The following is a 56,678-nucleotide window of genomic DNA, read 5'->3' as shown; positions in this document are numbered from 1 at the left end:
GGCGCGATATCCAGATCCGGCGTATCCGCGATACGGGTCAGGAGCCCGTGCCATGCCGCCGCGTACTCGCGCGCCGTCGCTTCCGAGTACAGGTCGGACGCATAGACCCACTCGCAGGCCAGGCCGGCGGGTTGTTCCGTGACGAACACGGCGAGGTCGAATTTGGCGTCATTCTCACCCTGGGGCAGTATCTGGACGCTGGCCTCGCCCAGTTCGAAGCGCGCGGCCGGCGTGTTCTGCAGCACGAACAGCATCTGCAGCAAGGGATTGTGGCCGCGCGAGCGCGGCGCGCCCGCCATGTCCACGATCTCGTCGAACGGGACGTGGCGGTGATCCATGGCCGCCGATACCTGCCCGGCGGTGTGCGCCAGCCAGGGCAGGAAGCTGGGCGGCGCATCGTCCAGGCGCGAACGCAGCGGTACTACGTTGACGAAGAACCCGATCGAATGTTCAAGCCAGGGATGGTCGCGCCCGGCCACGTCGGTGCCGACCACCAGGTCGCGCGCATCGGCCGCCCGGTGCATGACCAGGAAGAACGCCGCGATCAGCACGTTGAACAGCGAGGTGCCGCTGCCGCGCGCCACGCGGCGCAGCCCGTCGGCCAGTTCGGGCGGCAGTTGCAGCGGCACGCAGCCGCCGCGATGCGAGGCCACCGCGGGCCGTGGCCGTTCGGACGGCGGACTGGACACGGCGGGCGCTCCGGCCAGGTAGTCGCGCCAGAAAGCGCGGCTGGCCTGCAGGGCCTGCGGCGTGTGGCGGCGCGCTTCCCAGGCGGCGTAGTCGGCATACTGCACGGCTGGCGGCGCCAGCGTCAGCGGGCGCTCTTGCGCCAGGGCCTGGTAGATGCCGCTCAGCTCGCGGGCGAACACCGAGATCGACCAGCCATCGAAGGCGATGTGATGCACGGCCACCAACAGGCGCGACCGCGTGGGCGCCAGCCGCAGCATGCATGCGCGCAACAGCGGCGCGGCGTCCAAGGGCAGCGGCGTGCCGCGCAGCGTGTCGAACAAGGCCGCCTCGCGCGCCTGCCGGTCAGCGGCAGTCGCGTCGCGCAGGTCGTGCACGGGAAGATTCAGCGTCGGCGCGGCCACGGCCCGCGCCAGCGGATTGCCGTCCTCGTCTTCGTCATAGACCGTGCGCAGGGCCTGGTGGCGTTCGATGATGGTGCCGATGGCGCGCGCCACCAGGTCGGGCTCCACCCGGCCCTCGATGTCCAGCCTGGCCGAGATGTTGTAGGCCGACAGCGCGCTGTCCTGCGCCGGGTCGGCCAGCCGTTGCACCAGCCAGAGACGCCGCTGCATGGGCGATAGCGGCAGCACGTCGCCATGTTGCAGCGGCGCCAGTTCCACCGGCGCCCGGGCCGCCGCGCCGCCCTGGCGCGCGCGTGCGGCCTGCGCCGCCAGTGCGGCGATGGTGGGTTCGCGGAAGAACGCGCTGGGGTGGACGTCCACGCCCCATTGCTTCTTCAGGCGCGACAGGACCTGGATGGCCACCAGCGAATCGCCGCCCAGTTCGAAGAAACTGTCGTCCCGGCCGATGCCGTCCAGGCCCAGGCGCTCTTGCCAGACGGCGGCCACTTCGCGCTCGGCCGCGTCGCGCGGCGCTGCGTAGGGGGTCGGCAGGGACGGCCGGGGATGACGCGTCTGCGCCGTGGCGGCGCCCGCTTCCGCCTCGTCCACGCCGTCCAGCAGATCCTGGCCGGATGCCCGCAGGCGCGCGTGCAGGTCCGTGGTGCAGACCAGCACCTGCGCGCACGGCGCGGCGTCGACGATGCGCTCGAACAGGCGTGCGCCGGCCGGACCCTCCAGGCCGACGCCATCGGGCATCTCCATGCCGGCCGCCATGCCCAGGCCGCGCCAGGCATCCCAATTGACCGACAGCACCGGGTAATCGCAGTGCCGCGTGGCTTGCGCCGCGGCGCCGTCCAGATAGGCATTGGCCGCCGCATAGGCCCCCATGCCCAGGCCGCCCGCCACGCTGGCCAGCGACGAGCACAGCAGCACGAAATCCAGCGGCTGCCCGGCCAGCGCGTCGAGCAGCGCGCGCGTGCCGGCGATCTTGGGCGCCAGCACGCCCGCCATCGCGGCGCCGTCCCAATCGGCCAGCATACCGGTCGCATCGGCGCCGGCGGCGTGCACCACGCCATGCAAGGCGCCGTAGCGGGCGCGCGTCAGCGCCAGCGCCGCCTGCAGGCTGGCGGGATCGCCGACGTCGGCGTCGCAGACCAGCACCTGGCCGCCCGCGGCCTCCAGGGCCTGCAGGCGCTGCTGCATGGCGGGTGCGCGGGCCTGCGCGGTGGCATTGCGGCCCAGCAGCGCCAGCCGCGTCTGCCATTGCGCGGCCAGATGGCCGGCCAGCGCCAGGCCGACGCCGCCCAGGCCGCCGGTGATCAGCACGACCCCGGCGCGGCGCAGGCGCGGCGCCGACGGCGGCAGCGCCAGGGGCGCGACGTCGCGCAGCCAGCGTTGGCGGCCGCGATAGGCAACAGTGGATGGGTGCGGCGTGGCGGGGTCCCCGGACGGCCAGGCCGCCAGTTCGGCGCACAGCACGGCGGCGGGCGTGGCGGCGCCGCCCAGGTCCAGCAGGCGGCACGCCAGGCCGGGATACTCCTGCTGCGCCACCTTGAGCAGGCCATTGAGCGCGGCGGCAGCCGGATCGATAGGTTCGTCGCCCGAGACATCGAGCGCGCCGCGCGTCAGCACGGTCAGCCCCAGGGGTGAGGCGGCCTGGGGCGGGGTGGACGGGTCCAACGCGTGCAGCACGGCCAACAGGCCGTCGATGCCGGCCAGGTCGTCCGCGCCCGCGCCGGGCGCCTGCCAGACCACCTGCGCCAGTCCGCCCGGCTCGGCGCGCGCCCGCGCCAATGCGGCAGGCAGCGCCGCCGTGTCCGCTACGTGGCGTACCGTGTACCCCCGCGTTCCCAATCCTTCGATGCAGCCGTCTGGCGCCGGCCCGACCCACAGCACGCAGCCCGTGGCCGACGTATCCAGGCTGCGATTCTGCGCGCCGGACGTATCCACGCCGGACGCATCCACGCCGGACCACGCCACGCCGGGGCCCTCCCCGCGGGTCGTCTTCACACGACTTGGCGCGGCGGCACGGCGCCACGTCATGCAATACGTCGGCCCCGCCTGCGCCTGCCGCGATGCGGCCGTCGTGGCGTCGACCCAATGGCGCTTGCGCTGGAACGGATAGGTGGGCAGCGGCACCATGCGGCCACCGTTGGCGCGGCAGGCGCGCCAATCGACCGGTACGCCGGCTTGCCACAGCGCCGCCACCGCCTGCGCGATGCGCGCGCCGTTCTCGTCGCGCTGCCTCGGGTGCGCCAGGGAAGCCATCAATGCGCGCGCCGTGCCGGCGCCGGGATGTTGCCGCGCCAGCGCGATCAGCGTCTCGCCAGGCCCGACCTCCAGCAGCACCCTGCCCGGCTCGGCATACAGCGTGTCCAGCCCTTGCGCATAGCGCACCGTGCCGCGCAGGTGCCGGGCCCAATAGGCCGGGTCCGTCGCCATCTCGTCGGTGATGCGCGCGCCCGTCAGATTGGAGACGAACGGAATGGACGGCGCACGCCGTGGCACCGAGGCCACGACCCGCTCCAGCGGCCCCGTCACGGCCTCGGTCATGGCCGAATGCGAGGCGAGGGCCACGTGCAGGCGGCGCGGCACATGGCCTTCGCGCGCCAGCCAGGCCTCGGCCGCCTCGATGGCCGGCAGCGGCCCCGACAGCACACTGACCTCTTCGCCGTTGACGGCGGCCAGATCGCAACCGGTCTCGCGCAGCACCGGCGCCAGCGCGTCCGCCGGCAGCGCCACGGCGGTCATGGCGCCGGGCGGCAGCGATTGCAGCAGCCGGGCACGCTCGGCCACCACGTACAGCGCGTCGTCCAGTTCGAAGACGCCGGCCACGCAGGCGGCGGCATATTCGCCCAGGCTATGGCCCAGCATGATGTCGGGCCGCACGCCACGCCGCAGCCACCATTGCGCCATGGCGTACTCGACCGCGAACAGCGCGGGCTGCGCCAGCGCGACCTCGAACAGCGCCGTGTCCGCCGTCTCGCTTGCCGCGCCCTCGGCCAGCACGAGGGGCAACAGATCATGTCCGGTCAGTGCGCGCAGCCGCGCGCAGCAGTGATCCAGGGTCTGGCGGAAACCCTCGTCGTCGCGGTACAGCGCGGCGGCCATGCCGCCGTATTGCGCGCCGCTGCCGGGAAACAGCCAGGCCACCGGCGGCGCGGCGCGCACGGCGGCAGCCGGTTGGCGCATGGGCTCGGCCAGCAACCGGGCCGCCTGCGCGGCATCACGCGCGACCACGGCGTCGCGGTGCGCGAACTCGCGCCGGCCGGCCTGCAGCGTCCACGCCACGTCGCCCAGCGGCGCCCCGGGCGATTGTTCCAGATGCCGGGCCAGGCGGGTCCGTGCGTCGTTCAGGGCGGCGGGCGTCTGCGCCGACACGGGCAGCACCTGCCAGCGATCATCGGGCGCGCCCGATACGTCGGGAACCGGCGCTTCTTCGAGCACCACGTGCACATTGGTGCCGCCCATGCCGAACGAACTGACGCCGGCGCGGCGCGGCGTCGCGCCGCGCGGCCACGGCCGCAGTGAGGTGTTCACGTAGAACGGCGTGGCGCCGAAGTCGATACGCGGATTGGGCGACTGGAAATTCAGGCTGGGCGGCAACTGCTGGTGGCGCAGCGCCAGCGCCGCCTTGATCAGGCCGGCGATGCCCGCGGCCGCGTCCAGGTGGCCGATATTGGTCTTGACCGATCCCAGCGCGCAACTGCCTGGCGGGCAATCCGCGCCGAAGGCCTCGGCCAGCGCGGCAATCTCCACCGGATCGCCCAGCGTGGTGCCGGTGCCATGCGCCTCGACATAGCCCACGCTGGCCGGCGCCACATCGGCCAGGGCCAGCGCGGCGCGGATGACAGCGGCCTGCCCGGCCACGCTGGGCGCGGTGAAGCCGACCTTGTCCGCCCCGTCGTTGTTGACGGCGGACCCCTTGATGACGGCATGCACGGTATCGCCATCGCGCAGCGCGTCGGCCAGGCGCTTGAGCGCCACCACGCCTGCGCCGCTGCCGATCACCGTGCCGCGCGCGTCCTGGTCGAAGGCGCGGCAACGGCCGTCCGGCGACAGGATGGCGCCTTCCTGGAACTGGTAGCCCTGCTCCTGCATCAGGTTGATCCACACCCCGCCCGCCAGGGCCATGTCGCAGTCCTGCGCCCATAGCGCATGGCAGGCGTAATGCACCGCGGCCAGCGAGGTCGAGCATTCCGTCTGCAAGGTGACCGCCGGTCCGCGCAGGTCCAGCTTGTAGGCCACCCGCGCGCACAAGGAGCCCGGCGAGTTGCCGTTCAGCAGGCCCAGCAGGTCGGCGATGCCGCTGTCCGCCCCCAACCCGGTGGCCGGCAACAGGTGGCGCAGCAGGTACAGGCCCGCGCCGCTGCCGCCGTACACCCCGACGGAATCGTTGCGCGCGCGCCCGACGCCGCCGGCCTGCTCCAGGGCCTGCCAGGCGCACTCCAGGAACAATCGGTGCTGCGGATCGAGCTGTTCGGCCTCGCGCGGCGTATAGCCGAAGAAGCCCGCGTCGAACTCGGCCACGTCGTCCAGCACGATGCCCGCGCGCACATAGCCGGGATCGTCCAGCGCCTGCTGCGGCACGCCCCGCGCCAGCAGGTCCGCGTCCGAGAACGCCGTGCGCGATTGCACGCCGTCGCGCAGGTTGCGCCAGAAGGCATCGGGATCCGCCGCGCCGGGAAAGCGGCCGGCCATGCCGACGATGGCGATCTCCAGGCCCGTGCCGGTATCCAGGGAATCGGAATCAGGGGTGCTCATTGAACTCTCCGTGCGGCGCCGCGTTGCAACAGGGCGGCGCGCTGGCGCTGCGCGCGTCCCTCGGCGGCCTGCGCGGCCGCCGGGGCGGCAGCGGACGCCGGCTTGGGCGCCAGATGGGCGGCCTGGGCCGCGACGGTGGCGTGGCGGAACAGGTCCAGCACGGTCAAGCCGGCATCGAGCTGCGCCTCGATGCGCTGATGCAGGCGGATCAGCAGCAGGGAATTGCCGCCCAGGTCGAAGAAGTTGTCGTGCGGACCGACGTGCTCGACGCCCAGCACCTCGGCCCAGATGGCCGCCAGCGCGGCGGCCAGCGCGGTGGCCGGGCCGTCCTGGGCCGGCGTAGCCGGGACAGGACATGCGCCAGCCGCCGCCACGGCGGCCTGCTCGGCATGCGCGGCCAGGGCGGCCCGGTCGATCTTGCCCCCGCTGGCCAGCGGCAGGCTCGGCAGGACGTGCACGGCGCCCGGCACCATGACCTCGGGCAGATGCTGGCGCAAAGCGGCCCGCAGGCCGGCGCCATCCAGCGCGTGATCGGCTCGGGCCGTGACGCAGGCCACCAGTTGCGCGGTATCGCCGCGTTCGAGCAGCAGCACCACGGCTTCCCGCACGCCCTGCAGGGCCAGCAGGCGCGCCTCGATCTCGCCCGGCTCGATGCGGAATCCCCGCAGCTGGACTTGCGCGTCATTGCGGCGCAGATAGATCAGCTCGCCGTCCTCGCGCCACTTCACCAGGTCGCCGGTGCGGTACAGCCGCGCGCCGGCCACGTGGAAGGGATCGGCGACGAAACGGTCGGCGGTGATGTCGGGCCGGTTCAGGTAGCCGCGCGCCAGGGCTTCGCCGCCCAGGTAGAGCTCGCCGGTGACGCCTGGCGGCACGGGCTGCAGATCGGCGTCCAGCACATAGGCGCAGCGCGGGCCCAGCGCCCGGCCGATAGGCGGCGCCCCGGTGGGCTCGCCGCCCGGCGATTGGCCGTCCGCGCGCCAGGCCACCGGCGTGATCACCGCCTCGGTCGGCCCGTACGCATTGATGATGCACGCGGGATGCAACACGCGCCGGAACAGGCGCAGATCGTCCTCATGCCAGGCTTCGCCACCGAACAGCACGGCGCGCAGCGTCGCCTGCAAGGGCTGCGCCTGCGCCAGCAACTGGCGGGCATAGGCCGGCGGCAGGTCCGCCACCGTTACGCCCAATCGTTGCAGATCCTGGTCGAAGGCCGGCGCCAGCGTCTGCCAACGCGGCTGCAGCACCAGCGCAGCGCCCGTGGCCAGGGGCAACAAGGTCTGCTCCAGGCCCGCATCGACGTGCGGCGACGCGAACTGCAGCACCCTGTCGTGCCCGTCCATGCCGCACAGCGCGGTCATGGCGCGCAGGTGGCTGGCCAGCGCGCCGTGCGGCACCGCCACGCCCTTGGGCCGTCCGGTCGTGCCCGAGGTATAGATGACATAGGCCAGGCTGTCCGCATGCAGCGCCACCGCGGGATCGGCCAGGCGCGGGCCCAGCGGGGGCAGTTGCGCGGGCAGAATGAGTTGCGGGCAGGCGGGCGCGGCCAGCGCCAGCGGCGATTCCGCCTCGAAGATGGCCAGTTGCGCGCGGCAGTCGGCCACCAGCGCATTCAACCGCGCGGCGGGCTGCGTGGCGTCCAGCGGCACGTGCACCGCGCCCAGCTTGAAGACCGCCAGCAGCGCGACGACCATCTGCGCGGAGCGCGGCAACGCCGACACCACCACGCCGCCCGGACGCACGCCGGCCTCGCGCAGCCGCGACGCCAGCTGGTTCGCATGCTGGTTCAGCGCGTCGTAATCCAGCTCGCCGGCATCGCCAGCCAGGGCCACCGCGCGCGGCCGCGTCACCGCATGCCGTTCGATCGCCTTATGCACCGGTTCGAACAGCGGCGCCACACCGTCGTGACGGCTGGCGCTCCACTGCGCCAGCGCCTGCTGCTGCGCGGGGGCCAGCAGGACGATCTCGCCGACCGCCTGTTGCAGGTCATCCACGCAGGCCTGCAACAGCAGCGCATAGCTGTCGGCCATGCGCGCGATGGTGGCGGCGTCGAACAGATCGGCGGGGTAGACGAAATCCGCCAGCAGCGTGCCGTCCTGCTGGCGCTGCACATCCAGCGCCAGGTCGAACTGCGAGGCCGCCTCGGGCACGCGCTGGTAGCGCACGGCGATGCCTGGCAACTGGATCTGCCCTTGAACGTCCTGCCCCAGGAAATTGAACATGGCCTGGAACAGCGGACTGACGCGCAGATTGCGCATCGGCACCAGGGCGCGCACGACCTGCTCGAACGGCAAGTCCTGATTGGCCTGCGCGCCCAGCGCCATCGTGCGAACCTGTTCCAGCAGCGTACCCAGCGTCAGGCGTCCGCGCACCGTGGCGCGCATGACGACCGTATTGACGAACAGCCCCACCATGTCCTGCGTACCCGGCGCCGTGCGCTGCGCCATGGGCACGCCGACGCGTACGTCCTCCTGGCCGGTATAGCGGTGCAACAGGGCGTGGAAGGCGGCCAGCAACAGCATGAACAGCGAAGCGCCCTGCCCGGCCGCCACCTGCTGCAGTCTCGCGCCCAGCGCCGCATCCACCGTCAGCCGGAAATGCCCCGCGGGATGCCGCGCGGCATCGGTGCGCGGCCGGTCCAGGGGCAAGGCCAGCACCGGATGACGCTCGCCCAGCCGATCGCGCCACCATGCCAGTTGCCGTGCGAACGCCGCCGTTTGAGACTGCCCGCGCTGCCACGCCGCGAAATCCGCGTACTGCAAGGCCGGCGCGCTGGCCGGGTCCGCCTGGCCTGCGGCGGCGTGCGCATAGGCCTGGGCCCATTCGCGCAGCAGCAGCGCCATGGAGACCGCGTCCGCCGCAATGTGATGCAAGGCGATGGCCAGCACGCAATCGGGCGCGTCTTCTTCGGTGATCACCGCTGCGCGCAGCAGCGGCCCCTGCCGCAGGTCGAACGGCGCATGGCTGAAGCGGCGCAAGGCCGCGTCCAGGCCATCGTTGGCCGATATCCACGACGCCACCGGGCCTTGCGCCGGCGTGACGCGCTGCGTCACCGCGCCCTCGGGCGTCACATCGTAGACGGTACGCAGCACCGCGTGCCGTTCGCGCAGCGCGGCCAGCGCGGTTTCCAGAGCCGCGCGGTCGGGCCGGCGCGACAGATGCAGCGCCGCGCACACGTGGTAGGCGGCGCCGCCGGGATCCAGTTGCCACAGAAACCATTGGCTCTCCTGGGCGTGCGACACCGGTTGAGCCAGCGCCTGCTGGCCGCGGTCCCGCGGCGCGGGCCCGTCGACCTGCGGCGCCGGCGCATCCGCCTGGCCCGCGATCCATCCGGCCAGCGCGTGCAGGCGCGGCTGCGCCAGGATGTCCTGTGCCGAGCACGCGAACCCCCACTGCCGGCGGATCAAGGCGGCCAGCCGGGTCGCCGCCAGGGAGTCGCCGCCCGCGGCAAAGAAATGCGCATCGCGCGGCGGCGTGGCGGACAGGTCCAGTGCCTGCCGCCACACCTCGCACAGGGCGCGCTCGGTATCCGTCCGCGGCGCCGCGTCGCCGGCATCGGCATTGGCATTGGCGTCCTCGCCCAGCACGTAGCGGCCATGCGCGTAGGCGCCATAGGCGTCCAGCGTGCGCCTGGCCCAGCCCTGCCGGCACGCCTGGCGTTGCAGCTTGCCGCTGGACGTCTTGGGCAAGGCGCCGGGTTCCAGCAGCACGACCACCTCGGGCGCATGGCCGAACGCCGCGCCCACCGCCGTGATGGCGGCCTCGACCACCTGCGCGACGCTCGTCTGCTTGCGTTCTTTGCGCGATACCTCCAGCGCCACGCCCACGCCTTCATCCTGGCCCGAGGCGCCGTGCACCGCGAAGGCCGCGACCCGGCCCGGCCGCGCGCCCGCCACGCCCTGCTCCACGACCCGCTCGATGTCCTGCGGGTAGAGATTGTGGCCATTGACGATGATCAGGTCCTTCTGGCGGCCCGTGATGTAGAGCCGCCCTTCGCGCAGGAAGCCCAGGTCGCCGGTGCGCAGCCAGCGGCGGCCCGGTTCGCCGACGAACGTCTCGCGCGAGGCGTCGGGCCGGTTCCAATAACCGCAGGCCACGCTCGGGCCGTATATCCAGATCTCGCCGACCTCGCCTGCCTTCAGGGGCCGCGCGGCGGCGCCGTCGAAAATTCCGATCTCGTGACCATCCGCCGCCACGCCGCAATCGACCAGCTCCATGGCCTCGGCGCCGTCCGGCTCCTGCAGCGCGCGCGCCTGGCCGGCCGCCATGTCGGCGCTGTGGAAACGCGTGCTGCGCATGCCGTCGCCCCGCCGCCCGCCGGTGGCCAGCAAGGTGGATTCGGCCAGGCCATAGCAGGGATAGATCGCGGCCGGCGAGAACCCGGCCGCCGCCACGCGCCGGGAGAATGCCCGGCAGGTATCCGCGCGCACCGGTTCGGCGCCGGTATAGGCCACCCGCCAGCAGGACAGGTCCAGGCCGCGCAACTGGGTGTCGCTGACACGGTCCACGCACAGCCGGTACGCGAAGTCCGGACCGCCGCTGATGGTGCTGCGGAACTCGTGCACCAGCGCCAGCCAGCGCACGGGACTTTCCAGGAAATAGCGCGGCGAGATCAGCACCAGCGGCGTGGTGGCGTACAAGGGCTGCAGCAGGCCGCCGATCAGCCCCATGTCGTGGTAGAGCGGCGTCCAGGTCAACATCCGGTCGGCCGGCGTGATGCCCATGCTGGCGATGATGGCCCGGGCATTGGCGATCAGATTGCCGTGCGACACCATCACCCCCTTGGGCGCGGCGGTCGATCCCGAGGTGTATTGCAGGAATGCGATATCGGAAGGCGACGGCGCGAACGGATGCCAGGTCTCGGCCTCGCTGGCGTCGACCTCGTCGACCGCCAGCAGGCGCGCCTCCTCGAATTCCTGCGCGCCCTCGCGCAATGCGTCGCGCCAATGCGCCAGGGTCAGGATGCAGGCGGCCTGCGCGTCCAGCGCGATTTCGCGCAGGCGCATCATCGGCTGCGGGCGATTGGGCTCGGGCGGAAACACCGGCACCGCGACGACGCCGGCATAGAAGCACGCCAGCATGCTGATGACGTAGTGCTCGTCGTTGTCCAGCATCACCAGCGCGCGCGCGCCGCGGTCATGATCCCGTTGCAGCACCGCGGCCAGGGCCCGCACGCGCGCGTCCAGCTGCCCGTAGGTCAGCACGTCGGCACGGCGGCCTTGCGGCGCCGCGCCCACCACGGTCAGCCACGGCTCGTCGCCCCGCGCATCGGCCAACCCGCGCAGATGCGACACGATGTCCGCCGCCCCGTCCCGCTCCCGGCCCGCCAGCCCCTTCTCGCCCGCCATTCCGATCTCCCTGCGTGGTCGGCGCGCGGCACCCGCGCACCCGTCTCTACATCCGCGCGTGGCTACGCCCGCGCACAGCCCGGCAGCGCCGCCTGGCGGAACGGGCGCACCGCGGCCAGGCGATCCTCCACGCACCGCAGCACCGCCGCCTCGTTCTGGCGTATGAAAAAGTGATGACCGTCGAACCAGTCGATGGTCGATCCCGGCTGACCCAGCGCCGGCCATCCCTCGATCCGGTGCGCCTCGATGTCGTCATCGCGTCCCGCCAGGGCATGTACGGGCACGGGCAAGGCCCGCGCGCCGTCATCCTGGAAGCTGCGGCACACGTCGTAGTCGGCCGCCAGCACATCCAGGGTCAGGCGCAGCAGTTCCGGGCTGTCGAACAGTTCCTGAGGCGTGCCGCCCTGCTTGCGCAAGTCGGCGATCAGTGCGGCATCGCCTTGCAGATCCGCATAGCGCGCCGGGTCGCGCCGTCCTGGCGCCGGGCTGGCCGAGGCCAGCAGCGCCAAGGGCATCGGCCCGCCCCGTTCGGCTTGCCGCCTGGCCAGCCCGTAGGCCAGCAGCGCACCCATGCTGTGGCCGAACAAGGCATAGTCGCCCTGCATTTCGCCGGCCTGCTCGCGTGCGACCTGCTCGACCAGGGCGGAGAAATCGCGCGCCGGCGCCTGCGCCAGCCGCGCGCCACGACCCGGCAATTCGACGGGAACCAGCCGCAGCCAGGCCGGCAACAGGCGCCGCCAGCGCATGTACATCACCGCGCTGGCGCCCGCGCACGGCAGGCACAACAGCGTGACGGTCTGCGTCACGGGATCAGTCCGCCGTGCCGGCGGGCGCGGCCTGCCCGGCCATCCAGTCGCGCAGCGACTTCGGGCGCATGTCGGTCCAGGTGCGCTCGACGAATTCCAGCACGGTCTTCTTGTCGCCCTTGACGCCGTCGACGGCGTTCCATCCGCCCGGCACCGCCTTCCAGTGGGGCCAGATCGAATACTGTTCCTCGTGATTGACCAGCACGATGAAGATCTCGTCTTCGCGGTCGAAGCAACTGGTGGACATGGCGGGGTCATCCTCATAGGCATGCCCGACGCGCTCCTGCGGCAACACGCCAGAAGGACACGCGGGCTTGCTGAGGATGACGAATCAGTGCGCGATGTGTTCAGTCCCGGCGCGCGGCAGCGCCCATGGCCCGGACACTACCTGGCCATCAGTTGGCGGCAGCCGTCCAGCGAGCGGTCCGCATCGGCGATCAGGGCGTTGATCAGGCCGAGCGCGCGCCCCGTGTCGGCAGCGATCTGACGCTGCGTCTTGCCTTCGATGCGGTACATCTCGAACACCTTGCGGGTGCGTTCGGGCAGCCGCGACAGCGCGCTGTCCACGGCCATCAGCACCGAGGTGTTCTCGACATTGCGGTGCGGCATGTCCAGCGAGGGATAGCTCAGGGCGGCTTCGGCATGCTCGTCGAACTCGCAATACATGCGTTCGAGCTTCTGGCGCCGGCAATAGTCCAGCGCCAGGTTGCGCACGACCTGGCAGCAGTAGTGCAAGGGCTGCTTCACGACGGCAACGGGGGAAAGTTCGGCCACGCGCAGGTACGAATCCTGGACGATGTCCTCGGCGCACTCCGGCCGGCGTACGATGCCGTAGGCAATGCGATAGAGATGGGAACGATTGGCCAAATAAATGGACACGAGCTCCCGCTGTACAGCGGTCCTCACCATGACAACAGCCTCCCTGGCAACGGCTGGGCACACCACGCCGTTACGTAGTTTTCAGTGATGAAACTATCTACAGGGGGGACGCGTGCGCATGGAGCGGGCCAGGAAAAGTCAGCGGGGAAACCGCCCCGCAAATGCAGGAACGGCCGAGAGAAATTAACCGAGGAGAATGACCATCGAATTACCGAATCTGCGATGTGTCATTGCACCTGTAAACGAAATCCGCACCTTGGCGAAAGTCGAAGATCGCCAAAGATAATAACCCTCGATGGCGGATCGGGGAAAGATATCGAGTTGCCAGCAGGGTCAAAGACCGGACGGTTGCTCGCCTGCCCACGCGCCGGCCGCCACGCAGCATACGGTCAATACCTGGCGGTCTGCCCAGGCGTAGCGCACGGCGACGGAGCGCCCTGCCCGCCAGTCCCGTCGGTCCCAATCGCGCGTCAAGGTCAGGGTGATGGCGGCGGGCCCCGCGTCGGTCAGTTCGGCCGCGTCGAACTCCTGGAACGCGCGAAGGCGCGGATACAGGGCCTTGTACAAGGCCTCCTTGGCCGAGAACAGCAAGGTCAGGCCATGCTGCCTGCCGCCCCAGGGCGCCAGTCGCCGGCACTCGTCTTCGGTGGCGATCATGGACTGTACGTCGGCCATCGTGTGCGTATCGATCAAGTCCTGCAGATCCAGGCCCAGGGCCGCACAATGGGTCGTCCCGGCCACCGCAGCCACCGCCCAGTGCCTGGCATGGCTGATGCTGCCCCGCCATCCCGCCGGCCAAACGGGTAAGCGCTCATCGATGCGCAGGATGCGATCCGCCGGCAGCGCCGAGGCCGGCGCTCCGGCATCGAGCAAGGCCTGGGCCGCGCACAGGCGTCCCGCCATGAACTCGTTGCGGCGCTTGTCGGCCATGCTGGCCGTCATCCCGGCCAGCGTGGCGCCGGCCTGCGGGCAAAGCGTCTGGAGGGCCTGGGCAATACGCTGGGGCGCAATCGGCAGCGCGGACATACTGACCCACGAGGGCAAGGCCAGCGGGTTTCTCAAGGCATCAAGCACGAGTATTGCCTTGCCGGCCGATTCGGAAATTTATTCTTTCAATTGGAAAAGCGAAGAAAATCGAATTCGGCATTTAGAGGGACACATTAAAACAGACGACGCAGTTTTTCAGGAAAAGAGAAACCGCTTTTTAACCCGCTCGCAATTTAACCCGCTCGCCACGCGCCAACGCAGTGCCTGAATTTTCGTTCATACACACGGAATTGTCCCGCCATCGGTGGGCGCACCTGCCCGACCAAGCATACGGGCTCCCCGAGGAGCCCGTATGCGCATGTTTGTCGTCATCCGGTCACGCCGGATCTCAGTTTTCCATCTGTATGCCTTCCGCCTTGCTCAACTCGCCCCACTTCTTCATGTCGTCCCGCACGATCTCGGCGAACTTCTCCGGCGTCGTCGGCGAAAGCTCCACGCCCGTGGCCTGGGCATAGGCCTTCATCTCGGGCGAGGCCATCAGCGTGGCCACCATCCTGTTCAACTCAGCGATCTTCTCGGGCGGCGTGCCCTTGGGCGCGAACAAGCCATACCAGTTGTTGGCGTACACATTGGCAATGCCCAGTTCGTCGAAAGTCGGCACCTCGGGCAACACCCCCGAGCGCTGCGGCGCGGCAATCGCCAGCGCGCGCGCCTTGCCCGCCTTGATCTGCGGCATCAGGCCCGACACGTCGCCGATGAAACCGGCCACCTGCCCGCCGATGGTGTCGGTGATGGCGGGCGCGGCGCCCTTGTACGGCACGTGCAGGATCTGGTTGGCGCCCGTGGCCTTCTTCAACTGCACGATGGCCATGTGCGGCATGCTGCCCACGCCTGACGAGGCCATCGACAGGCCGTCGCTCTTGGCGCGGGCCACGAAGTCCTTGGCGGTCTTGATCGGGCTGCTCTCGCCCACGATCAGCACCTCGGGCACCGACACCAGCAGCGAGATCGGCGCGAAATCCTTGATGGGATCGTAGATCAGCTTGGGATACAGGCCGGGATTGATCGAGATGGCGCCCACGGAACTCAGGAACAGCGTCTGCCCATCGGGACGCGCGCGGCCCACGTAGGTCGCGGCGATGGCGCCGTTGCCGCCGGGCTTGTTCTCGACCAGCACGGGGTGCTTCAGCGCCTTCTCCAGCTGCTGCGCCACGATGCGCGCCAGCGAATCGGCCGGGCCGCCCGCCGGGAACGCCACCACCAGGCTGGTGGGGGTCTGCGCCTGCGCGCCGGCCAGGCCGGCCAGGCTCAGCAGTCCTGCCGCCAGGCACTTCAACATTCGCTTATGCATGGTTTCTCTCCTCTTTGTTTACTTATTGATGGATGCGCGCGCGCATCAAAGGGGCGTGGCCCCTTGGGTGTTGACGAACAGGGAATAGATGGATGTGCAGGACGCCATGAACAGCCGGTTGCGGTGCTTGCCGCCGAAGGCCAGGTTGGCGCAGCGTTCGGGCAAGGCGATGCGGCCCAGCCGCTCGCCCTGCGGCGAGAACACGTGCACGCCGTCCAGCTCCGGCGTGCCCATGCCCCAGCCGCACCACAGATTGCCTTCGATATCGACCCGGAAGCCGTCGGGCGTGCCCGGCCCCGCATCGACCAGCACGCGCGGCTCGCCCAGCGCGCGGCCATCGTCCCGCACGTCGCAGGCCACGATGTTGCGTGGACGCGCGCGGGATTCGATGACGTACAGCTTCGATTCGTCGGGCGAGAACGCCAGCCCGTTGGGACCATCGATGGTGTCGCACACCTTGGTTATCGCGCCGCTGCCGGGGCAGATGCGGTAGACCGCGGCGGGCAGTTCCTGCGGCGCGCGCTCGCCCTGGTAGTAGCCGATGATGCCGAACGGCGGATCGGTGAACCAGATCGAGCCATCCGACTTCACCACCACGTCGTTGGGCGAGTTCAGCCGCTTGCCGTCGTAGTGGTCGGCCAGCACGGTGATGCGGCCGTCGTGCTCGGTGCGCGTCACGCGCCGGCCCAGGTGCTCGCAGGTCACCAGCCGGCCCTGCCGGTCGCGCGTATTGCCGTTGGCGTAGTTCGACGCATGGCGCCACACGTGGCTTTGCCCGCTGACCTCGTCCCAGCGCATGATGCGGTCGTTGGGCACGTCGCTCCACAGCAGGTAGCGGCCATCGCCGAACCACACGGGGCCCTCGGCCCAGCGGCAGCCGGTGGCCAGGCGCTCGACCGCCGCCAGCGGCAGCACCAGCTTCTCGAAGCGCGGGTCCAGCGCGATGACGGCCGGATCCGGATAGCGCCCCGGTGCCGGGGAATCAGTCGCAGCGTGCACTCATGCCTCCATCGACGACGATCTCGGTGGCGGTGATGAAGCGCGCCTCGTCCGAGGCCAGGAACAGCGCGGCATTCGCGGTATCCATGCCGTCGCCCATGAAGGGCAGCGGTATGCGCGCCTGGCGCTGCGCCAGCAAGGTCTCGACGTCGCCGCCGGCACGCTGGCCGGCCAGCCGCACCTCGACCATGGGCGTGTGCATCTGCCCCGGGATCACCGTGTTGCAGCGGATGTTCTTCTTGGCGTATTCCAGCGCCACCACGCGCGACAACTGGATCACGCCCGCCTTGGCGCTGGCATAGCCCACCTGCGCCGAGCCGGTCCAGCGGATGCCCGACGTCGACGCGATGTTGACGATGGCCCCGCCGCCCTGTGCTTCCATCAGGGGCAGCACGTGGCGGCAGCCCAGGTAGACGCTTTTCAGGTTGAAGTCGATCTGCTGGTTCCAGGCGGCTTCGTCCAGGCCGACCGGGCCGCCCTTGCGCGACCCGCCCACGTTGTTGACCAGGATGTCGACACGGCCCCAGGCGTCCACGCAGGCCTGCACCAGATCGCGCACGGCATCGGAGGACGTGACGTCCGCCCGCCAGGTCCGTATCTCGCCGCCCGCCTCGCGCACGCGCGCCACGGTCTCTTCCATGGCGTCGGGGTTCATGTCCACCGCGAAGATCTTCGCGCCCTCTTGCGCGAAACGATAGGCGATGGCCCGGCCATTGCCCCAGCCCGGCCCCACGCTGCCCGCGCCGGTGATGATCGCCACCTTGCCCTGCAAACGGCCCGTCATGATGTGTGCTCCTCGTTATCGTTCGTATCGCCGGCGCATCGCCGACGCCCTGCTTCGGACTCAGCGTCCGAACGTCACCGTGCTGCCGTCGTCCGGCAGCACCTCGAAGACGTTGATCGTCATCGAGATCAGCGTGTAGTAGCCGGCGATGCCCACCAGGTCCACCACGCGCGGCTCGCCCAGCACCCGCACCGCTTCCTGGTACAGGGCATCGGGCACCTGCCGCGTCTCCAGCAGCGCCTGCACGAAGCGGTAGACCACCGACTCGTCCTCTTTCTCGAAGACCGGCGCGTCGCCCAGGCGGACCTGTTCGGCCACTCGCGCGTCCAGCCCCGCCTTCAAGGCGATGGGATGGTGCGCCCACCATTCGAAGGACGAACGCCACCAGGCCGCCATCGTCAGGATGGCCAGTTCGGACAGGCGCGGCTCCAGGCTGGAGTCGTAGCGGCAGTACTGGCCCAGCGCCTGGGCATGCTCGGCCAGCCCGGGACGATTCAGCCAGACCGCCAGGGGCCCACGCACACGGCCACGCGGGCCGCTGGCGATGGCGTCGTACACACGGCGCTGGTGCTCGGACATCTGCGCGACGTCGGGCGCATTCAAACGGGGCATGAGTCGGTCTCCTTTATCTTTTATTGAAGCCGCCGCACGGTCTACGGCGCGAAGCGGTACAAGGCGTGCGGGTTGTCCACCAATATGCGGCGCCGCATCCCGTCATCGGGACACAGGCGCAGGAAGGTGTTGAGCAGTTCGCCGTCGTCCGGCATGTCGCCCGCCACGTTGGGATGGGGCCAGTCGGTGCCCCACAGCAGTTGTCCGGGCATCGCGTCCAGCAGCGCGGACACCAGCGCCTCGCCGTCGCCGAAGGGACGCGTAGCCTGGCTGGACACGCGGTCCAGGCCGGAGATCTTCACCCACGCGCCCGGGTGGCCTTGCAGCGCCAGCAGCGCCTGGAAGGCCTCGCTGGCCACGCCCTGCTTCGCCGCCACGCGCCCCATGTGATCGATCACGAACGGCACGCCCAGGGCCTTCAGCTTCGGCAACAGGCCGGGCAGCGAGGCCTGGTCGGAATGCACGCACAGGTGCCAGCCGAACGGCGCGATGCGCGGCGCCATCGCCGCCAGCTCGTCCCATCCGCCATTGGCCAGATGGGCCACGAAGTTGTAGCGCACGCCGCGCACGCCCAGCCGGTCGAGTTCGGCGATGCGCGCCGTGTCCACCTCGGGCGGCAGCAGAGCCACCGCACGGTATTGGCCCTGCCCTTGCTCCAGCGCATCCAGCGTGGGCGCCAGGTCGTAGCCGTGGCAGCCCGGATGCACGATCACGCCGCGCGTGAATCCCAGTTGCCGATGCAACTGCCGCGCCTGGGAGAACGGCGCATCCGGCGGCGTATAGGGACGGCCTTTGGCATACGGGAATACGTGCGCCGGGCCGAACACGTGGAAATGCGTGTCGCAGGCGCCCGCCGGCAGCGCCTGGCTGGGCGGGGTGATCGTGGCGAGCGGCGGTGCGCAATCGGGCATGGAAGGCGGCAAAGAAATGGGAATCCCCGCATCATCCGCAGCCCGCGCCGCCGCGGCAATGGCGCAAAGCTGACTTCTGATATAGAAAAAACGTATACCATTGCGCGCATGGATCTCAAGCAAATCCGCTACTTCATCATGGCCTGCGAAATGCGCAGCCTGTCGCGCGCAGCCGACGTGCTGGGGCTGTCGCAGCCCTCGCTCAGCCGGCAGATCCAGTTGCTGGAAACCGAACTGCGCCACCACCTGCTGGTGCGCACCGGACGCGGCGTCGAACCCACGCCGGCGGGCCTGCGTTTCCTGGCGCACGCCAAGGCGCTGGATGCGCTGGCCCTGCACGCCAAGGACGACATGCGCGCCTACGCGTCCACCACGCAGGACAAGGTGCGGCTGGGCATGCCCCATCGGGTGGCGCGCCGCCTGGCGCCGCACATCGTGCAGACCTTCCGCCGCCTGCATCCCGAGGCCGCGCTGACGCTGGCCGAGGGCCTGAGCTCGGAGATGAACGAGTGGCTGGCGAAAGACCGCGTCGACCTGGCCCTGCTGTACGACCCGCCGCCCTCGACGCTGGTGCGTTTCGAATCGGTGTACCGCGAAGACCTGGTGCTGGCCTACAGCAAGACATGCCGGCCGCTGCCGCCGCCGCGCGTGCGGGCCCGCGACCTGAACCGCTATCCGCTGGTGCTGCCCAGCGCGCCCAACACCATCCGCATGCTGGTGGACAGGACCTGCCGTGAACTGGACGTGACGCTGGACATCGTGGCCGAGGTGGACGTGGTGCACACCATCCTGCAGACCATGGCGCAGGATACGCTGTACACCATTCTTCCCCGGTCGGCGCTGCACGACATGCCGGGACAGGATGCGCTGGTGTACTCGGAGATCGCCGAGCCGGTCATCATGAACAACCTGACGCTGGCGCTGCCCGTGCGCGAACCGCTGCCGCCGCTGGTGGACGCCACCGCCGCGATCATCCGGGGGCTGGAGATGGCGCGGCTGTTCCTCTGAGGGCCGGCGGCGCTCAGTTCACCGTCACATCGGCCGCCTCGATCAATGCCGCGAAACGCGGCACGTCCTTCGCGATCAGCGCCTGGAAAGCGGCCGATCCCCGCTCGCTGCCCACGGGCGCCACCGCGGCGAGGTTCTCCAGCGAGGCGATCACCTCGGGATCCTGCAACGCCGCGTTCAAGGCCTGCTCCAGCCGCGCGATCACGGGCGCGGGCGTGCCGGCCGGGGCCGCGATGCCGTTCCACACGCTCAGGTCGAACTGCGGCACGCCCGCCTCGGCGAACGTGGGCACGTCGGGCAACTGCGGCAACCGCTTGCCCGAGGCAACCGCCAGGGCCGTCACCCGGCCCGAGGTGTGCAGCGGGATCATCGTGACGGTCTGGTCGATCACCGCGTCCACGGTGCCCGCCATCAGGTCCGCGATGGCCGGTCCCGCGCCGCGATACGGCACCTGCGTGCCCTGAGTGCCGGTCACGAACAGGAAGTTCGCCGCCGCAATGTGGCTGGTCGAGCCCGAACCCGCATTGCCGAAATTCAGCGCATTGGGCTTGGCGCGCAGTGTGTCCAGCATCTGCTTCACGCTGGTGATGCCGCTGGCCTTGCTGGCCGACAGCACCATCGGCACGGTGGCCACCAGTCCGATGCCCACCATGTCCCGGCGCGGGTCGAACTTCGACCTGGGATACAGCGATGGCGCGATCGCCAGCGAGCCCATATTGCCGAAGGTGATGGTGTAGCCGTCGGGCGCGGCGCGCGCCACGCGCTGGTTGCCGATCATGGTGCCGCCGCCGCCCAGGTTCTCGACCACGAGGGTCTGGCCAAGGTTCTTGCCCATGGCATTGGCGACGATGCGCGCCAGCCCGTCCGTCGAACCGCCTGGCGCATAAGGCACGACCATCGAGATGGCGCGCGACGGATAGTCCTGGGCCAGCGCGGGGCCGGCCGCCAGCGTGGCGCACAGCGCCAGCAAGGGGAATGATTTCATCATCTGTCTCCTGGACGCGGACAAAGCCGTGCCCCTCGGCCTCATCGGGCCGATGTCTTGTCGTGATCAGAGGGTGGCGGGCCGGCCCGATGGCCGGCCTGCCGCTCAGGACTGCCGCGTCTTGTGCGGCTGCAGTTCGATGCCCGCCAGGTGCTCGGACAGGCGCGCCACCGCGGTGTGGTCCTGTCCCTTGCCCAGCGACTTGCCGGCCGAGGCCCACATTTCGCGGCACAGCGCCGCGAACGGCGTCGGCGTGCCGGTGTCCTGCGCCATGCCCAGGGCGATGCTCAGGTCCTTGACCATCAGGTCCAGGCCGAAGCCCGAATCGAAGGCGCGCGACAGCACGAACTGCTTGAACTTCTTCTGCGTGGAATTGTTCGTGCCGGTCGAGGCGTTCAGCACGTCGACAATCACCTCGGGATCCAGGCCGAACTGCTGGCCGATCAGCATGGCCTCCACGCCGATCAGGAAGCCGCCGGCCGACACCAGGTTGTTCAGCGCCTTCATGGCATGCGCGCTGCCGACCGCGCCGGTATGCAGCAGCGACGTGCCCATCGCCTGCAGCACCGGCCGCACGCGTTCCAGCGTGGCCGCCTCGCCGCCGAACATGATGGCCAGCTCGCCGGTGCGCGCGCGCGGCACGCCGCCCGAGACCGGCGCATCCACCAGTTCGCCGCCCGCCTCGGCCACGGCGCGCGCCAGGCGCTGGGTATGGGCGGGCACGCCGGAACTCATCTCGATGATGACGGTGCCGGGCTGGATACCCGCCAAGACGCCGTCGGACCCTTGCAGCACCTGCTCGACGATGACGCTGGTGGGCAGCATGGTGATGACCACGTCGCTCTGCCTGGCCAGTTCACGACCGTTGGACGCGGCCTGGCCGCCGGCCTCTTTCGCGAACCGCGCGGCCTGGCCCGGCTGCGCGTCGCAGGCCGTGACGCCGTGGCCGGCCTGCAGCAGGCGGCTGGCCATCGGCCACCCCATGCTGCCCACGCCGATGAAGCCGACACGCACTGCCGCCGCGCTCATTGCTGCCCCCGGGCGGGCGGATCCTTGAACGCGCCCTCTTCCTCCAGCACGCCGTTGGCCACCTTGAAGGCATCCAGGCCGGCGGGAATGCCGCAATACACGGTGGCGTGCAGCAGGATCTCCTTGATCTCGTCGGCCGTGACGCCATTGTTCAGCGCGCCTTTCACGTGCAGCTTGATCTCGGCCGGACGGTTCAGCGCGGTCAGCATCGCCAGGTTCAGCATGCTGCGCGTCTTCTTGTCCAGGCCGGAACGGCCCCAGGCATACCCCCAGCACCATTCGGTGGTGATGCGCTGGAAGGCCATCATGAAATCGTTGGCGCGCGCCAGCGAGCCGTCCACGTACTCGGCGCCCAGCACTTCGCGGCGCAGTTTCAGGCCCTGGTCGAACAGGTCCTGCACGGGATTCTGCTTGTCTGCCATGGAATGTCTCCTTCAAATCGGTGGGATGGCGTGCGCGGACAACCGCGGACGCCGCGATGCCGGACCGCTCGGTCGTCTCCGGTCTTTTTTATATTGTCAGACAATCTGAATGGCAGTCAACTACAAAAAACGCCATACTGGCGTGACCTTGGCGTCCCTGAAAGGGGGCCGCCGCGGGATATAGTTCCGCCTTTGCCGCCGCGCCGCGCACGCCGGCCCGTTCCGCCCGCCGAGGATTACATGGCCAAGCCGTCCGATTCCGTGTTCGAAAAGCCCAGCACCCTGCGTGCGCGGGTCGAGGACTACCTGCGCAGCTCGATCATGCAGGGCCGGCTGAAAGGCGGCGAGAAGCTGCGCGAGATGGAACTGTGCGAGCAGTTGGGCATCAGCCGCCCCACCCTGCGCGAAGCCCTGCGCACGCTGGAGGCCGAGCGCCTGATCGCCATCGAGCCGCATCGCGGCCCGACCGTGGCCACACTGACGGCCAAGGCGGCGCGCGACCTGTATGCCCTGCGCGCCTTGCTGGAAGGCTATGCCGCGCACGAATTCGCGCGCCTGGCCAGCGAAGCCGACATCGAGAAACTGCGCGCCACCGTCCAGGCCCTGCACCGCTGCGCCGCCCAGGCGGACCAGGGCACGCTGCTGGCGGCCAAGCGCGAGTTCTACGATGTGCTGCTGTCCGGCTGCGACAACGAACTGGTCAAGGACATGCTGCCCGGCATGCTGTCGCGCATCAATCTGCTGCGCGCCACGTCTTTCTCCAGCCCCCGGCGCCTGCCGCAAAGCCTGGCCGAGATCGACCGCCTGTTCGCCTGTATCGAACGGCGCGACGCGGCCGGCGCGCAGCAGGCCGCGCAAGACCACATCGCGAACGCCGAACGCGCCGCCCTCGAGGTACTGCGCGAGCAGGTAGCGAAGCAGACGTAGGCAAGTGTCCTCCTCCAGGTCACCGACCCGTGCGCTATCGCGACGTCGAGGCGCCGCAGACGTTGCCCGCCTTGCAGGACGGCCCCATCCAGCTGCCAGGCAGCTCGTGCTATACCTGATCGGCACCACCAACCAGGAGACCTCATATGACCATCGCCATCGGCGCACGCCTGCCTGACGGCATCTTGATGGAACGCATCGAAGATCCGGCGGGCGGCGAGCCCACACTGCTGTCGCACGACGTCAACGAACTGGCGCGCGGCAAGCGCATCGCCCTGTTCGCCGTGCCCGGCGCATTCACCCGCACCTGTTCCGCCCGGCACCTGCCCGAATTCGTGGCGCTGGCGGCGCAACTGCGCGCCAAGGGCATCGACGAGATCTGGTGCGTATCGGTCAACGACGCGCACGTGATGGCTGCGTGGGGCGCGGCGCACGGCGCGATCGGCGCCATCCGCATGCTGGGCGATGGCTCGGCCCGCTGGACCCACGCGCTGGGCCTGGCCGTGGACCTGGGCGACAAGGGCATGGGCTGGCGCTCGCGCCGCTACAGCGCAATCGTCGAGAACGGCGTGCTTGCCAGACTGAACCTGGAAGCGCCGGGCGAGTTCAAGATCAGCGACGCACAGTCGCTGCTGGAGCAGGTCTAGGGCCTGTTAACGCTTGAAGGGAACCTGCTGTTCTGCCAGACGGCAAAACGCGCCAACCGTTCGAGGCCAGCCGGCCGTCGGACGCTTGGCGCGTGTCGCGCTGTGCTGGGCACCCCGGCCGGAAGGCCGGTCGCCCTAGCGGCCGCGCGCGGACATCAACGGAAGATGTCGATCATCATGCCGGTACCGGCGCCGATCATGGCGCCAGCCGAGCCGTCGCCGCCCGAGGCACGGTCCACACCGCCCCCGATCAGGCCGCCGGCCGCGGTGGCGCAGCCGTTCAGCACGACGACCAAGGCGATCGCCGCGAGTTTGTAGGCAGTCTTTTTCATCGCGTTCTCCTTGAGATTACTTGGAGGATTGTTCAACCAGATCGCGCCACACCACGCCCATCACAGGCGCGCCCATCTTGTCGGGATTGGCGCCGTACCAGGCGGTGATGCGTTCGGAGGCCTGCCACAGATTCATATTCTCCAGCGTTTTGGTGATCTGCGCGCCTGCGCCGGGAGCCGCCTGGTTGTGGCGCTTGGCATAGGCCGACTCGGCCACGATCATGTTGGCCATGCCGATCAGGAAGGCGCGGCGCTCGTCGGCGCTGGCGGCCATCCAGCCCTTGCCGTCCACCACGATGGGGCTGCGCACGGGCTTGCCGCTGGCGCTGGTGACCGGGGCGGTCTGCTGGGTGGCGCTGCCGCCCGAGTTCTCGCCCCGTGTCTGCATTTGTTGGGCATGTGCTGTTCCCAGCGCCGCTGCCATCAGCAGCGGAATCATCAGGCCTTGAATACGCTTGTGCATGGTTAGTTCTCCGTCAGAAAGTCCGGCTCGGGCGCGCGTGGCCTTGACCTTTGTTGTTCGTTGCGGAATCTGGCAAAACCATCTTACCCACGCAGGCGTAAGCAAGACATGAACGTTCGTAAGCAGGTGCTGCGTCGGTATCAGGGCGATTTGCCGTGATGTTTGCGATAGTCGGCGGGGGTCACGCCGACGTGCCGGGCGAATGCGCGGCGCAACGTATCCGCATTGGCAAAGCCACAGCGATTGGCCACCGCCTTGGGCGCCATGCCCTGCTCCAGCAGGGTCCGTGCGGCGGCCACGCGGGTCATTTCGACCCAGGCCGCCGGCGTCATGCCGACTTCGGCGAGGAACAGCCGCGCGAAGTGCCGCGGGCTCATTCCCGCATGATCGGCCAGCGCCTGCACCGACAGCGGCAAGGCGGGATGGGCGGCCACCCAGCGCTGCACCTCCTGCAGCACAGTGCGCCCGACCGGTCTCGCTTGCCCCGTCCGGCTGAACTGCAGTTGTCCGCCGGGACGCTTGAAATACATCACCAGCTGGGATGCGACGCGGGCAGCGATCTCGCGGTCCAGATCTTCCTCGATCAACGCCAAGGCCAGATCCATGCCGGCGGTGACGCCTGCCGCCGTGCGCAATTTACCGTCGCGGACATACAGCGCGTCTTCCTCCACCGTCGCGCCCGGGCAGGCGTCGGCCAGCGCCTGCGCGGCGGCCCAATGCGTCGTCACGCGCCGCCGATCCAACAGGCCCGCGGCGGCCAGGGGAAACGCCCCGGTACAAATCGAACCATAACGTCTGGCGCGCGAGGCGGTGTCCCGCAGCCATTGCGTCACGCCGTTGTTCAGGACCGCATGCACGGCATGCGGCGCGCCCGCGACAAGCAGGGTGTCGATGGCGGGACACGCCTCTCCCACCACCAGGTCGGGCAGCAGGCGAACCCCGGACGAGCTGCGCACGGGGCCCGGCTCGCAGGCCGCCACCCGCAGCGTATAGATGGCGCGCCCCGCCTCGGCATTGGCCTGCGCGAACACGTCCAGGGGGCCGGATACGTCCAGCAGTTGCACGCCGGGTAGCGCGAGGATGACGATCGTCCGGGCCATGATGCGTATGTCGCTCGTTCAAGCAAAATGGCAGTATATGACGTATCCCGTCTATTCAAGACGGAGGTGCGGCGACCCAAAATGGAGGCCTCTCTTCCCACCCGGAATCCCACCATGCGCTTCGACGTAGACGGCATCACCATTCCCGACAGCCAGCTTGCCCGCGAGATCACCGAACTGGTGCGCGATACGGCTTCACCCCTGCTCTTTCATCATTCGAGCCGGGTCTATTACTTCGGCGCCCTGGCAGGCAAGCGCCGCGGTCTGGCCTTCGATCCCGAGCTGCTGTATTGCGGCTGCATGTTCCATGACCTGGGCCTGACCCACCAGCACAGCAGCGCCTGCGAGCGCTTCGAGGTGGACGGCGCCAATTGCGCGCGCGACTTCCTGAGCGCGCGCGGCATCGCGCAACAGGACATCGATACCGTGTGGACGGCGATCGCCCTGCACACCACGCCAGGCATTCCGCGGCACATGCATCCCGTCGTGGCGCTGGTGACGGCCGGCGTGGAGATGGACGTGCTCGGCCTGGCCTATCCGGACTACACCGATGCGCAGCGCGAGGCCATCGTGGCGGCGCATCCGCGCGGCGGCCGGTTCAAGGAAGACATCATCCAGGCCTTCTACGACGGGATCCGCCACAAGCCGCAGACCACCTTTGGCAACGTCAAGGGGGACGTCATCGCCGACAAGGAAGCGGCGTTCAGACCGGGGAATTTCTGCGACGTGATCCGCCAATCGGCCTGGAATGCCTGAACGCCGATGGCGTGGCCCGCTGCACGACGCCAGGCCGATCACATCGCATCCGGCGCTCTCTCAGGCGTTGGCGCCGCCGTCGACCGTCAGCCCCGCGCCGTTTATGGACCCTGCCTGCGGCCCGGCCACGAACGCCACCAGCGCCGCCACGTCGTCCGCCTTGCCATAGCGTTTGATGGCCATGCGCTGGGCCTGCTGCGCGGCCTGCGGACCATCGGCCGGATTCATATCGGTATCGGTGGAGCCCGGATGCACGAGATTCACCGTGATGCCGCGCGGCCCCAGGTCGCGCGCCAGGCCCTGGGTCCAGCCGATCAGCGCGGATTTGCTCAAGGCGTAGAGGCTCATGCCGGCGTCGGGCACGCGCGTGGCCAGGTTGCTGCCGATCGATACGATGCGTCCGCCCTCCGGCAGATGGGCCAAGGCCGCATGGGACGCCAGCACGACGGCGCGCACGTTCACGGCCAGCACTTCATCGACCTCCTGCAGCGTCAGCCCTTCGACCGGCCCGCCGCGGAAGATACCCGCATTGTTGATCAGGATGTCCAGGCCCCCCAGCTCGAATGCCGCGCGGTCCACCGCCTGCTTGACCGAGGCAGGCTCCGAGGCGCTCATCCGCACCGCGACCGCGCGGCGCCCGCCCCGGCGAATTTCCGCGGCCAAGGTGTCGGCAGCCTCGGCCGACCGCTCGTAGCCGATGGCGACGTCCGCGCCCTCGGCCGCCAGACGGCGCGCGATGGCCGCGCCGATGCCCCGGCTGGCGCCGGTGACGAATGCTTTTTTCCCTGCGAGTGACGGCATGGCAAACTCCTTTCTTTTCAGTGATCGACAGGTTCGGAACGCAGGCTGGCCAGCCGTGGGTTGAATTATATAACGATCATTAAATAAATGGAGCGAATCATGGCAGAACGTGGCCGACCGCGCGCTTTCGATCGCCGGCAGGCGCTTGCCCGCGCCATGGAAGTCTTCTGGGAACGCGGCTACGAAGGCGCGTCGATGGCGGAATTGACGGCGGCCATGGGCATCGCGGCGCCCAGTCTCTATGCGGCGTTCGGCTCGAAGGACGGACTGTTCCGCGAGGCGCTGGCCCTGTACGTTTCGGTGGAGGGCGCGGAAATCCAGCAGGGTGTGCAGCGCGCCCGCACGGCGCGCGAGGCGGTCCAAGCCATGCTGATGGCGTCGGCGCGTGTCTACACGCGGCCGGGCAGGCCCAACGGCTGCATGGTGGTGTTGTCGGCCCTGCAGGCCAATGGAAGCAACGACGCCGTGCGCGCCGATCTGTCGGCCATGCGTGTCCAGAACATCGCCCAATTGGCCGACCGCCTGTCGCCGGCGGTAGACACGGGCGAAATCGCGCGCGGGACCGATCTGCACGCCATCGCGCGGTTTTACGTCACCGTGCAGCAAGGCATGTCGATCCAGGCGCGCGATGGCGCCAGCCAGGTGGAACTGGAAGCCGTCGCGCAGGCGGCGTTGGCCGCATGGCCGGCGCTGGTGTCGGCGGGGTGACCCGCCGGCGCCGCCCGTGCGGCCCGCCGCGCAATCCGGCTCCCGAACGCAGGCGGGCGGAAGCAGGCATGGCGGGCCACGGGGCGGATCTCTGGTGATCCCCGCGCGGCCCCGCGGCCCTGTTCCGGCTTACGACTTGCCGATGTCGTGCAGCTCGCGCTGCATCGACATGGCGTCCAGGCTGGCCATGGGCAGCGACAGGAACAGCTCGATGCGGCGCTTGATGATCACGGCCGCGTCCTGGAAAGCGCGCATGCGCACTTCTTCCGAGCCTTCGACCGCCACCGGATCGGGCACGCCCCAGTGCGCCGACATCGGCTTGCCGGGCCACACCGGGCAGGTTTCGCCCGCGGCGCTGTCGCACACGGTGATGATGAAATCGACCGGCGGCGCGCCGGCCTGCGCGAACTCGACCCAGCTCTTGCTGCGGTAGCCGGCGGCGGGCATGCGCAGGCGTTCCAGCGTGGCCAGGGCCATGGGGTGCACTTCGCCCCGCGGATGGCTGCCGGCGGAATGGGCCACGAACCGGCCGCGGCCCATCCCATTGAGCAGGCCCTCGGCCAGGATGGAGCGGGCGGAATTGCCCGTGCAGACGAACAGCACGTTGTAGATCTTTTCCGACATGGGAAACCTCGGCTTCAGGATTTTTTCGATAGCAACCCGCCGCCAGGCGTACTTGGATGTCGCAACCGGGCGGCTTGCGACATTGAAGACCAGAATGTTTGCAAATGTGTGGATGTTTGCGGCCAGCGGAGCCCGCCGCCCGAAGGCGCCGCCGAGATCGCGCGCCTTGCATGGCGGGGGTTGGCGCCGCGCCGCCCTGCCCGTCCCCGCCAGAGCATCATCAGGCGTGACCGGATCGGTGCCTGCCGCTACCCCAGCGACAGCCGCCGCGCCAGATTCACGATGCCGTCCTGCAAAGCCTGGCGCCTTGCCGCATCCACCGTCGACTTCACCACGCTGACCGCCACGCCCGCCACGGGCTGGCCCTGCGCATCGCGCACCGCCGCGCCCAGGCACAGCAGGCCCTGTGCGGTTTCTTCGTCGTCGGTGGCGTAACCCTGCGCGCGCACCCTGTCGAGTTCGCGCGCCACGTCGGCCGGCCCCGACAGGCTGTGCGCCGTCAGGGCCTCGTAGCGCAGCGCCGCCACGCGCGCGGCGCAATCGGCTTCATCGAGCAGCGCCAGCATGGCCTTGCCCGAGGCCGTGCATTGCAACGCAATGCGCACGCCAGGCTTGAAGTTGACCGACAAGGGCTTGCTGCCGGGCCGCGTGGCCACGTACAGCACGTCCACGCCGTCGACCACCGACAGCATGGCGGTTTCGCCTTCGAGCGCGGCTTCGCTTTCGACCAGCTGCAGGAAGCGCCCCACGCGTTCGTTCTGCTGCGAAAAGCCCGTGGCCCAGGGCAGCACGCGCGAGTCCAGCCGGTAGCCGCCGTTGTCGGGCCGGATGGCGCCTTCGGCCACCAGCGTATGGATGAGGCCATGCGTGGTGCTCTTGGGCAGATCCAGCAGGCGGGACAGATCGGCGATGCCCAGCGCGCGGGGGCTGCCGGCCAACGCATCGAGGATGGCGAACGCGCGCACGACGGCCGGCGCTTTACTCGCGGTATCGGTCATGGTACCTTTTGTTCTGGATTATGAACGTCGTTCATTGTATTGAACGATCACCAATCGGTCAACAGACGGATCACGCGTTTTTCAGGCCGATCCGTCTTTCTCAAACGAGCATCGAAGGAGCAGACCATGCCGCAGGCATACGCGCACCAGGGCACGCTGGGCCACCACATCAACGGCCACGAAATTGCCGGCCAGAGCGGCCGCGCCGCCGACGTCTTCAACCCCGCGCTGGGCAAGGTCGCCCGCCAGGTGTCGCTGGCCACCTCCGCCGAAGTCGAAAGCGCGGTGGCCGCCGCCAGCGCCGCCCTGCCCGGCTGGTCCAGCACGCCGCCCATCCGCCGCGCGCGCGTGCTCAACCGCTTCCTGGCCCTGATGAACGAGCGCCGCGACGAACTGGCCGCCATCATCACGGCCGAGCACGGCAAGGTCTTCAGCGACGCGCAGGGCGAAGTCATGCGCGGCATCGACGTCATCGAGTTCGCCTGCGGCATTCCGCAGTTGCTCAAGGGCGACTACACCGACCAGGTCTCCACCGGCATCGACAACTGGACGATGCGCCAGCCTCTGGGCGTGGTCGCGGGCATCACACCCTTCAACTTTCCGTGCATGGTGCCGTGCTGGATGTTCCCGGTGGCGCTGGCCTGCGGCAACACCTTCATCCTGAAGCCTAGCGAGCGCGATCCCTCGGCCGGCCTGTTCATGGCCCGCCTGCTGACCGAAGCCGGCCTGCCCGACGGCGTGTTCAACGTGGTCAACGGCGACAAGGAGGCCGTGGACGCGCTGCTGCACCATCCCGAGGTCGAGGCGCTGAGCTTCGTGGGCTCCACGCCCATCGCGCAGTACATCTACCAGACGGGCGCCGGCAACGGCAAGCGCGTACAGGCGCTGGGCGGCGCCAAGAACCACATGGTGGTCATGCCCGACGCCGACCTGGAGCAGGCCGTCGACGGCCTGATCGGCGCGGCCTACGGCAGCGCGGGCGAACGCTGCATGGCCATCTCGGTGGCGGTACTGGTGGGCGAAGCGGCCGACCGGGTGCTGCCCAAGCTGGCTGATCGCGCCCGCTCGCTGGTCATCAAGAACGGCATGGAGGCCGACGCCGAAATGGGCCCCATCGTCACGCGCCAGGCACTGGAGCGCATCGAGGGCTACATCGCGAAGGGCATCGCCGAAGGCGCCGAATTGGTGGTCGACGGCCGCGGCCTGAAGGTGCCGGGCCATGAAGAAGGCTTCTTCACCGGCGGCACGCTGTTCGACCGCGTCACGCCCGACATGGTGATCTACCAGGAAGAGATCTTCGGTCCGGTGCTGTGCTGCGTGCGCGTGCCCGACTTTGCCGAGGCCGTGCGCCTGATCAACGCCCACGCCTACGGCAACGGCGTGGCCTGCTACACCCGCGACGGCAACGTGGCGCGCGAATTCGCCCGCCAGATCAAGGTCGGCATGGTGGGCATCAACGTGCCGATTCCGGTGCCCATGGCCTGGCACAGCTTCGGCGGCTGGAAGAAGAGCCTGTTCGGCGACATGCACGCCTATGGCGAGGAAGGCGTGCGCTTCTACACGCGCCAGAAGTCGGTGATGCAGCGCTGGCCGGAAAGCATCGCCAAGGGCGCGGAATTCGCGATGCCGACGGCGAAGTAAGCCGCGCGCCACGAATGATGAGGGTCCACCAACGGGGCACGGTGGCCCTTCATCGCCAGACCTCGCTCTACCTACGGCCTGAGTGTACGAATGGGACGTCTTGCAAGCTTGGTCTTGAAATCCTGCCGTGAGTCGCAGATCAGATGAATGAGGACGGTGTCGCCCGCCACTTCGTAAATGACCCGGTTCTTGACCGCAATGATTTCGAGAAAATGGGTGGCGGGCAACTCAGGCGGAGCGTGTCCCACCTGGGGAAACTGCTCCAGGTTCAAGATGGCTTTCTTGATCCTGGCATAGGAATCCAGCCAAACCTCCTGGGAAAAGTGCTTTCGGACATAACGCCGGATGTCATGCAGATCATCGACGGCGGATTGAAGCAAGACGACCTTGTAGCTCATTCGGCGTCTTCCGCGTCCATCTCCTCGATCTTCGCGAAGGCATCCGCGGCCTGGACCACCCGGCCTTCTTCGATCTCTCTGCGGCCGAGCGCCAGAAGCTGCAGAAGAGCAATGGTCTGCTCTTGCTCCTCGTAGCTTTGAACATCCATCACGACAAGTTTGGCTTCGCCGTTCTGGGTGATGAGCATCGGCTCACGACGCTCGGCAAGATCCTTGACGATCTCCGCGGCGTGGCTTTTGAGATAGCTGATGGGTTTGACTTGGGTTGAGTATTTCACGGAGGCTCTCCCTCGGAAGCAAGCGAACCAAGTTTAGTCCAAATTCAGTCCGACCTTGAAATACAGGAGGATCGTGTTGTCCTGCCCGCGGCCGGCATACTTCGCTTCATTTCCGCGCTTTCGGTGTAGACACCTTCCGCAACGCCTCCAGCAGCGTCTGCGAAAAATGCGCCCTTGGATTGTCGCGCGGCATCAGCAGCCCCAGCTTGCGCATGATGGGTGGATCGCCGAACGGCACCGTGCGAATCGTGGCGGGGAACTCGTTGGCCACGCCGCGATTGGGCACGACCGACACGCCCAGCCCGTTGGCCACCATGGCGATCACGCCTTCGACCGAATCGATTTCCATGGAGGACGTCACGGGCAGGCCGCGCCGCTCCATCTCGGCGTTCACCATGCGGCCCACGCGCGCCATGCGGTTGAAGCGCACGTAGGGATTGTTGCGCAGCAGTTCCTGGTCGGTCTGGCCGGTGGCGTCCTTGTGCGCGATCACCACCATGGGCTCTTCGAAGAAGGCATGGAACTCCAGGTCGCCCCGGCTGACTTCGGGCTCGGTCACCACGGCTGCATCCAACTGGCCATGGAACACGGCCATTTCCAGCTCGTGGGTCAGTCCCGTGGTCAGACGGATCTCGATGCCCTGCCCATGCTTCTGCAGATGACGCAGGGCGAGCGGCAGCACGCCCGACACCGAGGTATGCACCGCGCCCAATTTCAGCACGCCGCTGGCGGCGTCGCGCTTGAGGCTGTCGCTCAGGCTTTCCCAGTGCGCGATCAGGTCGCGCGCGCGGTCGATCAGGTTCACGCCGCTGGCCGTCAGCACCGGCGGGCGCCGGGTGCGGTCGAACAGCACGATGCCCAGCTCGTCTTCCAGGGCGCGCATCTGCATGCTGACCGCCGACAGCGACAGTCCGATCGCCTTGCCCGCTTCGGCGAAACTGCCACGGTCGGCGATGGCCACGAGGGTGTACAGGGTCTTGACGTCCATGGGGCTCCAGGTTCGGCAGCCCGCGAACGGCTGCCTGTGCAGGGGTGCGGGCGATTGTAGACGAGCGTGTCCTGGCAAGAGCGGGCGCCGCGCCGGCCCTCACAGCCCCAACAGTCGACGCGCGTTCTCGGCCATGACCTTCTGGCGGTTCTCTGGCCGCAGCGGCAATGTCTCGAACCATTCGCGATAGCCCTGCACCGGGCAGAACGGAAACGAACTGGCATACAGCATGCGGTCGGCCAGAAACCCATCGGCAGCCTTCACATATTCCTCCCAGCCCGGCATGCGCGAGAAATACATGTCGGGCGACAGGTACAGATTCGGTCGGCGAAAGGCGATGTGCAGGATCTCGTTCACCCAGGGCCAGCCGCCATGCGCCACCACCACCTTCAGCGACGGAAAATCCGCCAGCACGCGGTCGGTGCGGATCGGATCGGAATAGCTCAGGTCCGGCCCCGCCGTGCCGCCCACCATCATGATCACCGGCACTTGCCGGTCTTCACAGTGCGCGTAGATGGGATACAGCCTGCGGTCGTCCGCATACATGGGCACCGGATACGCGCCCGGCTCGATGTTGACCAGCTTGAAGCCCTGCTCCAGCGCCCGGTCTATGGTGTCGCAGGCGCCGCGCCGCGAGGTCGGGTCGATGGACGCCGCGCCGATGAAGCGGGAACCATGCTGGCGCATGATGCCCAGCACGTCGTCGTTGGACACGCTGCCCAGCATCCCCGCCAAGCGCCCCACCACCACGCCGTGCGCCACGCGGGCGCGGTCCATCTCGGCCAGCAGCAGATCCATGGACTGCTGCTGCGCGGCGGGCGACGGCTCGAAGCCCACCGTGCGGGTGAAGCCGTCGCGGCGCTCGCCAGCGTTGTACATCAGGGTGTCCAGAAAGCCGCCCACGGGCGGACGCAGCCTGAAATCGATGATATCCATGCGGTCTCCTATGTGTGCCTGTGCCTGTGCCGGCGCGCGGCGGCCAGTGCGCCGACGCGCTCCTACATCACTTCCTTCTTGCGGTCGTCGGTCTCGCCGTAGCGGTGCAGCGCGGGCGGCTTCAGCCCGGCGTACAGGGCGTCGATGCCGGCATTGACCTGCTCGCCGTGCTGCTGGAACAGCGAGTTGCCCGCCACGTCGCTCTCCACGATGAACGGCCCGAAGTCCTTCACGTCGAAGATCCACATGGCTTGCGCGATGCCCAGCTCGTCCAGCCAATGCACCTCGCGCACGCGCTGGATGCCCCGCCCCAGCAAGGCGCCGGTGCCGTAGCCCACGGTGGTCAGGTAGACCGCGCCGTGCGGCACCATGACTCTTGCATAATCCTCGTGCGGCATGCCGCCCTTGCCGATGACGATGCGCGTGCCGGTCAGGGCCAGCCAGCGATCCATCCATTTCGAGAAGCGGAAGCTGGCCGTGGCGGTGACGGCGCCCACGTTGTAGCCCCCATTGCCGTCCGGCGCGGCAGCCGGCGAGCAATGGAAGTTGACGTTGCTCAGGGTGCGCAGATCCGCGGGCAGCGGCACGCCGTCGCCCAGCACCTTCTGGTAGACGCCTTCGCGAGCCGTATAGATCGTGCCCGTCATGTACACCACCGAGCCGATCTCCAGCTTTGCGATGTCCTCGTCGCAGGCCGGCAGATCGAGCCGGAACACCTTCAGATCGTCACTGTCGTTTCGGTCGGCCATTCGACTGTCTCCCTGCGCATGTATGGGGTGAACCATTGCGGATCGGTGCGGTACTCGATGCGTCCGTCCGCGTGGATGCGCGCCGTCGCGCGGCGCGACGACAGGCAGAAGGTATGCATGCTGACGGGCATGCCGCCGGTGTGCGTGTAGCCCACCTCGATGTGGCAGTCCACCACCATCGACGAGCCCACGAAACCCATGGCGCCCATGCCGATGGAGTTGCCCAGCTGCTTCAGCTCCAGTTCCAGTTCGGCGATGCGCGGGTCGGGGTTGCGGTCGCCCACGATGCGCAGGCAGGCCGCCTGCTTGCCCAGTTGCATACAGGTGTCCTTCGAGCCCCCGATGCCGATGCCCACGATGGCCGGCTGGCACGCCAGGCCCCGCTTACCGAAGGCGATCAGGCCATCCAGCACGAAGCGCTTGATGCCGTCGATGCCGTCACCCGGAAACAGCATGCGGTAATCCGTGCCGAACAGCCCGCCCTTGTGCACGGTGGTGATGTCGATCCAGTCCGCATCGGGCTCGAAGGTCCACTCGATCTCGGGCGCGTTGATGCCGACGTTGTTGTTGTGCTCGGTGCGCCACAGCGGATGCACCCGGTTGGGCCGCAGGGGCACGTCCACCGTGGCGCGCGCCGTGGCCCAGCGCAAGGCGCGCTCCACGGCCACGAAGCCGTTTTCCACCCGGGCCTCGTTGCCCACCTTCACGTAGTAGCGCGGCAGGCCGGTGTCCGCGCACATCGGGCGGCGGTCCTTGCCCGCGGCCTCCCAGTTCTCTTCCATGGCATGCAGGACGAAGCGGGCCAGCTTGCCGGTTTCCGCCTGGCGCATCTGCTTGATGCCGCGCTCGTAGTCTTCGGGAATGTCGATGGCCGCGCGCGACATGATCTCGTACGCCGCGGCTTCGACCCTGTCGATGCTGATGCTCATCATGGTCTCCTTTGTCATGAGTCCGGGGCATCGAGGCCCCGGGGTGGAATCAGGCCAACTGGGCCTCTGCCGCCGCCGGGCTGGGCACGAGCTGCGTGTCCGCCTCGTCCTCAAGCAGCGATTGCCCGGGTGAAACGATGTCGAACGACACGGGCACCAGCTTCAAGGCCAACGATCCGTCCGCGTGCTGCGAGACCTGGGTATAGCGGCTGCCCGCCAGGTCGCCGGTGTCGGGGAAGTCTTCGCGGAAATGCGCGCCGCGGCTGTCCTCGCGGGCCTGCGCCGCCGTGGCGATGACGCGCGAGATCGTGGTCAGGCTGTCCAGGTTCAGCCAGTCGTGCCAGCTCAGGTTGAAGCGGCGGTCGCCGTCCTGCACCCCGGCGTCGGCCAGGGCCTGGGCATGCCCGGCCAGTTCGCCCATGCCGCGCGCGATGCTGTCGCGGGTACGCAGCACGCCGACCTGGTTCCACATGGTGCGAGACAACGCCTCGCGCAACTGCAGTGTGTGCCCCGCCGGCCGCGAGAACGGGTACTCGGCGCGCGCGATGCCGGCATCGATGACCCGCTCATCCGGATCGCGCCAGGGCGCGCCGCCGCGTACGAAGGCCGCCATCGAGTCCCCGGCGATGCCGCCGAACACCGTGGAATTGGCCACGCCGTTGCCGCCCAGCCGATTGGCGCCATGCACGCCGCCGCAGTCCTCGCCCGCCGCGTACAAGCCCGGCGACTCGGTGGTGCAATCGACGTTGAACTCGACGCCGCCCATCAGGTAGTGCGCGGTAGGCACGACCTCGACGCGGCCGCCGGCCAGGTCGAAACCGCAATCGGCGCAGCGTTGCACCATGCCCGGAAAGGTCTTGGCGACTTTCTCGCGGCCCAGGTGGCTCATCTGGATGTAGACGCCGCCCATGGGACTGGTGCGCCCGGCGCGCATCTCGGCATAGATGCCGCGGCTGACCACGTCGCGCGTGGCGCGCTCGCCGCGCGGGTCGTAGCCCTGCATGAAACGTTCGCCTTGGCCGTTGAGCAGGTGCCCGCCCGCGCCGCGCAGGCCCTCTTCCAGCACCGTGCCGGTCATGCGCGTGTCCGGTCCGCCCAGCAGGCCGGTGGGATGGAACTGCACCATCTCCATGTCGCGCAGCTTCAGGCCGTAACGCAACGCCATGGCCAGGCCGTCGCAGGTCTTCTCGCCCGAGGGCGTGTGATACAGGTACATGGTGGGCCCGGCGCCCGTGGCCAGCAGCACCGCGCGGGCCTGCACGAAGCGGTAGCCGCCGTCGCGCATGTCGATGAACAGCACGCCTGCGATGCCCGAGCCGTCCTTCGCGGGCACCAGCTCGATGGCGCGGTGCTCTTCCATGCGGCGCACGCCCGCGCCACGCACCTGTTCCATCAGCCGGTTGATGATCTCGATGCCCGTCAGGTCGGATTTGTGCACCGTGCGGTCGAAGGTCTGGCCCGCAAAGGCCTTCTGGTGCAGGGTGCCGTCGGGATTGCGGTCGAAGAAGCAGCCGATCTCGTTCTCCAGCTCGCGCACCCGCTCGACCGCGCCCACCACCAGCCGCCAGGCCAGGTCCTGGCGCGGCAGCCACTTGCCGCCCGAGATCGTGTCCATGAAGTGGCGCTCGATGGAGTCGCCCTGCGCCAGCGCCACGTTGTAGCCGCCCTGCACCATGCGCGTGCAGCCGCTCTTGCCCATCAGGCCCTTGACGGCCACGGTCACTTCCAGCGTCGGATCGGCCTGGCGCGCATGCAGCGCGGCGAACAGCCCCGCGCCGCCCGAGCCCAGCACCAGGATGTCGGTTTTCGTGCGTTCGATACGCATGGTCAGAACACTCCCATCAGAAAGGCCACGCCGACCACCATCGCCAGCCCCGTTCCCCAGCCCACCCAGCCCAGCCGCGCATCGCGCGGATCGCGCCACGGCAGGAACTCCAGCACCAGCAGCCGCAGGCCGAAGGCCATGTGTATCGTCAACAGCAACACCAGGCTCCACTCCGCCACCTTCACCAGCGGCAGTTCGGCAAAGACCAGAAAGCGGTCGAAGCGGGCCGCGCCCTCCAGCGCCAGACCCAGCGCCAGGAAGTGCAGCGGCAGAAATACCGCCAGCAGCAGTCCCGACACGCGGTGGCCGATGAACGCCCAATATCCCCTGTGATTGCGCGGGGACCTCATGACAGCCACCCGCCCACGGCGACCACGGCGCGCAGGCCCAGCGCCAGCAGCACCACGCCGAATGCCGTACAGAACAGGCCGGCGGCGCGGCGGCCCAGCCCGGTCCACTCGACCAGGACGTTGCGCACGCCAATGGGCGCATGCACGGCGGCGGCCACCACGAACAGCGTGTAGAACACCAGCCAGTACGGATTGCCCTGCGTGCGTTGCAGGATCTCGTCGGCGGTCAGGCCGCCGCGCACGGCATACAGGATCAGGCCCAGGTGCACCAGCACGAACGGCCCCATCACCATGGCCGACAGCCGCTGGGCGACGAACAGCAGGTTCTCCATCGCTCAGTCCCCCTTGAAGAATTCCAGCAGCGCGCGCTTCTTCAGGCCCGCGATGCTGCCGGTCGGGCTCAGGCCCACGGGGCAATGCGTCATGCAGCTGCCTTGCGTATGGCACGAATTGCAGCCGCCCTGCCCGGTGGCCTGCTTGATCAGGCCCTTGATGTCGGCATGGCGTTCGTCGTTGACCAGGCTCCAGGCGCGGTTCAGCGCGGCCGGGCCCAGGTAATCCTTGTCCCACTGCACCACGTCGCAGGCCGCGTAGCACACGCCGCAATTGATGCATTCGATGGCGGCGTCGGCCTGCTTGCGCCTGCGGCTCTTGGGATCGATGGCCGCCGGTGGATCGGCGCGCGTGGCCGTGCCGATGAAACGGCCACCGGCCTTCAGCCACTTGTCGAAGAACTCGGTCATGTCCACGACCAGGTCCTTGATGCGCGGCATGTTGCGCAGCGGCTCGATCCGGATCACGCCGTCCTCGTGCACGCGGCTGACGTGGCTGCGGCAGGTCCAGCGCGGCTTGCCGTTGACCGTCATGGCACAGGAGCCGCACACGCCGACCCGGCAGGAAAAGCGGTACGACAGGCTGGGCTCGATGCGCCGTTGGATCTCCGTGACCACGTCCAGCACGGTCTGGTTCTCGCGCCAGGGCACGTCATAGCGCACGAACTCGCCCTGATCGGCGCCGCGCCAGATGCTCACCTTCAGCATTTTTTGCGCGAGTTCGCCCCGGCCGGTCGACGCCGGCACTGTGTTTGTCTCCATCTATACCCTCGATGTGCTTGTGAGGAAAAGCGCGGCACTGCCGCGCGCGGGGTGCCCTAGTGCGGGCCCTGGGCGGCCACGCCGGTACTGGCGAAGGACGGCGCGGCCTGGCCGTCCATGCGGATGTCCAGGCAGGCCGGCTTGCCGCTGTGCAAGGCCGCGTCGATGACGCCGGCCACGTCGGCCAGCCGGTCGGCATAGCCGCCATGCGCGCCCAGCGCCTGCGCGGCCTGGTCATAGCGCGCCGCGGCGCTGAGCTGGCAGCCGTACAGGCGGTCGGCGCCGTACTCGCGCATCTGGATGACGTGCTCGGCGTTCCAGCGGGCATCGTTGCCCACCACCGCCACGAATCGCGCGCCCTCGCGGGCGGCGGTCTCGAATTCCGACAGGTGGAAACCCACCGTGCCATCGCCCATCAGGGTGAAGATGGTGGCGTCGGGCCGGGCCAGGCTGGCCGCGATGGCATAGCACAGCGCGCCGCCGATGGCGCCCGACACGCCGTTGATGACGCGCGTGGGCGCCTGGCAGAAGGCCTGTGCCCACTGGCCGAACTCGCCGCCGTCGCAGATCAGGATCGGCTCGTCGGCCTGATCCAGCGCCTGCTGCACGGCGCCGCAGATGGCTTGCGGCAAGGGTTGGGCCGCATCGGGCAACCCGCCGGTGCCGGCCACCAGTTGGCGCGAGGCGATTGCAGCATCGACGCGCGCCAGCCAGTCGGCGCGTGGCGATGATGCCTGGGCGGCGGCCTCGCACAAGGCTTGCAAGGCGTCATCGGCATCGGCCTGCGCATGTTCCCGCAGACGCGCACCCAGGCCCTTGACGGCGCGCTCCAGCAGGAACGCCTCGGGGTCCACCACGATGACGCCTGCCTGGGCATGGAACGCCGGCGTCTTGCCATGCGCCACCGTGAAGTCCAGCGGCTTGCCCAGCAACAGCACGAGGTCGGCGTCGGCCAGGCAGGAAGCGAAGGTGCCCAGAGAGGGATCGCGCAGGCCGCGCGGGCTTTCCATCGGGATGACGGGTGCCTGCAAAGCCTGACGGGCGCGCGCCAACAGGCCCGGCGCGCGGCTGGCATTGAGCATCGGCCCCACCAGCACCAACGGCCGCTTGGCTTGCCCCACGCGCTGCGCGATGGCCTGCGCCGCTTGCGGCGCCAGCGCGGTGCTTTGGCGCCGGGGCGCGGCGGGGCCGGGCGCGTCGCTGTCTTGCACGTCCTGCGACAGTAGATCGAACGGCAAGGCCACGTGCACCGGGCCGGGCCGGCCCGACAGCGCGCATTCGATCGCCTCGGTCACGTCGCGGTCCAGCTCGGCCGCCCGCGTGGGCCGCAGCGCGCGCTTGACCAGCGGTTTGGTGATTTCGGTCTGGGCCAGTTCCTGGAACGGCCCCGTGCCATCCGCCGACATCGGCGAATCGCCCGACAGGACCAGCACGGGGCTTTCCGCCATGCGGGCGGAATACAGCGGCGACAGGCCATTGGTGATGCCGGGCGCGGCCGTCAGCAACGCCACGCCGATCTCACCGGTCAGTTGGGCCCAGGCATCGGCCATGTGCACGGCCGCGGCTTCGTGGCGCACGTGCACGATGCGGATGCCCGCGTCGATACAGGCATCGTAGATCGGCATGATCTGGTTGCCGGACAGGCTGAAGACGGTCTTGACCCCGGCGCGCGACAGCGCGCGGGTGACTAGGTGGGCTCCTGACATGCGTACGGGACTCCGGCGATGGCGCGCCATGGGTAGAGACGCGCGCAGAGATTGACTGCGATGAGGGGCAGTTTATTTGTGCTTTTATTTTGAATCAAGTTTTATTTGATTCAATTTTTATACTGATATAGCCCGTAGCCATGAAGCCCGCGCCGCCGCCGTGGCCGGGGCGTCAACGCCGCCGGCCGGTGCTACAGGAGCGATCCGAGAAGTACGCTTTGACGGCATCGGTGAAGCGGTAACGCGCATGTTGGCGGCGTTCCAGCAGGCCCACATGGCGGTGCACGTCCACGCCCGGCAGCGGAATCACCCGCAACGCCCGGTCGCGATGCCAGGCCACATTGGCCAGTTGCGGCACGATGGAGATGCCCATGCCCTGGCGCACCAGCTCGACGATGGCCTCCACCGAATTCAACTCCATGCCCACCTGCACGGCGGCGCCGCACTGGCGCACCGCCTCGTCCACCAGATAGCCCGTCCAGGTGCCGTGGTCGAAGCGCAGGAACGGTGCGTTGTGCAAGGCGTCCACCGGGTCGGCCGACAAGGCGAAGTGCGGCTGGCGCGGCACCACCAGCACCAGCGGTTCGCTGTACAGCGGGGTCCACATCATCATGCTGGGCAAAGCGCGGGGCGGCTGCGTCACCACCGCGGCGTCCAGTTCGCCGGTCTCGACGCGCTGCGCGAAATCGCTGGACATGCCGGCGTACAGGCGCACGTCCAGCCGAGGATGATCGCGTTTCAGGCTCCAGAGCGCATCCGAGAACGCGCCCATCAGCGCCGACACCAACGCACCCATCACCACCGAGCCCGACAAGCCGTCGGAGGCGCCGGCATCGGCCAGGTCTTCGTAGTCGCGCACCAGTTCCTGGATCTGCGGCAACAGCCGGCGTGCCGAGGGATTGAGCACGGCGGCGCGCGCGCCGCGGTCGAACAACTGGCAGCGCAGCTCGGTCTCCAGCGCGCGGATCTGCAGGCCCACGGCCGCGGGCGTCAGGCCGATGTGCTTGCCGGCTGCGGCGAACGAGCCGTGGCGCGCGACGGCCAGAAAGGTCTTGAGGGTACGGATGGACGACATGGCGCGGCTCCTCTTCGGGATGGCCTTGGACCCGTGTCATGGATTCCCCCGCCGCCGGATGGCGATGGCGGAATTTGTCTCCTGTGCGGGCGCTGTTCGTAAAGTTTTGCTTTCGCTCACGCCGAAAAATACTCGCTTTGCAAAGCCGGTTCAATCACCAATACTTTTTCACGCACGCCGCGCCACGAGATGCGGCGGCACCGCCCACACGGCCCGGCGGGCCTCGCACAGCACACCCGTGCGACATGGCACACGCCCGCCACGCATTCACGCCATCCGCTTTCCCGCATTCGCGCAGCACTCCCAGCCGCACACAGACGCGGCGCGTACGCATAGAACATCAACGGAGACAAGCATGCAACGCACACCAGGCTGTACCTGCCCCTATTCCGATTCGCCCACCGCCCATCCTGCGCGCGCCCTGCCCCGGCGCGCGTGGCTGATCAAAGGCGTTGCACTGGCCGTGGCCATGACGGGCGCCTGTCTGGCCAGCCGTCCCGTGCTGGCCGCCGACTGGCCCGACAAACCGGTGCGCGTCATCGTGCCCTTTACCGCGGGCGGCGCTACCGACAGCATCGCGCGCGCCGTCAGCCAGCGCCTGGGTGCCATCTGGAAACAGAGCGTGGTGGTCGAGAACAAGCCCGGCGCGGGTGGCCTGGTCGGCGCCGAGAACGTGGCGCGCGCCGATCCGGACGGCTACACGCTGTTGCTGGCCTCGGGGTCGATGTTCACTGTTAATCCGTTCATCTATTCCAGCCTGCCGTACAGCCTGAAGGACTTCGCGCTGATCAGCAACGTGGCCACCGGCCCGATGGTGGTGGCGGTCAATCCCAAGCTGCCCATCAAGGACCTGCAAGGCCTGGTCGACTATGTGAAGCAGCGGCCCGGCAAGGTCAATTTCGGCTCGGCCGGCGTGGGCACGCAGACCCACATGGCCGCAGAGCAACTGGCGGACGTGGCCGGCCTGAACGCCATCCACGTACCCTACAAGGGCGAAAGCGCCGCCTATGCCGACCTGATGGCCAGCCATATCGATTTCGTGGTGGGCAACATCGCCGCGCTGGCGCCGCTGGTCTCCAGCGGCCGGGTGCGCGGCCTGGCGGTCACCGGTCCCACCCGTTCGCCCATGCTGCCCGACGTGCCGACCGCCGCCGAGGCCGGTTTGCCCAAGTTACAGTCGCAGGGATGGTTCGCGCTGATGGCGCCCGCCGCCACGCCCAAGGATGTGGTGGCCAAGATCCAGCAAGGCGTGAACCAGGCGCTGGCCAATACCGATACGCGCCGCGCACTGGAGGCCCAGGGCAGCAATGCCACGCCCAGTTCGCCGCAGCAGCTGGCGCAGACCATCAGCACCGAATCGGTCATGTGGAAGGCCGTGGTCAGCCGCCGCAACCTGAAGGCCAACTGAGCCGCGCTCCGGAGAGTCCCCATGCACAGCCCCGCCCTCCCGGCATGGCGGCGACCGGCGCTGCGCGCGCTGGCGCTGGCCCTGCCGCTGTCCAGTCCGGCCATCGCCCTGGCCGACGCCTATCCCTCCCGGCCGATCACCGTGGTCGTACCCTTCTCCGCCGGCGGCGATGCCGACATGGCCGCCCGCAACCTGTCCGCGCATCTGCGCGGCGTCTACAAGGAACCGCTGGTGGTGGTGAACAAGGGCGGCGCCAATGGCGCGGTCGGTTCGCAGTTCGTGCGCGAGGCCACGGCCGATGGCTACACACTGCTGCTGGCCCGCGTGGGCTCGCAGGCCGTGCTGCCCGCGCTGCAACCCGGCCTGGGCTATCGCTGGGACGACTTCACCATCCTGGGCCTGCTGGAACTGAACCCCATGGCCTGCGTGGTGAACGCGAGCGCGCCCTACCGCACCCTGGCCGACCTGGTCGCGGCGATCAAGGCCAGGCCCGGCAAATTGAACTACAGCACTTCTGGCCCGGCCACCGTGCTGAACCTGGCCGCACAGGCGCTGCTGTCCTCATCAGGGCTGCCGCGCACGGCCGCGGTGGAGATTCCCTACAAGGGCGGCGCCGATGCGACCACGGCGGTGCTGGCTGGCGAAGTGGATTTCACCTGCAACAACGTCACCTCGCTGGTGGGTCCGGTCAAGGGCGGCAAGCTGCGCGCGCTGGTGGCAACCTCGCCCGAACGCCTCAAGGACCTGCCCGACACGCCGACCGCGCGGGAAACGGGCGTGCCACGGTTGGAGGCGCTCAGTGGCTGGAGCGCGCTGTATGGCCCCAAGGGCTTGCCGGCACCGGTGCGCGCCTCATGGGCAAAGGCTTTGGACACCTTGCGGCAGACCACGCCGTGGCGCAGCTCGGTAGAGGGACTGGGATCGATTCCGCGCGTGATGCCGGCCGATGAAACGGCAACGTTCATCGGCGAGCAGGTGAAGTTCTACCAGGAGCTGGGCAAGACCATCGGGTTGCAGATCCAGTGATCCGGGCGCGGTGAGGCCATGCTGGCGGGCCGGATGGCCTCCCGGCAAGCCCGGTGTCTGGCGGCAGGCTGTCCTGGCAAGGTCTCAGGCCCGCTTGCCGTGGCACACCACCTCGGCTTAGTACCCATCCGGATTGCGCACGAAACAGCCGCAGCTAGATCGCGGGCCGCCAGGCGCGCATGAACGCGTCCACGCTGTCCTGCACATGCCGCGCCATGTCGGCCTGCAGCACTTCGGCGGCCGCGCTGTCGAACAGCATGGTCATCACCATGTCGCCGCGCATCATGGCCAGCAGCATGCGGCTGGCCGCCTGCGGATCGGGGCAAGACAGTTCGCCCGCCTTGACGCCGTCGGCCACGATGCCCGCCACCATGTCGCGCAACGGCGCGCGCATGTCGCGCTCGATCGCGCGGCCGATCTCGGGAAAGCGCAGGGTCGCGGCGATGACGGTGCGAAAGAAGGCGATATGCTCCGAGGTCGTGTAGCCGCAGATGGCGGTGCGACCGAACTGCAGCAGTTTCTGCCGGCAGGACATGGCAGGATCGCGGCCGATGTCGGCCAGCACCTGATGCAGCCGTTGCTTTTCATCCAGGATCACCGCCAGAAACACCTGTTCCTTGGCAGGATAGTAGGCGTACAGCGTGGCCTTGGACACGTCGGCGTGGGTCGCAATCATGTTCATTGTCGTGGCCTCGAAGCCCTGCGCCAGGAACAGTCCGCGGGCGGCGGCGATCACCTGTCCCTGCTTGCGGCCCGCCATGGCGGTGCCCGGCGGCGCGGCATCCGGCGGCAGGTTCGCGTCCGTCATGGCCGCGCTCCGGCGGGTGGCGCGGCCGTCTGCCGCAGATCCGCCTGCCGCGCCTGCGTGCGCGGGGTTTCGGGTTGTGGCGCACCCTGCCCCGCATTGCCCACGGTGCCTACCGGGGGCAGCGCGGCCTGGGCCGAGGCATCGTCCTGCCAGCCGCCGCCCAGCGCCTTGTAGACCGCCACCAGATCCGTGGTGACCTGCAGGTTGGACCGCACCCAGGACTGCCGCGCCTGCTGCGCGCGCGTCTCGGCGGACAGCACGTCCAGGAAACTGCCCAGTCCGCCGCGATAGGCATCCAGGGCCAGCCCGTGCGCGCGCTCGGCCTCGCTCACGGCGCGCTGCAGGGCCTCGCGTTGCGCCTGGTCGCGGCGATAGGCCACCAACGCGTTTTCCACATCACGCAACGCGTCCAACACGGTCTGCCGATAATTCAGCGCGGCTTCCGCCTGCTGCGCGCGCGCCAGGCGCACGTTGGCGACCAGCCGGCCGCCCTGGAATAGCGGCAGCGACACGCTCGGCCCGACCGACCAGAAGCGGCTGGCCCAACGGCCCAGATAATCCGCATCGGTCGCCCGGCTGCCGAACTGGCCCGACAGCGAGATGTCGGGGAACATCTGCGCCATGGATGCGCCGATCTGCGCGGTGGCCGCATGCAAGGTCGCTTCGGCCTGGCGCACGTCGGGACGGCGTCGCGCCAGTGACGCCGGCAACCCCACCGGTACCTCGGGAGGCACGGCGGGCACCGCCGCGGGCGCGGCCAGCTCCTGGTCCAGCGCGCCGGGCGGCAGGCCCAGCAGCACCGCCAGGCCGTTGCGGGCCTGCTGGGCCTGCACCTCGGTGACCGGCAGTTGCGATTCCAGCTGCGCGACCTGCCCCGCCTGGTTGGCCACGTCCATCTCGCTGGTCAGGCCGGACTGCTGGCGGCTGCGCGTCAGGTCCAGGGTCTGGCGTGCGCTGTCCAATTGGGCGTCCAGCACCTGGCGCTGCGCCTGCGCGCCGCGCAGTTGCGCATAGGTCTGCGCCACCTCGGCCTGCAGGCTGACCAGGGCATCGTTGCGGCTTTCGATGGCCTGCTGGGTCTGCGCCTCGCTGGCCTCGGCGGCACGGCGCACGCGGCCGAACAGATCCAGCTCCCAGGACGCGTCGAAACCCACCTGGAACAGGCCCACCGGCCGGTTCAGCGAATCCAGCGCGCCATCCACCTTGTCGGCATTCTCATCGCCCACGGCCTGCTTGATCTTGCCGCTGCCATCCTGCGATTCGAGCAGGCCCTTCAGGCCCAGCAACTGCCGGTTGTAGCTGGCCGTGGCGCTGATGCTGGGCAAGCCGGCGGCCGAGGTGATCTGCGTCTGTGCCCGGCCCTGGGCGATGCGCAGCACCGCCATGCGCAGCGTCAGATTGCTGGCCACGGCGCGCTCGATCAGGCTGTCGAGCACCGGATCATTGAAGGCCCGCCACCAGTGCGGATCGGGTTCGGATTGCATGGTGACACGCGACGCGGCGGCGCTGCCGTCGACCGCTGATCGCCTTGCATCGTTGTACTGTTCGGGGGCCTGCGGGTCGGGCGCCTGGAAATCGGGGCCGACCGTGCAAGCGGCCAGCGACACGGCCAGGCCGGTGATGGCCAGGCCGACGGCGGCCCCGCGAAACGGAATCGAGCTGGATAGGATCATGGTCGTGGTCGCTCAATGTCCGGGCGCGCCGCCCGAACTCTTCACCTTGGAAAACAGCAGCGTCAGCGGCACGAAACAGAACGCCAGGATCGCGCAATACGCGAAGATGTCCTGGTAGGCCTGGAACGTGGCCTGGTTGATCAGCGTGCGGTAGAGCTGCGCGGCCGCCGCCTGCGTCGCGTCGCCCGTCACATGGGCATAGTCCTGGATAGACCGTGCCATGCGTTGCAAGGTCTCCTGGAACGATGGGTCATACGGCGACAGGTGCTCGGACAGATAGGCCTGGCGCACCTGCGACCGATCGCGCAGCAAGGCGGACGACATGGCGATGCCCACCGAGCCCGCGATGTTGCGGAACATGGTGAACAAGGCCGTGCCATCGCCGTTCAGGTGCTTGGGCAAGGTGACGTAGGCCAGCGTGGTCACCGGCACGAACAGCAAGGCAATGCCCAGCGACTGCGTGGCGCGCATGGTCGCCAGCGTGCGGTAATCGATGTTCGGCGCGATGCCGTGCGAATACACCATCGACAGCCCCAGCAACAGAAAGCCGAACGCCACCAGAAAGCGGGTCTGCACGTGCGGCATGATCTTGCTGATGACGGGAATGACGAAGATGATGATGGCCGCGCCCGGCGTCAGCACCAGCCCGGCCCACATGGCCGTGTAGCCTAACTGCTGCTGGGCCAGTTGCGGAATCAGCACCGCACTGCCGTACAGCACCGTGGCAAAGCCGAAGATGCAGGCGCAGGCCAGCGCGAAGTTCTTGTCCCGGAGCGCCCGCAGGTCGACCACCGGCCGCTTCGCGTACAGCAGCCAGTACACCGCGCCCACCAGGCCGACCGCCGCCATCACCGCCGAGACGCGGATCACGTTGGACGACAGCCAGTCCAGGTTCTCGCCACGATCCAGCGTCACCTCCAGGCAGCCCAGCCCCAGCGCGATCAGGCCGATGCCGATGTAGTCGATGCGCAGCGAGCCGCGCTCGGCCCGCTTCTCCCAGGGGGGATCTTCCAGGAACTGCATCACCGCCAGCGTGGTGAGCACGCCCACCGGCACGTTGATCAGGAACACCCAGCGCCAGGAGAACGTATCGGTGATCCAGCCGCCCAGCGTCGGCCCGAAGATGGGAGCCACGATGATGGCGATCGCCGACACCGAGAAGGCCTTGCCGCGGTCCTCGGGCGGAAAGTAGTCGAGCAGAATCGCCTGTTGGTTGGGCTGCAGCCCACCGCCGAAGAAGCCCTGCAGCAGCCGGAACAGAATCAGCTGCCACAATTCGGTAGCGATACCGCACAGCAGCGAGCACACCGTGAACATCACGATGCACAACAGGAAATAGCGCTTGCGGCCCATCAGGCGGCCCAGAAAGGCCGAGATAGGCAGCACGATGCTGTTGGCGACCAGATACGAGGTCAGGGCCCAGGTCGACTCGTCGTAGCTGGCCGACATGGTGCCGGCGATGTGCGGCAGCGCCACGTTGACAATGGTGGTATCCAGCACCTCCATGAAGGCCGCCAGCGTGACGATGATGGCCACCGCCCAGGGATTGGCGCGCGGCGTCCAGCCGAGCTGGCCATGGACGGCGCCCGCGGCCCGGGTCATGCGCCCTCCTCGGCGCCGCGCGCGGCGATCCACCGCCTCGCGCCATGCGGCGCGCTCCTGCGGGACTGACTGGCGTACGGGTTCATGATCACTGCACCGTCACCGTGGGCACGACCGACAGGCCCAGCGGCAGCGGCTGCTTGGGGTCCCAGCCGCTGTCGATCACGATCTTCACCGGCACACGCTGCACGATCTTCACAAAATTGCCGGTGGCATTCTCGGCGGGAAATGCCGAGAAGCGCGATCCCGTGCCCTGCTGGATGCTCTGCACATGGCCCGATAGCTGCAGATCGGGATAGGCATCGATGGCGATCTCGACCTTATCGCCGGGATTCATGCGCGCCAGCTGCGATTCCTTGAAGTTGGCCTGGATCCAGCGCTGTGGTGTGACCAGCGAGAACAGCGCCGAGCCAGGCTGCACGAGCGTGCCCAGTTGCACGTTGCGGCGCGTCACCCAGCCGTCTTCGGGGGCGCGCAGTTCGGTGCGCGACAGATCCAGCTCGGCCTGCGCGGTCTGCGCGCGCGCCTGGTCCAGTTGCCGGGCGCGCTGCTCGACCACCGTGCGTGCCTGGTCGATCTGCAACTGCGACTGCGAGGCGATGCGTACCTGCGCCTGGGCCGACTGCACCGCCGCCTGCGCATCGCGCAGTTGCGCGTTGGCGGCGTCGATGCTTTCCTGCGTGGTGGCGCGCGCATCGACGCGGCGCTGGCGCTGGTACGATTGCTGCGCGCGCCTGAGCGCCGCCTGCGCCTGCGCCTCTTGCGCGCGGGCCTGTTCCAACTGCGCGGGATACTGGGTCTGCGCCAGCGCCAGTTGCACCTTGGCCTGCTCGTACTGCGCGGCGGCCAGGCCTTGCTGGGCACGCGCGCTGTCGCGCCGGGTGCCGTAGTCGCGCGGGTCGATGCGCACCAGCAGATCGCCCTTGTGCACGTAGGCATTGTCCTGCACCCGCAGTTCCTGCACGTAGCCGCCGACCTGGGCCGCCATGCTGACGGTATCGCCTTCGGTGAAGGCGTCGTCGGTCGACTCCTGGTTGCGGGTCAGGAACCACCACACCAGCGCGACCAATGCAATCACCAGCACCACGGCGATCAGGATGAACAGCGGTTTCCTGCCAGGCCGCTTGGGCGGCCCGGCCGGAGCACCGTCGCCCTGCTGGGCGTCCCCGTGCGCCGCCGGGCCGGACTCGCGAGTCGGGTCGGACGCGGGCTTGGACGGCCCCTGCCCGCTCGTGGCTTGCCCCGATGACATGGGGCGGGATTCGGATGCAGGGCCTGCGCTTTCCGTGGGCATTGCGGCTCACCAAAATTGAACTGAGACGTTCAGTCTAGTTTTGATGCGCTTACAAGAACCCTAAGCACGCACGGCGGCGGCCACGACGCGCCCGCTCAGGCGAGACTGCGAAAAACCGGGGAAGCAAGACGACCGGCGCGGCCCCATCAAGGGAAACCGGCCGGAGGGTATGGCGTATCTCAGGTGACGGCGCCGGACAGCGGCTGGGCGATCTCGACGCAGTTGCGCCCCTTGCGCTTGGCGGCGTAAAGCGCTTCATCGGCCAGGCCGTAGGCGGCATCGAAATCGGTTCCGCCCGCGTTGGCGCTCAGGCCGAAGCTGGCGGTGATCTGGCGATCGACCGGGGGCTCGAAGCGATGTTCGGCGATGGCGGCGCGCATGGCCTCGGCCAGTTCGACCGCCTGCTGCAACTGATAGCCCGGCAGCACCACCGTGAACTCTTCGCCGCCGACGCGGCCGATGATGCCCTCGTCGCCGACGATGCGGCGCAGGCACGTGACGATACCGAGGATGACCGAGTCACCCGCGGGATGGCCGAACTCGTCGTTGATGCGCTTGAAGTAGTCGATGTCCAGCACGACCATGACCGAGTCACCCTCGGCCAGGGCCTTGGTGGCCAGTTCGATGACCGCGCTGCGGTTGAACACGCCCGTCAGGGCATCGTGCGTGGCGCGATACTCGAGCTGCTGGGCCAGGGTCTGCAACTGGATGTTCAGCGCGTTCATCTCGCGTTCGGCACGGTCGCTGCGGCCGATGAGCCGCCGGGTTTCGCGCATCAGGCGTTCGAAGTGCCCGATCAACTCGCCCAGCGACTGCCGGTACTCCTGCCCGCTGGCATCTTGATTGTCGAAAGCCGAGCGGGCTTTGTCGAGCGCGTCGTTTTCGCTCTTGAAGAGATCCGGTGCGCCGCTCGTAGCGGCATCCTGGGAAGAACCAGAAGCTGGCATCGATATCCTTATCGTGCGGAAACCGGGCAGTCGGTGAACTCGATGGCCTGGAAGTCGGCCTGCAACTCTTCGCCGAACTCGAGGATGGTCTCGTCCTCGTCGTCGCGGTACCAGTTGAGCTTCACGCGGTTGCCGGATTGCGCGGCTTCGTCCAGCGCGTCGAAGATGCTGAACAGCATCTTGGTGCTGGAACTGTTGAAATAGGCCAGCGCCACGTCGGCGGTGATCGTCGCGCCATCGCAGCCGGCCAGGTAGGCGCGCAGTTGCTCGATGATGGGCGTGTAGAAGGCGGCGGCGTTCTCGGGATACGACTCGCCCTTCAGCGACAGCTGGTGTTGGTCGAAGCGGAAATCGACTTCGGGAGACGTTGCCGTAGCGGCGATATACAGATTGTCCATGGCTCGGGTCGTCGACTTGCTTAGATGATGGCTTTCAGGCAGAACAGCGTCGTGCCGGAATCGTCGGCACGCGGATGGAAGGCGAATTCGAGGGGTGCGCTGGCGTCACGCGCCATCGTCAGGAACCCCAGTCCCGCCCCTTTGCTGTCTTCGGGGGTCTCGGCACGCAATGATACCTTGTATGCCTGCTTGATCTGCTCCAGCGACATGGTGCGCAGCGGCTCGAGCTTGTCGCGCAGCCCCGCGACACCCGCGGTGGAGATCGGATTGACGCACAGCATCAGGTACCGCTCGCCGTCGGCGGTGATGCACACCGCGCCCTCGCGCAGCGCACCGCTGTCGGGGCCGCCGGGCAGCAGCGCATCGGACGAGTAATGGATGATGTTCTGCGACAGTTCGACGAACGACGAGAACAGCTTGCGCCGGGTCGGGCCGCTGACGCCCGACACTTCGAGCTGCAGCTTCACCACCTCGGACATCGCCGCGATGATGCTGTGTGAAAAATAGCCCTTGTGATAGAAAATCACATTGCGACGCTGGGCCAGCTCGAAGAATGCACTGTCCTGGCCTAGCAGATGATCGATGGTCATCAATGTTCCTGAATGCGGGCACAAAATAGGGTGACGTCGTCGCGACGGGTCTGCACGCCCTGCCACTGCGCGAGGGCCTGCTTCAGCTTCTCGCCGATGGCGATGGCGGATTCGTCACGGTGGGCAAGGATCGCCTCGCAGGCGCGCCGCTTGCCGAAAGCAATCTTGCGAGGGCCGCCGATCTGGTCGGTCAGGCCATCGGTGGTAATGAACATCAGGCTGCCCGGAGGCAGCTCGACGCGGGTCTCGTTCCAGACGTAGTCTTCGTGGCTGTCCACGTAGCCCACGCCCATGCGCTGGCCCGCCAGCGACTCGAATTTCTCGGCGCCGGGACGCAGGATGTGCACGGCGATACGGGCGCCCGCGAAGCGCAGTTCGTGGCGCGAAGTGTCGAACCAGAAGAAGGCCGCATCCAGGCCGTCGTCGGATTCCGGCGTTTCGTCCTCGCCGTGGACCTGACCCAGCAGGCCCTTGACGCTGCGGTTGACCGCGGACAGCAAGGCGGCGGGCTCGCGCGGCCCCAGTTGCTCGAGCGCCTTGGACAGCGCCGACGAGGCGATCAGCGTCATGAAGGCGCCCGGCACGCCGTGGCCGGTGCAATCGGCCACCGCCCCGAACCAGCCGTCTTGATGCGCCGCGAAATGGTAGAAATCGCCGCCGACCACGTCGCGCGGCTCCCAGAGCAGGGTGGCGTCGTGCAGCGTGCCGGCCAGCGCCTCGCGCGAGACGCGCAGCATGGCGCGCTGGATCACGCTGGCGTACTCGATGCTCTGCATGATCTGGCGGTTCTTTTCCGCCTGCATCGAGGCCACCGCGCTCATCAGTTGCAGGCCGAGGCCCAGGCCATCGAAGCGGCCGTCGCGCGTGATGATGAAACCGTCCGCCAACGCCTTCTCACCGAACTCGACCGTCTTGAAGGTGAGTTGCTCGATGCTCATGTTGGCGTCGACGATGAGGGGTTCCTTGTCCATGAAGGCGATGCAGCTCTTCTTGTCGTAGAGCTCGCGATGGAACGGCTTGCTCATCTGCGACATGAAGATGCTGCGATTGATCAGCCCGATGGGCCGCTCGCCTTCGACCACGGCGAGACTGGTCATGTCGCGGCGAGACGAGAAGATCTCCATGACCATGGAGTTGGTGCCCGACACGTCGATGGTGGGCATTTCCTGGGACAGATCGCCTGCGCAGCGATGGTCTCCCGGCGTGTCGGGACGACGGAAAGGTGAAAGCGCTGCGTGCATACCCTGATCATCCGGCTGAATTACGCTGGATGCTAAGTCCTCGATATTTAGGCCATGTGACAGGCGATGGGTTTTGGCTACTGAATGATACATCTACGCAGGTGCCGGATACATGATTTAGCACCTAAATCTTGAGATTTAGGACAAAATCACCCCAATTTGTTCGAAAGTGGCGAGATCGATAGCGATCGGGACCGCAGGCGGGTCTCTTATCGTCCGTGTTGCCGCTTCCGCCCGTGCGCCTGGCGCCCCGCTGTGCCTGGCCGCAAAAACCCGTACCTGCCCGGCCGGAATTATACCGGCCAGGCTCTGGGCTGCCACCTGTCCGCAAGTCCAATATCGAGAATTTCGCGATTATTCCCGTATCGATGGCTGGGACGGCGGCGGACCTGCAAATGTAACGAGGGCGGGCGCACACGCCAGCCCCGCCCTCTCCTCCAGCAGAAAGCGAGACGGCGCCAGCCGCCGCCCCGCCCCGCCCCGCCCCGCCGTCAGCGCGGCGCCACAGCGCCGCCGCCCGCCGGACGCAACAGCAACGTATCGCCGGTCTCGCTCTCGACCTTGGCCCGGCTGAACGCCATCGGGAAGTATTCGCCCGTCGCCCAGCCCTTGAGCAGGTCCTTGTAGTGCGGGCTGCGCGGGTCGGCGGACTGGCCGGGCACGTTCTGCATCATCGAGTTGTCCCAGTTGGCCACGTCGATCACCTGGCGGTACGACGAGCCGCTGATCTGCCGGAAGTCGGACTTGCGGAAGGTGCCGCGGTGCACGGTGTCGTTGTCGCCGCCCACCGGATAGCGCGGCGTGCTGAACGCCTGGGCGGTCTGCGGATCGAGCAGCGGCGACAGCGAATGCTCGAACTGGATGTGATGCAGGTTGCCCCACTCCCACTGCGCCTGGTCGTTGCCGACCTTGGCGCGCAGCTTGGCCATGCCATCTGCCAGGGCGGCCAGCAGCAACGCATCACGGCCCTCCTGCGGCCGGGCGCCGAACGCGGGATCCGGGCTGGCCAGCTTCTCCATCACCTTCACCGTGGCCAGCGGCCCCATGATCTCGCGGCCGTTGGCCGGCACGTACAGCGCGCTGACGCGCGCCACCACCTCGGGCATCCAGAACTCGTACACCGTGGCGGCCTTGGAATCGGCATCCACGCGACCGTCCCAGTCCTTCAGCAGGCCCAGACCGTCGGCCACGCGCGGATCGGCGACGTTCAGGCCGCGTGCGTACTCCGCCATCTTGCGCGCCGGCAGCGACAGGTTGTCGTACTGCAGTTGTTGCGAGCTCTGCACCGTCGCGCCCTGCGCGCCGCTGAGCACCTCGCGGATGCGCAGCACGCGATACGGATCGGCCCACGAACGGCCCGACATTTCCTTGTAGGGAAAGTCGTTGGGCAGGTTGTACGCGTTGGCGGTGGCGATGTAGCCCTCGGCCGGATTGTGGATGCTCGGCAAGGCGGTCGGGTTCAGGAAGCCGTTCCACTCGAAGGTGCCGTCGCCCGGCACGGGCAGCATGCCGGACCAGTCCTGGCGCGGACGGATCGGCGCGATGCTGCCGCCGAACCAGCCGATGTTGCCGTCCACGTCGGCATAGACCATGTTCTCGCTGGGCGTGTAGTGGCGCTGCATGCCGGCCACGAACTCGTTCCAGTTCTGCGCCTGGTTCAGGCGCAGGCTGGCCAGATAGGCGGCCGTGCCCGGAAACTCCAGGTACGCGGCGCGCAGCGCATACGCCTTGCGATTGACCGGATCTTCATGGATGACCGGCCCGTGGCGCGTGAACTTGACCTGCGCCTGGACGCCGGCCTGGCCACGCACCGCGATGGACTCGTTCACGCCGCGCATGTCCTCCCAGGCCCCACGGTAGCGGTACTGGTTGGGATTGGCGGGGTTGGTGTCGTAGACATACAGGTCTTCCTCGTCGGCGAAGGCGAAGATCGTCAGGCCGAAGGCGATGCGGTCGTTGTGGCCCATCGACACGCCAGGCAGCGACGGCTCGCCCGCGCCGATGATGTTCCAGCCCGGCGCGTTCAGGTGCACCATGTAGCGCAGCGAGGGCATGGTGATCGAGCGGTGCGGATCGCCCGCCAGGATGGGCTTGCCGGTGGCCGTGCGCTGGCCCGACAGCACCCAGTTGTTGCTTTCGTAGCGCGGCGCGGTCGGATCGAACTGCGGATCCAGCGCCGCCATGCGGGTGGACGACAGCGTTTCCGCAAGCTTGGCGCGCTCGGCCATGCCCAGCGGGCTGTTCGGGAAGTCGGCGGCGGTGAAAGCCTGGCCATCGCGGGCCAGGTTGTAGCTGGCCAGCACGTTCCTGTTGATCGGGCGCACGTCCAGGCCGGCCGGCACCTGCAGCGCAATGGGCGGCTCGAACACCCTGAGCGATTGCACGGCGTTCACGCCCACCGTGGCGACCTGCTGCGCCAGCTTCACCTCGTCCTTGACGTTGCGGGTCAGGCCGAACAGGCGGATCAGCGAGGTGGTCGGGCTCCAGTAGCCGGGCTGCGTGCCCGTCAGGCGGAACTCCTCGGGCATCTGGTCGGGATGCGCGCGCACCCAATCGACGTAGGCATTGATGCCGTCGGCGAACGAGGTCAGGATGGCCTTGCCGCGCGGGTGATAACTGGCGAATTCGGCTTCCAGGTCGCCGCGGTAAAGGAACATGCGCGCGGCGCGGTCCTGTTCGACGAAGCGCGGACCGAACTGCTCGGCCATCTTGCCCTCGCCCTGGCGGCGCCACAGGTCGAGCTGCCACAGGCGGTCGCGCGCGGCGGCGAAGCCCTGGGCGTAGAACAGGTCGTGTTCGTTCTGGGCGTAGATGTGCGACACGCCATGCTTGTCGCGCAGGATCTCCACGGGCTGCGTCAGCCCGGGCATGTCGATGGCGGCCTGCTCGCCGCCGCGGGTGGCGCAGCCCCCCAGGAACGCAACAAGACCCGCCGCCAGGCAGACGCCGGCGTACCGCTTCAGTGCATGCATGCTCTTTCTCCCTCCGAGGTGTCCCGGCGGGCCCGTGCCGCCGGTATGGCGCGGGGCGCGGCATGAAGCTTGTAGGTATGACGTGCCGCGTCCATTTCCGCCACGGATGACACTACGCGTTTTGCCCGCGAGCGGTTGTTTCCCCAGGGGTTACAAATGTGTTGATGCGCGTCGCCGCGGTGCGCAAAGCGGCCGGGGCGGGCGTCATCGCGCGGTTACAAAGCTATTGCCGCGTACACGGATCGAAGCACGTCGCGGGCGTCCGGCTGATCGATACTGGCTTTTTATCCCGCCGCCAGGATGCTCATGAACAAAGCCTCTTTCGTCGCCCTGCCCTGCGCCGCCGCGCTCGCCGTACTGGCCGGCTGCTCGTCGCCAAAGGCGGCCTACGAACAGGAGAACTTCGCGCAGAGCACCACCAACACGTTCTCGCGCAAGTACGAAGCGCCGCCCGGACGCGCCTGCGATGCCGGCCGCCGCGCCCTGCTGAGCCAGGGCTACAACATCGACAAGGCGCAGACCGATACGGTGGCCGGCCACAAGAACTTCCAGGACGAGGACAAGGCCAATACCCAGATCACCGTCACCATCAACTGCACCGCCGAGGGCGGCGACGGCAAGCACTCGCTGGTGTTCGCCAACGCGGTGCAGGACGACTTCTCGATGAAGAAGAGCGCCAGTTCGGCCAGCGTGGGCGTCAGCGTGCTGGGGGCCGTGTCGTTGCCCGTCGGCTCCAGCGACGACTCGCTGGTCAAGACCAGCAGCCTGACGGTGACGCGCGAAGCCTTCTACGGCGGCTTCTTCGATCTGCTGCAACACTACCTGCCGCAGGCGCAGGAGGTCCCCGCGGCGCAGGCCACCACACAGCAGCAACCCGCCGCGAATCCGGCGCAGGGCGCGCAGGCGGGCGATGCGGCGGGCTCGACCTCGCTTTCTCCCGCAAATACGGGAGTCACGCCACCGGCCAGGCCGTCGGGCGCCAACTGAACGGAAACTGACGCAAACACCCCGTCAATGTGTTCGGATGTAGAGGTGTGTTTCGAGGCCGTGCAATCGGCCCGGCGTGCTTTTTCCGCTGCTACCATGCGACGCGTACTCGCACTGGCAACAGACCGAGACGGCATCGAGCCGTAGCCCGTGGGGATGTTCGCCATCGCGCCCTTCCTCCCTCAAACATTGAGTCGACATGGCTGGCAGAAGACCTTCATTCAATAGTGCGTGGAATGCCTTCACGGAAGTGAACATGTCCGTGAGACAGGTAGGACAGAAGATCGGCGGGCAGGTCAAGGTGAACACCGAGATGACCACGGGCGGCTTCGAGAATGCCTGCCCCATCCGCATGAGCTACGTGCTGAACGTCACCGGATTCCCCATCCCCCGCAACCGTTCCTATGCCACGGTCAGCGGCGCGGATCATCGCCAGTACATGTACCGCGTCA

52 protein-coding genes (2 of these 52 cut by a window edge) are annotated in these 56,678 nt (G+C 68.4%); 11 read left to right on the top strand and 41 right to left on the bottom strand.

Features of this window, described 5'->3' with window-relative positions; genetic code table 11:
- The 6 genes from A7W11_RS06220 to A7W11_RS06195 all read right to left on the bottom strand — a co-directional run.
- Positions 1-5,834: the 5' portion of a type I polyketide synthase gene (locus tag A7W11_RS06220; RefSeq protein ID WP_066410117.1), read on the bottom strand. It extends 1,099 nt beyond the left edge of the window; only the first 5,834 of its 6,933 coding nucleotides appear in the window; it begins with the start codon at positions 5,832-5,834; the stop codon falls past the left edge of the window.
- On the bottom strand, positions 5,831-11,182 hold the full coding sequence (locus A7W11_RS06215; protein ID WP_066410115.1) for a non-ribosomal peptide synthetase: 5,352 nt from the start codon (positions 11,180-11,182) through the stop codon (positions 5,831-5,833). The genes A7W11_RS06220 and A7W11_RS06215 overlap by 4 nt, the downstream gene beginning before the upstream one ends.
- A gap of 62 nt (positions 11,183-11,244) precedes the next feature.
- The gene (locus tag A7W11_RS06210; protein WP_156523004.1) at positions 11,245-11,988 is read right to left on the bottom strand and encodes a thioesterase II family protein; all 744 of its coding nucleotides are present in this window, start codon (positions 11,986-11,988) and stop codon (positions 11,245-11,247) included.
- Positions 11,989-11,992: 4 nt separating this feature from the next.
- Complete coding sequence (locus A7W11_RS06205; protein WP_066410112.1) at positions 11,993-12,235, bottom strand: MbtH family protein; 243 nt, start codon at positions 12,233-12,235, stop codon at positions 11,993-11,995.
- A 137-nt stretch (positions 12,236-12,372) separates the two neighbouring features.
- Positions 12,373-12,867, bottom strand: coding sequence for a sigma-70 family RNA polymerase sigma factor (locus A7W11_RS06200; RefSeq protein WP_235816813.1), 495 nt, complete (start codon positions 12,865-12,867; stop codon positions 12,373-12,375).
- Between the two features lie 333 nt (positions 12,868-13,200).
- A complete protein-coding gene (locus tag A7W11_RS06195) occupies positions 13,201-13,797 on the bottom strand; it encodes a 4'-phosphopantetheinyl transferase family protein (protein ID WP_162270246.1) in 597 nt (198 codons plus the stop codon).
- On the opposite strand from A7W11_RS06195, the gene A7W11_RS28250 reads away from it, so the two are divergent.
- Positions 13,796-14,122: a hypothetical protein gene (locus tag A7W11_RS28250; RefSeq protein ID WP_162270245.1), complete on the top strand. Its 327-nt coding sequence runs from the start codon at positions 13,796-13,798 to the stop codon at positions 14,120-14,122. The two genes, A7W11_RS06195 and A7W11_RS28250, sit on opposite strands and share 2 nt — an antisense overlap.
- Positions 14,123-14,242: 120 nt before the next feature.
- Here the strand turns inward: A7W11_RS28250 and A7W11_RS06190 are convergent, their stop codons facing one another.
- The 5 genes from A7W11_RS06190 to A7W11_RS06170 are packed head-to-tail and all read right to left on the bottom strand — an operon-like array spanning position 14,243 to position 18,511.
- A complete protein-coding gene (locus A7W11_RS06190) occupies positions 14,243-15,205 on the bottom strand; it encodes a Bug family tripartite tricarboxylate transporter substrate binding protein (RefSeq protein ID WP_066410109.1) in 963 nt (320 codons plus the stop codon).
- A gap of 45 nt (positions 15,206-15,250) precedes the next feature.
- On the bottom strand, positions 15,251-16,204 hold the full coding sequence (locus tag A7W11_RS06185) for an SMP-30/gluconolactonase/LRE family protein (RefSeq protein ID WP_066410108.1): 954 nt from the start codon (positions 16,202-16,204) through the stop codon (positions 15,251-15,253).
- Positions 16,188-16,988: an SDR family NAD(P)-dependent oxidoreductase gene (locus tag A7W11_RS06180; protein WP_066410106.1), complete on the bottom strand. Its 801-nt coding sequence runs from the start codon at positions 16,986-16,988 to the stop codon at positions 16,188-16,190. Before A7W11_RS06180 ends, A7W11_RS06185 begins: the two co-directional genes overlap by 17 nt.
- 60 nt (positions 16,989-17,048) lie before the next feature.
- Positions 17,049-17,600: a carboxymuconolactone decarboxylase family protein gene (locus A7W11_RS06175; RefSeq protein WP_066410099.1), complete on the bottom strand. Its 552-nt coding sequence runs from the start codon at positions 17,598-17,600 to the stop codon at positions 17,049-17,051.
- A 41-nt stretch (positions 17,601-17,641) separates the two neighbouring features.
- Positions 17,642-18,511 (bottom strand): amidohydrolase family protein, encoded by an 870-nt coding sequence (locus tag A7W11_RS06170; protein ID WP_066410097.1) that lies wholly within the window; start codon positions 18,509-18,511, stop codon positions 17,642-17,644.
- Positions 18,512-18,619: 108 nt separating this feature from the next.
- Here A7W11_RS06170 and A7W11_RS06165 point away from each other — a divergent pair, with 108 nt between their 5' ends.
- A complete protein-coding gene (locus A7W11_RS06165; protein ID WP_066410096.1) occupies positions 18,620-19,519 on the top strand; it encodes a LysR family transcriptional regulator in 900 nt (299 codons plus the stop codon).
- A 13-nt stretch (positions 19,520-19,532) separates the two neighbouring features.
- Here A7W11_RS06165 and A7W11_RS06160 read toward each other — a convergent pair whose 3' ends face one another.
- The 3 genes from A7W11_RS06160 to A7W11_RS06150 form a co-directional block, all read right to left on the bottom strand.
- Complete coding sequence (locus A7W11_RS06160; RefSeq protein ID WP_235816812.1) at positions 19,533-20,507, bottom strand: Bug family tripartite tricarboxylate transporter substrate binding protein; 975 nt, start codon at positions 20,505-20,507, stop codon at positions 19,533-19,535.
- A 102-nt stretch (positions 20,508-20,609) separates the two neighbouring features.
- Positions 20,610-21,533: an NAD(P)-dependent oxidoreductase gene (locus A7W11_RS06155; protein ID WP_066410092.1), complete on the bottom strand. Its 924-nt coding sequence runs from the start codon at positions 21,531-21,533 to the stop codon at positions 20,610-20,612.
- Entirely contained in the window at positions 21,530-21,955 is a 426-nt protein-coding gene (locus A7W11_RS06150; protein ID WP_066410090.1) for a carboxymuconolactone decarboxylase family protein, read from the bottom strand. Before A7W11_RS06150 ends, A7W11_RS06155 begins: the two co-directional genes overlap by 4 nt.
- A gap of 240 nt (positions 21,956-22,195) precedes the next feature.
- On the opposite strand from A7W11_RS06150, the gene A7W11_RS06145 reads away from it, so the two are divergent.
- Both A7W11_RS06145 and A7W11_RS06140 read left to right on the top strand, forming a co-directional pair.
- Positions 22,196-22,882 (top strand): GntR family transcriptional regulator, encoded by a 687-nt coding sequence (locus tag A7W11_RS06145; RefSeq protein WP_066410084.1) that lies wholly within the window; start codon positions 22,196-22,198, stop codon positions 22,880-22,882.
- 146 nt (positions 22,883-23,028) lie between these two features.
- Positions 23,029-23,529, top strand: coding sequence for a peroxiredoxin (locus tag A7W11_RS06140; protein ID WP_066410083.1), 501 nt, complete (start codon positions 23,029-23,031; stop codon positions 23,527-23,529).
- A 155-nt stretch (positions 23,530-23,684) separates the two neighbouring features.
- Here the strand turns inward: A7W11_RS06140 and A7W11_RS27890 are convergent, their stop codons facing one another.
- The 3 genes from A7W11_RS27890 to A7W11_RS06130 form a co-directional block, all read right to left on the bottom strand.
- Positions 23,685-23,861, bottom strand: a complete 177-nt coding sequence (locus tag A7W11_RS27890) for a hypothetical protein (RefSeq protein WP_156523002.1) — start codon at positions 23,859-23,861, stop codon at positions 23,685-23,687.
- 16 nt (positions 23,862-23,877) lie between these two features.
- A complete protein-coding gene (locus A7W11_RS06135) occupies positions 23,878-24,324 on the bottom strand; it encodes a hypothetical protein (protein ID WP_173678810.1) in 447 nt (148 codons plus the stop codon).
- Between the two features lie 140 nt (positions 24,325-24,464).
- Positions 24,465-25,424: a GlxA family transcriptional regulator gene (locus A7W11_RS06130; RefSeq protein ID WP_066410082.1), complete on the bottom strand. Its 960-nt coding sequence runs from the start codon at positions 25,422-25,424 to the stop codon at positions 24,465-24,467.
- Positions 25,425-25,538: 114 nt separating this feature from the next.
- Between A7W11_RS06130 and A7W11_RS06125 the strand changes: the two genes are divergently transcribed.
- Positions 25,539-26,180: an HD domain-containing protein gene (locus tag A7W11_RS06125; protein ID WP_066410080.1), complete on the top strand. Its 642-nt coding sequence runs from the start codon at positions 25,539-25,541 to the stop codon at positions 26,178-26,180.
- 60 nt (positions 26,181-26,240) lie between these two features.
- Here the strand turns inward: A7W11_RS06125 and A7W11_RS06120 are convergent, their stop codons facing one another.
- Positions 26,241-26,981 (bottom strand): SDR family NAD(P)-dependent oxidoreductase, encoded by a 741-nt coding sequence (locus tag A7W11_RS06120; RefSeq protein ID WP_066410076.1) that lies wholly within the window; start codon positions 26,979-26,981, stop codon positions 26,241-26,243.
- A gap of 99 nt (positions 26,982-27,080) precedes the next feature.
- Between A7W11_RS06120 and A7W11_RS06115 the strand changes: the two genes are divergently transcribed.
- On the top strand, positions 27,081-27,689 hold the full coding sequence (locus A7W11_RS06115) for a TetR/AcrR family transcriptional regulator (RefSeq protein WP_066410073.1): 609 nt from the start codon (positions 27,081-27,083) through the stop codon (positions 27,687-27,689).
- 129 nt (positions 27,690-27,818) lie between these two features.
- Here the strand turns inward: A7W11_RS06115 and A7W11_RS06110 are convergent, their stop codons facing one another.
- Entirely contained in the window at positions 27,819-28,313 is a 495-nt protein-coding gene (locus A7W11_RS06110; RefSeq protein WP_066410068.1) for an arsenate reductase ArsC, read from the bottom strand.
- Between the two features lie 248 nt (positions 28,314-28,561).
- Complete coding sequence (locus A7W11_RS06105; RefSeq protein ID WP_066410063.1) at positions 28,562-29,311, bottom strand: IclR family transcriptional regulator; 750 nt, start codon at positions 29,309-29,311, stop codon at positions 28,562-28,564.
- Between the two features lie 126 nt (positions 29,312-29,437).
- Here A7W11_RS06105 and A7W11_RS06100 point away from each other — a divergent pair, with 126 nt between their 5' ends.
- A complete protein-coding gene (locus A7W11_RS06100) occupies positions 29,438-30,952 on the top strand; it encodes a CoA-acylating methylmalonate-semialdehyde dehydrogenase (RefSeq protein WP_066410061.1) in 1,515 nt (504 codons plus the stop codon).
- Between the two features lie 71 nt (positions 30,953-31,023).
- Here A7W11_RS06100 and A7W11_RS06095 read toward each other — a convergent pair whose 3' ends face one another.
- From A7W11_RS06095 to A7W11_RS06040, 12 genes are all read right to left on the bottom strand, one after another.
- Positions 31,024-31,350 (bottom strand): type II toxin-antitoxin system RelE/ParE family toxin, encoded by a 327-nt coding sequence (locus A7W11_RS06095; RefSeq protein ID WP_066410059.1) that lies wholly within the window; start codon positions 31,348-31,350, stop codon positions 31,024-31,026.
- Positions 31,347-31,628 (bottom strand): type II toxin-antitoxin system Phd/YefM family antitoxin, encoded by a 282-nt coding sequence (locus A7W11_RS06090; protein ID WP_066410058.1) that lies wholly within the window; start codon positions 31,626-31,628, stop codon positions 31,347-31,349. The genes A7W11_RS06095 and A7W11_RS06090 overlap by 4 nt, the downstream gene beginning before the upstream one ends.
- 106 nt (positions 31,629-31,734) lie before the next feature.
- Entirely contained in the window at positions 31,735-32,616 is an 882-nt protein-coding gene (locus tag A7W11_RS06085; RefSeq protein WP_066410057.1) for a LysR family transcriptional regulator, read from the bottom strand.
- A gap of 99 nt (positions 32,617-32,715) precedes the next feature.
- Positions 32,716-33,552: an amidohydrolase family protein gene (locus A7W11_RS06080; protein ID WP_066410055.1), complete on the bottom strand. Its 837-nt coding sequence runs from the start codon at positions 33,550-33,552 to the stop codon at positions 32,716-32,718.
- Between the two features lie 62 nt (positions 33,553-33,614).
- The gene (locus A7W11_RS06075; RefSeq protein ID WP_066410052.1) at positions 33,615-34,301 is read right to left on the bottom strand and encodes a fumarate hydratase C-terminal domain-containing protein; all 687 of its coding nucleotides are present in this window, start codon (positions 34,299-34,301) and stop codon (positions 33,615-33,617) included.
- The gene (locus A7W11_RS06070) at positions 34,271-35,230 is read right to left on the bottom strand and encodes a fumarate hydratase (protein WP_066410051.1); all 960 of its coding nucleotides are present in this window, start codon (positions 35,228-35,230) and stop codon (positions 34,271-34,273) included. The genes A7W11_RS06075 and A7W11_RS06070 overlap by 31 nt, the downstream gene beginning before the upstream one ends.
- A gap of 49 nt (positions 35,231-35,279) precedes the next feature.
- Positions 35,280-37,055: an L-aspartate oxidase gene (locus A7W11_RS06065; protein WP_066410050.1), complete on the bottom strand. Its 1,776-nt coding sequence runs from the start codon at positions 37,053-37,055 to the stop codon at positions 35,280-35,282.
- A gap of 2 nt (positions 37,056-37,057) precedes the next feature.
- Positions 37,058-37,405, bottom strand: coding sequence for a succinate dehydrogenase/fumarate reductase transmembrane subunit (locus A7W11_RS06060; protein ID WP_066410044.1), 348 nt, complete (start codon positions 37,403-37,405; stop codon positions 37,058-37,060).
- Positions 37,402-37,737: a succinate dehydrogenase/fumarate reductase transmembrane subunit gene (locus tag A7W11_RS06055; protein WP_066410042.1), complete on the bottom strand. Its 336-nt coding sequence runs from the start codon at positions 37,735-37,737 to the stop codon at positions 37,402-37,404. The genes A7W11_RS06060 and A7W11_RS06055 overlap by 4 nt, the downstream gene beginning before the upstream one ends.
- Positions 37,738-37,740: 3 nt before the next feature.
- Positions 37,741-38,499 (bottom strand): succinate dehydrogenase/fumarate reductase iron-sulfur subunit, encoded by a 759-nt coding sequence (locus A7W11_RS06050; RefSeq protein WP_066410040.1) that lies wholly within the window; start codon positions 38,497-38,499, stop codon positions 37,741-37,743.
- A gap of 56 nt (positions 38,500-38,555) precedes the next feature.
- Positions 38,556-40,205: a thiamine pyrophosphate-binding protein gene (locus A7W11_RS06045; RefSeq protein WP_066410039.1), complete on the bottom strand. Its 1,650-nt coding sequence runs from the start codon at positions 40,203-40,205 to the stop codon at positions 38,556-38,558.
- A gap of 172 nt (positions 40,206-40,377) precedes the next feature.
- Positions 40,378-41,280: a LysR family transcriptional regulator gene (locus A7W11_RS06040; protein ID WP_066410037.1), complete on the bottom strand. Its 903-nt coding sequence runs from the start codon at positions 41,278-41,280 to the stop codon at positions 40,378-40,380.
- Between the two features lie 355 nt (positions 41,281-41,635).
- Here A7W11_RS06040 and A7W11_RS06035 point away from each other — a divergent pair, with 355 nt between their 5' ends.
- Together A7W11_RS06035 and A7W11_RS06030 are read left to right on the top strand one after the other, a co-directional pair.
- A complete protein-coding gene (locus A7W11_RS06035) occupies positions 41,636-42,688 on the top strand; it encodes a Bug family tripartite tricarboxylate transporter substrate binding protein (RefSeq protein WP_235816811.1) in 1,053 nt (350 codons plus the stop codon).
- A gap of 21 nt (positions 42,689-42,709) precedes the next feature.
- A complete protein-coding gene (locus A7W11_RS06030; protein WP_066410032.1) occupies positions 42,710-43,714 on the top strand; it encodes a Bug family tripartite tricarboxylate transporter substrate binding protein in 1,005 nt (334 codons plus the stop codon).
- A gap of 154 nt (positions 43,715-43,868) precedes the next feature.
- Here the strand turns inward: A7W11_RS06030 and A7W11_RS06025 are convergent, their stop codons facing one another.
- From A7W11_RS06025 to A7W11_RS05985, 9 genes are all read right to left on the bottom strand, one after another.
- Positions 43,869-44,522 (bottom strand): TetR/AcrR family transcriptional regulator, encoded by a 654-nt coding sequence (locus tag A7W11_RS06025; RefSeq protein WP_066410030.1) that lies wholly within the window; start codon positions 44,520-44,522, stop codon positions 43,869-43,871.
- Complete coding sequence (locus A7W11_RS06020) at positions 44,519-46,195, bottom strand: efflux transporter outer membrane subunit (RefSeq protein WP_066410026.1); 1,677 nt, start codon at positions 46,193-46,195, stop codon at positions 44,519-44,521. Before A7W11_RS06020 ends, A7W11_RS06025 begins: the two co-directional genes overlap by 4 nt.
- A 12-nt stretch (positions 46,196-46,207) precedes the next feature.
- Positions 46,208-47,797, bottom strand: coding sequence for a DHA2 family efflux MFS transporter permease subunit (locus A7W11_RS06015; RefSeq protein WP_066410024.1), 1,590 nt, complete (start codon positions 47,795-47,797; stop codon positions 46,208-46,210).
- 88 nt (positions 47,798-47,885) lie between these two features.
- The gene (locus A7W11_RS06010; RefSeq protein WP_082887117.1) at positions 47,886-49,049 is read right to left on the bottom strand and encodes an HlyD family secretion protein; all 1,164 of its coding nucleotides are present in this window, start codon (positions 49,047-49,049) and stop codon (positions 47,886-47,888) included.
- A 221-nt stretch (positions 49,050-49,270) separates the two neighbouring features.
- Positions 49,271-50,038, bottom strand: coding sequence for a GGDEF domain-containing protein (locus tag A7W11_RS06005; protein ID WP_066410020.1), 768 nt, complete (start codon positions 50,036-50,038; stop codon positions 49,271-49,273).
- Between the two features lie 8 nt (positions 50,039-50,046).
- Positions 50,047-50,436: a DUF1987 domain-containing protein gene (locus A7W11_RS06000; RefSeq protein WP_066129023.1), complete on the bottom strand. Its 390-nt coding sequence runs from the start codon at positions 50,434-50,436 to the stop codon at positions 50,047-50,049.
- Positions 50,437-50,456: 20 nt separating this feature from the next.
- Complete coding sequence (locus tag A7W11_RS05995) at positions 50,457-51,020, bottom strand: SiaB family protein kinase (RefSeq protein WP_156523010.1); 564 nt, start codon at positions 51,018-51,020, stop codon at positions 50,457-50,459.
- 5 nt (positions 51,021-51,025) lie between these two features.
- On the bottom strand, positions 51,026-52,150 hold the full coding sequence (locus A7W11_RS05990) for a SpoIIE family protein phosphatase (RefSeq protein WP_218188575.1): 1,125 nt from the start codon (positions 52,148-52,150) through the stop codon (positions 51,026-51,028).
- Positions 52,151-52,758: 608 nt separating this feature from the next.
- Positions 52,759-55,239: a penicillin acylase family protein gene (locus tag A7W11_RS05985; RefSeq protein WP_066410016.1), complete on the bottom strand. Its 2,481-nt coding sequence runs from the start codon at positions 55,237-55,239 to the stop codon at positions 52,759-52,761.
- A gap of 306 nt (positions 55,240-55,545) precedes the next feature.
- Between A7W11_RS05985 and A7W11_RS05980 the strand changes: the two genes are divergently transcribed.
- Together A7W11_RS05980 and A7W11_RS05975 are read left to right on the top strand one after the other, a co-directional pair.
- Positions 55,546-56,226: a DUF2242 domain-containing protein gene (locus tag A7W11_RS05980; RefSeq protein ID WP_066410014.1), complete on the top strand. Its 681-nt coding sequence runs from the start codon at positions 55,546-55,548 to the stop codon at positions 56,224-56,226.
- Between the two features lie 256 nt (positions 56,227-56,482).
- Positions 56,483-56,678: the 5' end (the start) of a type VI secretion system amidase effector protein Tae4 gene (locus A7W11_RS05975; RefSeq protein WP_235816810.1), read on the top strand. The gene runs 245 nt beyond the window's last position; the window shows 196 of its 441 coding nt (coding positions 1-196); its start codon is at positions 56,483-56,485; the stop codon falls past the right edge of the window.

Source organism: Bordetella ansorpii, from assembly GCF_900078315.1.
Lineage (GTDB): Bacteria > Pseudomonadota > Gammaproteobacteria > Burkholderiales > Burkholderiaceae_B > Bordetella > Bordetella ansorpii.
The sequence above is the reverse complement of the archived record's forward strand: the minus strand, read 5'-3'. Positions and strand labels throughout refer to the sequence as shown.

Bases quoted from the DNA above. Each gene is read 5' to 3' on its own strand.
- A7W11_RS05980 (WP_066410014.1), top strand. From the start codon at position 55,546: ATGAACAAAGCCTCTTTCGTCGCCCTGCCCTGCGCCGCCGCGCTCGCC.
- A7W11_RS06050 (WP_066410040.1), bottom strand. From the start codon at position 38,499: ATGGAGACAAACACAGTGCCGGCGTCGACCGGCCGGGGCGAACTCGCG.
- A7W11_RS06165 (WP_066410096.1), top strand. From the start codon at position 18,620: ATGGATCTCAAGCAAATCCGCTACTTCATCATGGCCTGCGAAATGCGC.
- A7W11_RS06120 (WP_066410076.1), bottom strand. From the start codon at position 26,981: ATGCCGTCACTCGCAGGGAAAAAAGCATTCGTCACCGGCGCCAGCCGG.
- A7W11_RS27890 (WP_156523002.1), bottom strand. From the start codon at position 23,861: ATGAAAAAGACTGCCTACAAACTCGCGGCGATCGCCTTGGTCGTCGTG.
- A7W11_RS06195 (WP_162270246.1), bottom strand. From the start codon at position 13,797: ATGGCCGACAAGCGCCGCAACGAGTTCATGGCGGGACGCCTGTGCGCG.
- A7W11_RS06140 (WP_066410083.1), top strand. From the start codon at position 23,029: ATGACCATCGCCATCGGCGCACGCCTGCCTGACGGCATCTTGATGGAA.
- A7W11_RS06070 (WP_066410051.1), bottom strand. From the start codon at position 35,230: ATGAGCATCAGCATCGACAGGGTCGAAGCCGCGGCGTACGAGATCATG.
- A7W11_RS05985 (WP_066410016.1), bottom strand. From the start codon at position 55,239: ATGCATGCACTGAAGCGGTACGCCGGCGTCTGCCTGGCGGCGGGTCTT.
- A7W11_RS06110 (WP_066410068.1), bottom strand. From the start codon at position 28,313: ATGTCGGAAAAGATCTACAACGTGCTGTTCGTCTGCACGGGCAATTCC.
- A7W11_RS28250 (WP_162270245.1), top strand. From the start codon at position 13,796: ATGCTGGCCGTCATCCCGGCCAGCGTGGCGCCGGCCTGCGGGCAAAGC.
- A7W11_RS06005 (WP_066410020.1), bottom strand. From the start codon at position 50,038: ATGCCAGCTTCTGGTTCTTCCCAGGATGCCGCTACGAGCGGCGCACCG.
- A7W11_RS06040 (WP_066410037.1), bottom strand. From the start codon at position 41,280: ATGTCGTCCATCCGTACCCTCAAGACCTTTCTGGCCGTCGCGCGCCAC.
- A7W11_RS06160 (WP_235816812.1), bottom strand. From the start codon at position 20,507: ATGATGAAATCATTCCCCTTGCTGGCGCTGTGCGCCACGCTGGCGGCC.
- A7W11_RS06125 (WP_066410080.1), top strand. From the start codon at position 25,539: ATGCGCTTCGACGTAGACGGCATCACCATTCCCGACAGCCAGCTTGCC.
- A7W11_RS06015 (WP_066410024.1), bottom strand. From the start codon at position 47,797: ATGACCCGGGCCGCGGGCGCCGTCCATGGCCAGCTCGGCTGGACGCCG.
- A7W11_RS06065 (WP_066410050.1), bottom strand. From the start codon at position 37,055: ATGCGTATCGAACGCACGAAAACCGACATCCTGGTGCTGGGCTCGGGC.
- A7W11_RS06170 (WP_066410097.1), bottom strand. From the start codon at position 18,511: ATGCCCGATTGCGCACCGCCGCTCGCCACGATCACCCCGCCCAGCCAG.
- A7W11_RS06190 (WP_066410109.1), bottom strand. From the start codon at position 15,205: ATGCATAAGCGAATGTTGAAGTGCCTGGCGGCAGGACTGCTGAGCCTG.
- A7W11_RS06075 (WP_066410052.1), bottom strand. From the start codon at position 34,301: ATGGCCGACCGAAACGACAGTGACGATCTGAAGGTGTTCCGGCTCGAT.
- A7W11_RS05990 (WP_218188575.1), bottom strand. From the start codon at position 52,150: ATGGAGATCTTCTCGTCTCGCCGCGACATGACCAGTCTCGCCGTGGTC.
- A7W11_RS06150 (WP_066410090.1), bottom strand. From the start codon at position 21,955: ATGGCAGACAAGCAGAATCCCGTGCAGGACCTGTTCGACCAGGGCCTG.
- A7W11_RS06215 (WP_066410115.1), bottom strand. From the start codon at position 11,182: ATGGCGGGCGAGAAGGGGCTGGCGGGCCGGGAGCGGGACGGGGCGGCG.
- A7W11_RS06000 (WP_066129023.1), bottom strand. From the start codon at position 50,436: ATGGACAATCTGTATATCGCCGCTACGGCAACGTCTCCCGAAGTCGAT.
- A7W11_RS06045 (WP_066410039.1), bottom strand. From the start codon at position 40,205: ATGTCAGGAGCCCACCTAGTCACCCGCGCGCTGTCGCGCGCCGGGGTC.
- A7W11_RS06020 (WP_066410026.1), bottom strand. From the start codon at position 46,195: ATGATCCTATCCAGCTCGATTCCGTTTCGCGGGGCCGCCGTCGGCCTG.
- A7W11_RS06135 (WP_173678810.1), bottom strand. From the start codon at position 24,324: ATGCACAAGCGTATTCAAGGCCTGATGATTCCGCTGCTGATGGCAGCG.
- A7W11_RS06105 (WP_066410063.1), bottom strand. From the start codon at position 29,311: ATGACCGATACCGCGAGTAAAGCGCCGGCCGTCGTGCGCGCGTTCGCC.
- A7W11_RS06010 (WP_082887117.1), bottom strand. From the start codon at position 49,049: ATGTCATCGGGGCAAGCCACGAGCGGGCAGGGGCCGTCCAAGCCCGCG.
- A7W11_RS06205 (WP_066410112.1), bottom strand. From the start codon at position 12,235: ATGTCCACCAGTTGCTTCGACCGCGAAGACGAGATCTTCATCGTGCTG.
- A7W11_RS06080 (WP_066410055.1), bottom strand. From the start codon at position 33,552: ATGGATATCATCGATTTCAGGCTGCGTCCGCCCGTGGGCGGCTTTCTG.
- A7W11_RS06055 (WP_066410042.1), bottom strand. From the start codon at position 37,737: ATGGAGAACCTGCTGTTCGTCGCCCAGCGGCTGTCGGCCATGGTGATG.
- A7W11_RS06035 (WP_235816811.1), top strand. From the start codon at position 41,636: ATGCAACGCACACCAGGCTGTACCTGCCCCTATTCCGATTCGCCCACC.
- A7W11_RS06175 (WP_066410099.1), bottom strand. From the start codon at position 17,600: ATGCCCCGTTTGAATGCGCCCGACGTCGCGCAGATGTCCGAGCACCAG.
- A7W11_RS06115 (WP_066410073.1), top strand. From the start codon at position 27,081: ATGGCAGAACGTGGCCGACCGCGCGCTTTCGATCGCCGGCAGGCGCTT.
- A7W11_RS06095 (WP_066410059.1), bottom strand. From the start codon at position 31,350: ATGAGCTACAAGGTCGTCTTGCTTCAATCCGCCGTCGATGATCTGCAT.
- A7W11_RS06030 (WP_066410032.1), top strand. From the start codon at position 42,710: ATGCACAGCCCCGCCCTCCCGGCATGGCGGCGACCGGCGCTGCGCGCG.
- A7W11_RS06130 (WP_066410082.1), bottom strand. From the start codon at position 25,424: ATGGCCCGGACGATCGTCATCCTCGCGCTACCCGGCGTGCAACTGCTG.
- A7W11_RS06145 (WP_066410084.1), top strand. From the start codon at position 22,196: ATGGCCAAGCCGTCCGATTCCGTGTTCGAAAAGCCCAGCACCCTGCGT.
- A7W11_RS06155 (WP_066410092.1), bottom strand. From the start codon at position 21,533: ATGAGCGCGGCGGCAGTGCGTGTCGGCTTCATCGGCGTGGGCAGCATG.
- A7W11_RS06025 (WP_066410030.1), bottom strand. From the start codon at position 44,522: ATGACGGACGCGAACCTGCCGCCGGATGCCGCGCCGCCGGGCACCGCC.
- A7W11_RS06100 (WP_066410061.1), top strand. From the start codon at position 29,438: ATGCCGCAGGCATACGCGCACCAGGGCACGCTGGGCCACCACATCAAC.
- A7W11_RS06180 (WP_066410106.1), bottom strand. From the start codon at position 16,988: ATGACGGGCCGTTTGCAGGGCAAGGTGGCGATCATCACCGGCGCGGGC.
- A7W11_RS06060 (WP_066410044.1), bottom strand. From the start codon at position 37,405: ATGAGGTCCCCGCGCAATCACAGGGGATATTGGGCGTTCATCGGCCAC.
- A7W11_RS06085 (WP_066410057.1), bottom strand. From the start codon at position 32,616: ATGGACGTCAAGACCCTGTACACCCTCGTGGCCATCGCCGACCGTGGC.